General features: G+C 62.5%; 47 protein-coding genes, 2 tRNA genes and 2 pseudogenes. 33 read left to right on the forward strand and 18 right to left on the reverse strand.

Translation table 11 applies throughout. The features are described from left to right. Positions 1-159 precede the first annotated feature (159 nt). Both NKJ55_RS29170 and NKJ55_RS29175 read right to left on the reverse strand, forming a co-directional pair. Positions 160-1,236, reverse strand: coding sequence for a siderophore-interacting protein (locus NKJ55_RS29170; protein WP_352452902.1), 1,077 nt, complete (start codon positions 1,234-1,236; stop codon positions 160-162). 203 nt (positions 1,237-1,439) lie between these two features. Then, positions 1,440-1,525 (reverse strand) — tRNA-OTHER (locus NKJ55_RS29175). A 78-nt stretch (positions 1,526-1,603) separates the two neighbouring features. On the opposite strand from NKJ55_RS29175, the pseudogene NKJ55_RS29180 reads away from it, so the two are divergent. Next, positions 1,604-1,721 (forward strand): annotated as a pseudogene (locus tag NKJ55_RS29180) (IS5/IS1182 family transposase); the annotation flags it as partial. 33 nt (positions 1,722-1,754) lie between these two features. Here NKJ55_RS29180 and NKJ55_RS29185 read toward each other — a convergent pair. Further along, positions 1,755-2,531: an esterase family protein gene (locus tag NKJ55_RS29185; RefSeq protein ID WP_352452903.1), complete on the reverse strand. Its 777-nt coding sequence runs from the start codon at positions 2,529-2,531 to the stop codon at positions 1,755-1,757. A gap of 4 nt (positions 2,532-2,535) precedes the next feature. Then, complete coding sequence (locus NKJ55_RS29190) at positions 2,536-3,702, reverse strand: ATP-grasp domain-containing protein (protein WP_352452904.1); 1,167 nt, start codon at positions 3,700-3,702, stop codon at positions 2,536-2,538. A gap of 752 nt (positions 3,703-4,454) precedes the next feature. On the opposite strand from NKJ55_RS29190, the gene leuA reads away from it, so the two are divergent. The 4 genes from leuA to NKJ55_RS29210 all read left to right on the forward strand — a co-directional run bounded on the left by leuA (position 4,455) and on the right by NKJ55_RS29210 (position 9,905). Continuing rightward, positions 4,455-6,191 (forward strand): 2-isopropylmalate synthase, encoded by a 1,737-nt coding sequence (leuA, locus tag NKJ55_RS29195; RefSeq protein WP_352452905.1) that lies wholly within the window; start codon positions 4,455-4,457, stop codon positions 6,189-6,191. A 143-nt stretch (positions 6,192-6,334) separates the two neighbouring features. After that, positions 6,335-8,122: a tetratricopeptide repeat protein gene (locus tag NKJ55_RS29200; protein WP_352452906.1), complete on the forward strand. Its 1,788-nt coding sequence runs from the start codon at positions 6,335-6,337 to the stop codon at positions 8,120-8,122. 227 nt (positions 8,123-8,349) lie between these two features. Next, positions 8,350-9,153: an alpha/beta fold hydrolase gene (locus tag NKJ55_RS29205; protein WP_352452907.1), complete on the forward strand. Its 804-nt coding sequence runs from the start codon at positions 8,350-8,352 to the stop codon at positions 9,151-9,153. A gap of 134 nt (positions 9,154-9,287) precedes the next feature. Further along, the gene (locus NKJ55_RS29210; protein WP_352452908.1) at positions 9,288-9,905 is read left to right on the forward strand and encodes a hypothetical protein; all 618 of its coding nucleotides are present in this window, start codon (positions 9,288-9,290) and stop codon (positions 9,903-9,905) included. Positions 9,906-9,980: 75 nt separating this feature from the next. Here the strand turns inward: NKJ55_RS29210 and NKJ55_RS29215 are convergent, their stop codons facing one another. After that, positions 9,981-10,913, reverse strand: a complete 933-nt coding sequence (locus NKJ55_RS29215; protein ID WP_352452937.1) for a metallophosphoesterase family protein — start codon at positions 10,911-10,913, stop codon at positions 9,981-9,983. Positions 10,914-10,966: 53 nt separating this feature from the next. Here NKJ55_RS29215 and NKJ55_RS29220 point away from each other — a divergent pair, with 53 nt between their 5' ends. Continuing rightward, positions 10,967-11,467, forward strand: a complete 501-nt coding sequence (locus NKJ55_RS29220) for an NUDIX domain-containing protein (RefSeq protein ID WP_352452909.1) — start codon at positions 10,967-10,969, stop codon at positions 11,465-11,467. A gap of 1 nt (position 11,468) precedes the next feature. Here NKJ55_RS29220 and NKJ55_RS29225 read toward each other — a convergent pair whose 3' ends face one another. Continuing rightward, entirely contained in the window at positions 11,469-12,458 is a 990-nt protein-coding gene (locus NKJ55_RS29225) for a glutathione S-transferase family protein (RefSeq protein ID WP_352452910.1), read from the reverse strand. Between the two features lie 281 nt (positions 12,459-12,739). Here NKJ55_RS29225 and NKJ55_RS29230 point away from each other — a divergent pair, with 281 nt between their 5' ends. The 4 genes from NKJ55_RS29230 (at position 12,740) to NKJ55_RS29245 (ending at position 15,409) form a co-directional block, all read left to right on the forward strand. Next, complete coding sequence (locus NKJ55_RS29230) at positions 12,740-13,294, forward strand: GNAT family N-acetyltransferase (RefSeq protein WP_352452911.1); 555 nt, start codon at positions 12,740-12,742, stop codon at positions 13,292-13,294. Positions 13,295-13,357: 63 nt separating this feature from the next. Continuing rightward, entirely contained in the window at positions 13,358-14,119 is a 762-nt protein-coding gene (locus NKJ55_RS29235) for an SDR family NAD(P)-dependent oxidoreductase (RefSeq protein WP_352452912.1), read from the forward strand. 16 nt (positions 14,120-14,135) lie between these two features. Continuing rightward, a complete protein-coding gene (locus NKJ55_RS29240; protein ID WP_352452913.1) occupies positions 14,136-14,897 on the forward strand; it encodes a HugZ family pyridoxamine 5'-phosphate oxidase in 762 nt (253 codons plus the stop codon). 173 nt (positions 14,898-15,070) lie between these two features. Next, the gene (locus tag NKJ55_RS29245) at positions 15,071-15,409 is read left to right on the forward strand and encodes an ArsR/SmtB family transcription factor (RefSeq protein WP_023679553.1); all 339 of its coding nucleotides are present in this window, start codon (positions 15,071-15,073) and stop codon (positions 15,407-15,409) included. Positions 15,410-15,499: 90 nt separating this feature from the next. On the opposite strand, the gene NKJ55_RS29250 is transcribed toward NKJ55_RS29245, so the two are convergent. Then, a complete protein-coding gene (locus NKJ55_RS29250) occupies positions 15,500-16,504 on the reverse strand; it encodes a L,D-transpeptidase (RefSeq protein WP_352452914.1) in 1,005 nt (334 codons plus the stop codon). Between the two features lie 312 nt (positions 16,505-16,816). Between NKJ55_RS29250 and NKJ55_RS29255 the strand changes: the two genes are divergently transcribed. After that, the gene (locus tag NKJ55_RS29255; protein ID WP_352452915.1) at positions 16,817-17,614 is read left to right on the forward strand and encodes a TrmH family RNA methyltransferase; all 798 of its coding nucleotides are present in this window, start codon (positions 16,817-16,819) and stop codon (positions 17,612-17,614) included. A gap of 37 nt (positions 17,615-17,651) precedes the next feature. Here NKJ55_RS29255 and NKJ55_RS29260 read toward each other — a convergent pair whose 3' ends face one another. After that, entirely contained in the window at positions 17,652-18,815 is a 1,164-nt protein-coding gene (locus NKJ55_RS29260) for a coiled-coil domain-containing protein (protein ID WP_352452916.1), read from the reverse strand. Between the two features lie 147 nt (positions 18,816-18,962). Beyond that, complete coding sequence (locus NKJ55_RS29265; RefSeq protein WP_023679557.1) at positions 18,963-19,544, reverse strand: DUF1134 domain-containing protein; 582 nt, start codon at positions 19,542-19,544, stop codon at positions 18,963-18,965. Positions 19,545-19,884: 340 nt separating this feature from the next. Here NKJ55_RS29265 and chpT point away from each other — a divergent pair, with 340 nt between their 5' ends. Continuing rightward, positions 19,885-20,514 (forward strand): histidine phosphotransferase ChpT, encoded by a 630-nt coding sequence (chpT, locus tag NKJ55_RS29270; protein ID WP_352452917.1) that lies wholly within the window; start codon positions 19,885-19,887, stop codon positions 20,512-20,514. A gap of 239 nt (positions 20,515-20,753) precedes the next feature. After that, positions 20,754-21,122 carry a response regulator gene (locus tag NKJ55_RS29275; protein ID WP_352452918.1) on the forward strand — a complete coding sequence of 123 codons (369 nt, stop codon included), beginning with the start codon at positions 20,754-20,756 and terminating at the stop codon, positions 21,120-21,122. Positions 21,123-21,227: 105 nt separating this feature from the next. Here the strand turns inward: NKJ55_RS29275 and ctrA are convergent, their stop codons facing one another. After that, a complete protein-coding gene (gene ctrA / locus NKJ55_RS29280) occupies positions 21,228-21,923 on the reverse strand; it encodes a response regulator transcription factor CtrA (protein ID WP_006203583.1) in 696 nt (231 codons plus the stop codon). Between the two features lie 450 nt (positions 21,924-22,373). Between ctrA and NKJ55_RS29285 the strand changes: the two genes are divergently transcribed. Beyond that, on the forward strand, positions 22,374-22,751 hold the full coding sequence (locus NKJ55_RS29285; RefSeq protein WP_023719275.1) for a flagellar export protein FliJ: 378 nt from the start codon (positions 22,374-22,376) through the stop codon (positions 22,749-22,751). A 62-nt stretch (positions 22,752-22,813) separates the two neighbouring features. On the opposite strand, the gene NKJ55_RS29290 is transcribed toward NKJ55_RS29285, so the two are convergent. Next, the gene (locus NKJ55_RS29290; RefSeq protein ID WP_352452919.1) at positions 22,814-23,209 is read right to left on the reverse strand and encodes a winged helix-turn-helix transcriptional regulator; all 396 of its coding nucleotides are present in this window, start codon (positions 23,207-23,209) and stop codon (positions 22,814-22,816) included. A gap of 93 nt (positions 23,210-23,302) precedes the next feature. On the opposite strand from NKJ55_RS29290, the gene NKJ55_RS29295 reads away from it, so the two are divergent. After that, on the forward strand, positions 23,303-24,229 hold the full coding sequence (locus NKJ55_RS29295; RefSeq protein WP_352452920.1) for an NADP-dependent oxidoreductase: 927 nt from the start codon (positions 23,303-23,305) through the stop codon (positions 24,227-24,229). Positions 24,230-24,286: 57 nt separating this feature from the next. Here NKJ55_RS29295 and sciP read toward each other — a convergent pair whose 3' ends face one another. Further along, on the reverse strand, positions 24,287-24,562 hold the full coding sequence (gene sciP / locus NKJ55_RS29300; RefSeq protein WP_023679563.1) for a CtrA inhibitor SciP: 276 nt from the start codon (positions 24,560-24,562) through the stop codon (positions 24,287-24,289). Positions 24,563-24,823: 261 nt separating this feature from the next. Between sciP and mnmA the strand changes: the two genes are divergently transcribed. Then, entirely contained in the window at positions 24,824-26,014 is a 1,191-nt protein-coding gene (mnmA, locus tag NKJ55_RS29305) for a tRNA 2-thiouridine(34) synthase MnmA (RefSeq protein ID WP_352452921.1), read from the forward strand. A 7-nt stretch (positions 26,015-26,021) separates the two neighbouring features. Here mnmA and NKJ55_RS29310 read toward each other — a convergent pair whose 3' ends face one another. Continuing rightward, positions 26,022-26,996 carry a Gfo/Idh/MocA family protein gene (locus NKJ55_RS29310; RefSeq protein WP_352452922.1) on the reverse strand — a complete coding sequence of 325 codons (975 nt, stop codon included), beginning with the start codon at positions 26,994-26,996 and terminating at the stop codon, positions 26,022-26,024. Between the two features lie 236 nt (positions 26,997-27,232). Between NKJ55_RS29310 and NKJ55_RS29315 the strand changes: the two genes are divergently transcribed. After that, a tRNA-Met gene (locus NKJ55_RS29315) sits at positions 27,233-27,309 on the forward strand. 15 nt (positions 27,310-27,324) lie between these two features. On the opposite strand, the gene NKJ55_RS29320 is transcribed toward NKJ55_RS29315, so the two are convergent. After that, the gene (locus tag NKJ55_RS29320; RefSeq protein ID WP_352452923.1) at positions 27,325-27,765 is read right to left on the reverse strand and encodes a hypothetical protein; all 441 of its coding nucleotides are present in this window, start codon (positions 27,763-27,765) and stop codon (positions 27,325-27,327) included. Positions 27,766-27,981: 216 nt separating this feature from the next. Here NKJ55_RS29320 and NKJ55_RS29325 point away from each other — a divergent pair, with 216 nt between their 5' ends. From NKJ55_RS29325 to NKJ55_RS29360, 8 genes are all read left to right on the forward strand, one after another. Further along, positions 27,982-28,296, forward strand: a complete 315-nt coding sequence (locus tag NKJ55_RS29325) for a helix-turn-helix domain-containing protein (RefSeq protein WP_352452924.1) — start codon at positions 27,982-27,984, stop codon at positions 28,294-28,296. Further along, entirely contained in the window at positions 28,293-30,314 is a 2,022-nt protein-coding gene (hyfB, locus tag NKJ55_RS29330) for a hydrogenase 4 subunit B (protein ID WP_502904526.1), read from the forward strand. The genes NKJ55_RS29325 and hyfB overlap by 4 nt, the downstream gene beginning before the upstream one ends. Next, positions 30,305-31,261, forward strand: a complete 957-nt coding sequence (locus NKJ55_RS29335; RefSeq protein ID WP_023675520.1) for a respiratory chain complex I subunit 1 family protein — start codon at positions 30,305-30,307, stop codon at positions 31,259-31,261. The genes hyfB and NKJ55_RS29335 overlap by 10 nt, the downstream gene beginning before the upstream one ends. Next, positions 31,261-31,923: a hydrogenase-4 component E gene (locus NKJ55_RS29340; protein WP_023675519.1), complete on the forward strand. Its 663-nt coding sequence runs from the start codon at positions 31,261-31,263 to the stop codon at positions 31,921-31,923. The genes NKJ55_RS29335 and NKJ55_RS29340 overlap by 1 nt, the downstream gene beginning before the upstream one ends. Further along, positions 31,920-33,371 (forward strand): hydrogenase 4 subunit F, encoded by a 1,452-nt coding sequence (locus NKJ55_RS29345; protein ID WP_352452925.1) that lies wholly within the window; start codon positions 31,920-31,922, stop codon positions 33,369-33,371. Before NKJ55_RS29340 ends, NKJ55_RS29345 begins: the two co-directional genes overlap by 4 nt. A gap of 18 nt (positions 33,372-33,389) precedes the next feature. Next, the gene (locus NKJ55_RS29350; protein ID WP_352452926.1) at positions 33,390-34,907 is read left to right on the forward strand and encodes a hydrogenase large subunit; all 1,518 of its coding nucleotides are present in this window, start codon (positions 33,390-33,392) and stop codon (positions 34,905-34,907) included. A gap of 12 nt (positions 34,908-34,919) precedes the next feature. Continuing rightward, positions 34,920-35,459: an NADH-quinone oxidoreductase subunit B family protein gene (locus tag NKJ55_RS29355; RefSeq protein WP_352452927.1), complete on the forward strand. Its 540-nt coding sequence runs from the start codon at positions 34,920-34,922 to the stop codon at positions 35,457-35,459. A 333-nt stretch (positions 35,460-35,792) separates the two neighbouring features. After that, the gene (locus tag NKJ55_RS29360) at positions 35,793-36,050 is read left to right on the forward strand and encodes a hypothetical protein (RefSeq protein WP_352452928.1); all 258 of its coding nucleotides are present in this window, start codon (positions 35,793-35,795) and stop codon (positions 36,048-36,050) included. 174 nt (positions 36,051-36,224) lie between these two features. Here NKJ55_RS29360 and NKJ55_RS29365 read toward each other — a convergent pair. The 4 genes and pseudogenes from NKJ55_RS29365 to NKJ55_RS29380 all read right to left on the reverse strand — a co-directional run bounded on the left by NKJ55_RS29365 (position 36,225) and on the right by NKJ55_RS29380 (position 41,145). Beyond that, positions 36,225-37,528, reverse strand: a pseudogene (locus NKJ55_RS29365) (NAD(P)/FAD-dependent oxidoreductase). Then, positions 37,528-38,913, reverse strand: coding sequence for a glutamine synthetase family protein (locus NKJ55_RS29370; protein ID WP_352452929.1), 1,386 nt, complete (start codon positions 38,911-38,913; stop codon positions 37,528-37,530). The pseudogene NKJ55_RS29365 and the gene NKJ55_RS29370 overlap by 1 nt, the downstream one beginning before the upstream one ends. After that, a complete protein-coding gene (locus NKJ55_RS29375; protein WP_352452939.1) occupies positions 38,906-40,201 on the reverse strand; it encodes a glycosyltransferase in 1,296 nt (431 codons plus the stop codon). Before NKJ55_RS29375 ends, NKJ55_RS29370 begins: the two co-directional genes overlap by 8 nt. Before the next feature lie 5 nt (positions 40,202-40,206). Then, positions 40,207-41,145: a GntR family transcriptional regulator gene (locus NKJ55_RS29380; RefSeq protein ID WP_352452930.1), complete on the reverse strand. Its 939-nt coding sequence runs from the start codon at positions 41,143-41,145 to the stop codon at positions 40,207-40,209. 230 nt (positions 41,146-41,375) lie between these two features. On the opposite strand from NKJ55_RS29380, the gene NKJ55_RS29385 reads away from it, so the two are divergent. The 8 genes from NKJ55_RS29385 to NKJ55_RS29420 all read left to right on the forward strand — a co-directional run bounded on the left by NKJ55_RS29385 (position 41,376) and on the right by NKJ55_RS29420 (position 48,916). After that, on the forward strand, positions 41,376-42,440 hold the full coding sequence (locus NKJ55_RS29385) for a polyamine ABC transporter substrate-binding protein (protein ID WP_352452931.1): 1,065 nt from the start codon (positions 41,376-41,378) through the stop codon (positions 42,438-42,440). A 106-nt stretch (positions 42,441-42,546) separates the two neighbouring features. Beyond that, on the forward strand, positions 42,547-43,389 hold the full coding sequence (locus NKJ55_RS29390; protein WP_352452940.1) for an ABC transporter permease: 843 nt from the start codon (positions 42,547-42,549) through the stop codon (positions 43,387-43,389). Then, positions 43,382-44,176 (forward strand): ABC transporter permease, encoded by a 795-nt coding sequence (locus NKJ55_RS29395; protein WP_352452932.1) that lies wholly within the window; start codon positions 43,382-43,384, stop codon positions 44,174-44,176. Before NKJ55_RS29390 ends, NKJ55_RS29395 begins: the two co-directional genes overlap by 8 nt. After that, positions 44,173-45,246: an ABC transporter ATP-binding protein gene (locus NKJ55_RS29400; protein WP_352452933.1), complete on the forward strand. Its 1,074-nt coding sequence runs from the start codon at positions 44,173-44,175 to the stop codon at positions 45,244-45,246. The genes NKJ55_RS29395 and NKJ55_RS29400 overlap by 4 nt, the downstream gene beginning before the upstream one ends. 17 nt (positions 45,247-45,263) lie before the next feature. Beyond that, positions 45,264-46,538, forward strand: coding sequence for a glycosyltransferase (locus NKJ55_RS29405; RefSeq protein WP_352452934.1), 1,275 nt, complete (start codon positions 45,264-45,266; stop codon positions 46,536-46,538). Further along, complete coding sequence (locus NKJ55_RS29410) at positions 46,535-46,780, forward strand: cupin domain-containing protein (protein ID WP_502904527.1); 246 nt, start codon at positions 46,535-46,537, stop codon at positions 46,778-46,780. Before NKJ55_RS29405 ends, NKJ55_RS29410 begins: the two co-directional genes overlap by 4 nt. A gap of 121 nt (positions 46,781-46,901) precedes the next feature. Continuing rightward, positions 46,902-47,246 (forward strand): cupin domain-containing protein, encoded by a 345-nt coding sequence (locus NKJ55_RS29415; RefSeq protein ID WP_352452935.1) that lies wholly within the window; start codon positions 46,902-46,904, stop codon positions 47,244-47,246. A 161-nt stretch (positions 47,247-47,407) separates the two neighbouring features. After that, complete coding sequence (locus tag NKJ55_RS29420) at positions 47,408-48,916, forward strand: aldehyde dehydrogenase family protein (protein ID WP_352452936.1); 1,509 nt, start codon at positions 47,408-47,410, stop codon at positions 48,914-48,916. Positions 48,917-49,022 lie beyond the last annotated feature (106 nt).

Here is a 49,022-nt window from a genome sequence, read left to right on the forward strand (position 1 = left end):
TGGCATCCCGAACCCCCTCGCGCAAAAGCGCAAAACTGTTCGCGATGTCCTCGCACATCTGTTCGCGATGTCCCCAGTCCAAACAGTGGGGAGGGGTAGGGGTGGGGGTCTTCTTCGCAAGAATCCATATGCGATCCTCTGCCCCCGAGGGGCGGTGCACTATTCTTCGCCGCCGTCCGCCGCTTGCGTCCCGCGGCGCCAGTAGGCGGTGACCAGGTGCCGGTCGCGCGGCACGCCCCATTCCTTGCGGACGATCCTGCGGATCTCGCGGAAATCACCGAACTCGCATCCGCCCCAGACATAGAGATTGTCGATAAGGGCGGTGCGGTTCCGCTGCTGCAGCACCCCCGGTAACAGCCTGGCTGTGCCGGCCTCGCGCCCATGCCGATAGAGCCAGGTGACGGCAACGGTCTCGCCCGCGGCCAGCGGCATCCGGTCGTCGGGACCATTGACCTCGATGAACGCTTCGGCGCGGGTTGACGGCGAAAGCTGCTCCAGGATCCTGCCGATCGCCGGAAGCGCGGTGTCGTCGCCGAGCAGCAGCAGGTTTTGCGCCTCGGGCACGCCGCCTCCGCCCGGTCCGATCATGCCGATGATCTCGCCGGCAACTGCCTTTTCGGCGAAAGCGGCCGCCGGCGTATCCATACCGGGGTGGAGGACGAAATCGACATCCAGCCAGCCGCTTGCGGCGTCCAGCGCCCGGATCGTGTAGACCCGCACGACGAGCGCGTCCTCGCCCGACGGCCAGACCATCAGGCCGTCGGCGCCCATCGACGGCCACACCGGCAGCCTGCCGCGCGGCGGCAGCAGCAGCCGCACATGCAGGCCGCCACGGCCAAAGCGGCCGAGATCGTTGCCGGTGAAGCGGACGCGCTGCATATGCGGAGAAATCCGCGTCGAGGACAGCACCGTGATCTCGCGGAAGAACACCGGCGTGCCGGCATCGCTGCCGTCGCCCTGCCAAGCGATGCCCCTGGTCGTGCCGAGATGTTGCGAGAAATGGCCGGCGACCGCCATCTTCATGTAGGACAGGCAGGTTTCATCCTCGGCCGCGACGCGGATCAGCACGTTGTCGTCACCGAGCGCCGCTTTCAACGAGCCGTAGTGCGTGCGAAATTCCCAATGATCGGCAAGGCCGGTATCGATCTCGGATTCGCCGTGCTCGGCGCGCAGCCTGTCCATCACCGACCGGATGGCGGCACCGCTGATCCGGGTTTGCGCACTCAATTGCTCCATCGCTCAGCCTTTCGATGCCGTTGAATTCGAGATCGCCATACGGCGTCCTCGCCACGCCGGAATGCCACAGCCGGCCCGGCGTTTCCACTAAAAGATGATAAGTATAGTCATGTTTTTAAATCAGGCTGAAGGGAAGTCCATTTGCAGGCCGCATCACCTAGATATCGACATGCAATAGGTCGTGAACTCGTAAAGCGGGGCGTCGCCAGCGGCAGGGATCGAACCCGCACCTGAACCAAGAGGCTCAGGATCACTGTGGTGATACGTTTACCAATTCCGTCACGCTGGCACCTGCCTCGTAGCGCAAATTTGCGCGGATTGCCATTCGAGGCTTCTCTTGTGGCGTCCGAGCCGATTCAGCGTCGGCATGAGCCGATGCGACCTGCCCGACTTCGAGTGGCGTGATCGAGCCGCTCCTGCCCAACAAGCCGCCAGGCGTGCCGCGTGTGGATGATCGCCGCGTGCTGAACGACATCTTCTCAAGGCGACTGTGGCTGCGCTTGTGAGTCTACGGTAATCTAATCCAGCCGGTGCATCAGATCGTCGTCCAGCCAGCGGGCGAAGAAATAGACCAGTTGCTTGTGCCACCACGGCCAGTCATGGGCGGCATCGCCGCCCCAGTAGTCGACCCAGGCCGGAATCGACTTGTCACGCAGGATCTGTTCCAGCGCCTGCGTATCGGCAAGCATCCGTTCCTCCCAGGCACCCTGCCCGCAGCAGAAGATCAGCCGCAGCGCCTTCAGCCTGACAAGCAGCCCCGGATCGACGATACCCCGCAGGTAGTCGAGCGGCGAGTTGAAGAAAATCTGTCCGTCGAGCGCGCTGCCGAAGAAATCGTGGGTGGAGTAAACCCCCGACAGCGCGATGACGCCGCTGGCCAGTTCCGGAAAGCGGAAGACGAAATTCGACGAATGGTAGCCGCCCATCGAGCAGCCGCAAAACAGCGGCTTCAGCGTACGCCCGCCATTGGCCTCGGCTGCGACAGACAGGAGTTCCGGCAGCGCCTCCTCGCGCACATAGCGGAAATACGCTTCATGTCGGGCGATGCGATGGGCCGGCTCGGCATGGCGGTCGAAGAAGGATTCCGCATCGATGCCGTCCAGCGTGAACAACTGGATGCGACCGGTGTCGACGAACTCGGCGAGAGCCGAGACGGCGCCGGAATCCTCGAACTGGTAGAACCGCCCTTGCGAAGTCGGGAACACAACCACGGGTCGGCCGGCATGACCGTAGCGCTTGTATTCCATGTCGCGGCCGAGGTTGCGGCCAAAACCCTTGTGGTAGGAAACGTCCATCGCCTCACGCCTTTTCCGCATGGATGTAGACGACCGCCCGGCGCAGCGCCTTCGGGTCGGTGGAGCGCAGCTGATAGGCGTAGTTTCCCATGGCGCGGCTGAAAACCTCCTCGATGGCGTGATGATGGACGATCATGTCGCCATGGGCGGCCAGCACGTCGGCGTGGCTGTGCACATAGTTGAGGTGCCGCTTGCGGCTGGCATAGGCGGTGAAATACTTGCCCCTGTAAGGGCCGCCGGCGGCGTCCTTGACCACCATGTCGGCCCATGCGGCATAGACATCGATATCGAAGGTGTAATTGATGGCATCGGTCATCCAGGCGCCAGGCGGCCGCATGTTGACCTCCAGCGCGATGACCCGGTCGTCCCTGGTTTCGAACAGCTCGATGTGGAAGAAGCGTTCGCGCACGTCGAACGCCTTGAGGATTTTCCTGCCGGCCTCCTCGACCGCCCGGCTGATCTCGGGAAAACAGACATAGCTCATATGGCGGTCGCGGTTGACCACCTCCATGACGCTCTGGTCGTAGCGGTGGCTGGCGGCCAGCACCACCTCGCCGTCGCGGTTGACCAGCCCGTCATAGGTCACCACCAGCCCTTCGATGAATTGCTCCATGACGAAGCTGACGCCTTCCGGCTTGTCCCTGAAGAAGCTGTCGAGTTCGCCGGTGTTGGAGATTTTGAAAGTGTTCGAGGCGCCGGAGCCCGAATCCGGCTTCACCACCACGGGATAGCCGACACGTCGGATGAAGGTCATGGCGCCGGCGCGGTCGGAGCATTTGCGTTGCGGGATGGTTTCGACGCCGCTCTTGCGGAAGAACGCCCGCATGCGGCTCTTGCGTTTCAAATTCTTGACGAAGTCGAGCTTGGTGCCGAAGATGTTGAAGTCGGTGCGGATATTGGCTTCCAGCTCCAGCCAATGCTCGTTGAGCGATTCGAACCGGTCGACGCGGCCCCATTTGTGGATGAAATGGCCGATCGCCCGGAACACCGGATCGTACTCCTCCATGTCGTCGATGCGGTAATATTCCGAAAGGGCTGCCTTCAATTTGCCGTCCAGCGCATCGAACGGGGCGTCGCCAATGCCGAGCACGGTGGCGCCGGCCTTCTTCAGCCGGTCGCAGAAATCGGCGCCATTGGCTGGAAAATGCGGCGAGAAGAACACGAAGTTCATGGACGATCCCTCCCGGCGGCGAGCCATCGCACCCCGCCGACAATCGACTCTGGCGCATTTGCCGGGCTCGGGGAAGAGCAACTGGATCAGGTGAGCGGCTGGGTCCGCGAAAGGTGACGCCAAAACCGTGAAATAAAAAACCCGCCTCGACAGCGGGTCCTCGGCGCCAGTCAGCACCATACCCAAGTTAGTAGCATAGCTGCCGGCACAAAGCAAGAACAAAGTTGCTGTAATCAGGAAAAATCGGGATAGGTGGCTCGGCGAAGCCGAGACGGAGAGGGGACTGCGCCCTACGAAGGCCCCCTCTCCGGCCGCGGAGCCTGTCTTCGGGCTTGCCGAAGGCAAGACCCGTGGGCGACCACCTCCCTCCCATTTCGCGACGGCGCGGAACCCCGGTCTTGAGGCTGGATCGGCAGCTTCTGCGACAGCGAGGCCCCCACTTGCCTCGCTTTGCCCGCTCCTGTATGAAATCCGCCATGAGCCCGCGCGCCACCTCTTTTGCGTCTCGTCCGACCGGCATTGCCGGCCAGACCGTCCGCGCGCTTGCCTCCACCCTGCTGCTTCTCGGCCTTATCGGCGATCGCCGGGTTCGCTGAAGGAGCGCCCGGCGGTCGAATTCGCCGCTCACGCGCACGCTCCTTGGCCAGTCACAAAATTGGCACGTCACATCAAGCGAACGAAATTCTGGTAAAGGCGCCGCTCGCCACCAATCCGCCTGAAGCTGGATCCGCGAGCCGCCGGGAGAAAAGACGATGAACGCACGAGAAGATATCCGTCTGAATGTAGAGGAAACCGCCAAGCCCGCGAGGGGCATGCCGGACGCTGCCCGCAAGTACCAGCCCTATCCGACCGTCGGTCTTGCCGATCGCACCTGGCCTTCGAAAGTGATCGACAAGGCGCCGATCTGGTGCTCGGTCGACCTGCGCGACGGCAACCAGGCGCTGATCGATCCGATGGGCCAGGAACGCAAGGCGCGCATGTTCGCCCTGCTGCTCGACATGGGCTTCAAGGAGATCGAGATCGGCTTCCCGTCGGCCTCGCAGACCGACTTCGATTTCGCCCGCTGGTGCATCGAACAAGGCAACGTGCCCGCCGACGTCTCGCTGCAGGTGCTGGTGCAGTGCCGGCCCGAACTGATCACCCGCACTTTCGAGGCGCTGAAGGGCGCCACCAATCCGATCGTCCATTTCTACAACTCGACCAGCGAGCTGCAGCGCCGCGTCGTCTTCGAGAAGGACGTCGCCGGCATCAAGCGCATCGCCACCGACGCGGCCAAGATGATCACCGACATGGCGGCCAAGGCCGGCGGCGGCTACCGTTTCGAATATTCGCCGGAGAGCTTTACCGGCACCGAGCTCGAAGTGGCGCTGGAGATCTGCAACGCCGTCACCGAGATCGTCAAGCCGACGGCGGAGAACAAGCTGATCATCAACCTGCCCTCCACGGTCGAGATGTCGACGCCCAACATCTATGCCGACCGCATCGAATGGATGTGCCGCAATCTCGACAACCGCGAGAACCTGTTGATCTCGCTGCATCCGCACAATGACCGCGGCACCGGCATCGCCACCACCGAACTCGGCCTGATGGCGGGCGCCGACCGCGTCGAAGGCACGCTGTTCGGCAACGGCGAGCGCACCGGCAATGTCGACATCGTGACGCTGGCGCTCAACATGTACACGCAAGGCGTCGATCCCGGGCTCGACTGCTCCGACATCAACCGCATGAAGGACGTCTACGAATACTCCAACCAGCTGAAGATCCCCGAGCGCCATCCCTATGTCGGCGAGCTCGTCTACACCGCCTTTTCCGGCTCGCACCAGGACGCTATCAACAAGGGCATGAAGGCGCTGCGCAAGGCCAACACGCCGCATTGGGAGGTGCCCTATCTGCCGATCGACCCGGCCGATGTCGGCCGCAGCTATGAAGCCATCATCCGCATCAACTCGCAGTCCGGCAAGGGCGGCATCGCCTATGTGCTGCATGCGGATTACGGCCTCAACCTGCCGCGCAACCTGCAGATCGAGTTCAGCCAGGCCATCCAGGCGATCACCGACGCCGAAGGCAAGGAGGTGCCGGCCAGGCGCATCTACGAGCGCTTCCTCGACACCTATGTCGACCAGCCCGGCGCGCGGCTGAAGTTCCTCGACCACCACACCTATCCCGACACCGAGGTCAAGGGCCGGCGCGTGGTCGAAGCGGTGATCCTCGACAAAGGCAAGGAGGTGACCATATCAGGCACCGGCACCGGCCCGATCGACGGCTTCGTCGATGCGCTGTCGCGCCATGTCGGGGTGCCGATGTCGGTGCTGGATTATTCCGAGCATTCCATGCAGCGCGGCTCGAATGCCTCGGCCATTTCCTATGTCGAGATGGAACATCCGGGCGGCAAGCTGTTCGGCGCCGGCATCAACACCAACATCGTCGCCGCCTCGCTCGAAGCCGTGGTTTCGGCGGCCAACCGCATCGTCGGCCGAAAGGGCGGCTAGCCGAGACCGCCAGGCCCGCGCATCAGCCCACCGGAAATTTTATCCGGTGGGTACGCTATCGCACCATAAGCAGATGCTTGTATGGCGGCGCCAGCGCGATATGATTGTACCTCAACCTGTGCCGAATTCGAAGGGATCGACACTTGCAGCATACCACGCCTGCCGCCCCCGCAGTGCGCGAAACGTTGGAGCGATTGCTTGCCAGCGAAACGTTCGGACGATCCGAGCGCGCGCGCAAGCTGCTCCGCTACCTCGTCGAGCGCGAGCAGGCAGGCGAAGCCGATAGGCTCAAGGGCTTCTCCATAGCGATGGACGTTTTCGGCAAGGACGGCGATTTCGACCCGTCGACCGATGCGGTGGTGCGGGTGCAGGCCGGCAGGCTGCGCGAGCTTCTGCAGCAGTATTTCGCCAATGAGGGCGTTGCCGAACCGGTCCGCATCGCCATTCCGCGCGGCGGCTATGTTCCGTCCTACGAGCTCAACGCCATTCGCTTGCCGGCAGAGGCTGAGGCAGAGAGCAAGCCGCAGCCGGCGACAGAGGAGGCGGCGACCGCCCCGCTCGGCTCGCCGGAAGATGCCCGCAACCGGGCACATCCGGCTGCATTGCTGAGCGTTCCAGCCGTCGCCCCTGCTGCACCTTCGCTGCAGCGGCATTTGCAGTTCTTCTGGCTGGCGATCGCGCTGGTCATTCTCATGCTGGGTGTGCTGATCCTTCGCCAGGGCAGCGTGGTATTGCTGACCGGCGGCGACACGGCGGTCGAGACCGCTGTGGCGACCGGCAGCATAGCAGCGCCTCCGGTTGAAAACCTCCCCCAGGTCTACATCGCCATCAAGGCCGACAGCGACCTGGCTCGCCGTGTCGCCGCATCGCTGCGCGCCGGCCTCAGCGGCTTCGATACCATCAATTTCATCGGCCGTGATGCCGACAGCCCGCCCGATCCAGTAACCGACGCCGCCAGCTTCGTATTCGATGTCCTGCCCGGGCCGCGTAGCGGCGACATCATGCTCGAGCTGCAAAGCGTGGCGACCGGCCGCGTGCTGCTCTCACGCAACCTGACCGCCGGCGACAGCGCGAACACCGCCATCGAGGACCAGATCTCCGGCATTTTGAGCTCGGCTCTTCCTGCCTCGGGCACGATCTACAACTACATCGAGCAGAGCGGCATCCAGACCGGGCTGACGGCGTGTCTGGTGCTCAACGGCAAATATTATCTCGACCAGAACGCCCAGACGCACGGAGCCGCTTACCGCTGCCTCGAAGATCTTGCCAACCGGGAGGCGAAGTCGTCGCTCGTCTATTCGGAACTCGCTTCCTTGCATCTCGAAGCGGTCACCGACCACTATCCCTACCCCGCCGACGCGACGATCGACAAAGCGATGACGTTTGCCCATCGCGCCATCCAGATGGGCCCGACCAGCCCCTACGCGCACCGCGCCCTTGGTTATCTCAATTCGCGCATGGGCGATTCCGCGGAATCGATCCGCTGGATGCGCAAGGCCTACGAGCTCAATCCCTACGATCTCGCAATGGCCGCCGCCTATGGCTACGGGCTGGTTTTCGCCGGCAGGTACAGCGAGGGCACCCCGATCATCGCTCACGCGGTGGACATCGCCAGCGCCCATCCGACATGGTGGGATTACGGGCTGTTCGCCGGAGAGTTCATGATGGGCGACATTCACAAGGCCACGCTCGCCAGCGACGGCTTGCGAACGACGGAAATGAAATCGCATTATCTGGCGGCGCGGCTGATCGGCGCCAAGGCTGCCGGCCGCGAGAAGCTGGCGAGCAGGCTGCTGCAGGAACTGACCGCCAAATTCCCGAAATTCGCAGCCGATCCGCGCGCAACTTTCGTCGAACGAAGATATCCCGCCGATCTGACCAACCGGCTGGTGGAAGCCCTGCGCGCCGCCGGCCTTGGCGGCGCCAGCTGACGTCTCCCGGCGCGTGCACGACGTCAGGTGATCGCGAAGATTTTACTGGCCATCCGGACGGCCAAAGCGCAATTCAGACACAATTTGAACCGGCCAATCTGATCCCACATAGGTCTGATCCCGCATAAGACTGATCTCCGCATAAGTCTGACCTCCCGCAAAGACTGATCCGCATAAGACCGCCCCCGGCATCCTGACTGATCCCGGCACCAAGCCATAAAGTTTGCATGACCCCATCCCTTTACGCTGCCGAACGGGGCACCGGCCCGACAACGATCGCCTTCCTGCATGGTTTCGGTGGCTGCCACGACGACTGGCGCGACGTGGCCGAGTCTCTGGCGCCCGGCGCGCGGACCCTGGCCTATGATCTGCCGGGACATGGGCTGTCGCTCGATTTTCCGGGCGGCGGTCCGGCCAGGATTGCAGCCAGTGCCGTCCTTGCCGATCTTTCCGCTCGCGGGATAAAGCGGGCTCATCTCGTCGGTCATTCGATGGGCGGCGCCGTGGCCGCCCTGATGGCATTGAGCGAGCCTGAAAAGATGGCCTCGCTGACGCTGCTGTCGCCGGGCGGTTTTGGTCCTGAGATCAATGGTCCGCTGCTGCGTCGCTACGCCGCCGCTGCCGGCATGGATGAAATCCGCGCCTGTCTTGCCGCCATGTCGGGACCGCAAAGCCGGCCCTTGCAGCATAGGGTCGATCTCGTCAACGAGATGCGCCGGCGTCCCGGCCAGTCGCGGACACTTGTCGAGTTCGCAGCCGCCATGACCAGGGATGATCGGCAAGGCGTCATTCAGCGCGAACGGCTGGAAACGCTGAACATGCCGGTCATGGTGGTTTGGGGAACCGACGACGCGGTGCTGCCCGTCAGCCAGGCGGACGGCGTGCCGAAGCATTTTCATCTGCACCACGTGCTGGAAGCCGGCCATATGCTGGTCGAGGAAGCGCCCGGCCTGGTCGTCGAGGCCGTCCGTCGCAATATGCGACGCCGCAGCAGGCGGCTTCGTCCGGGATTCGCCGCTGCGGCGAGCTGATCGGTCTTCGCGCAGGCACGGCGGCGGCGCTGGTGCTGCTCCAGCGAACCCTTGCCCGCTCATCGATCTCGCAAGTGCATTTTGGCGACGGCTGTGTTAATTCGGTGTTAACCAAACCCCGCGAGGCAACGCCGATGAAGGACGCAGGCGAGAACATCACCCAGATCGATCAGTCGCGAAAACTGTCCGATGCCATTCGCGACGTCAAGAACGCCTTCGCCGACCGCGATGACGTCGTCGTCGAGATGCGCGAAGCGCATCGCATGCGGCTCGATCTGCTTGCCGCCGAACTCGCGCCGGTCTTCGGCGACGTACCCACCGATATGGACAGTTTCGACTTCGCCGTCTCGTCCGGCCTGCAACCACGGCTGTGGATCGACGCGGTCAGCCATGTCGCCATGGGACGCGACCGCCGCACCTACCGCTTTCTCAAGGACACGCGCATCGGCCGCGTCGTGCTCGCCGAGTCGACCGAGATGAAGGTCGTTGCCGATCAGGTGACGCGCTATGTCGCCGAGCGCGTCGTCGAACGCCAGAGGATGATGGAAGGCGGCATCGAGCAGGCCGTCGCCGGCCTGAAACGCGCCCTGGTGGCGGAGGCTGAGCCGCCGCTGCATGTCCCTGCGCGCAGCAACGGCTGGTCGGCGTTCTTCTCGGGCCTCGGCCTGATCGCCGCCGGCGCCCTGGTCGGCCTGGCGATTTCGCTCGTGCTGTTCTGGGACCGCATCGTCGCGATGAAAATCAGCTTTTAAAGCATTTGCAGCCAAGTGATGTCACTTGGCGTCGCAGAGTGCGGCTGACGACCGGCGAGACGCTCCCATCTGAGTTCACCGCGCCCCGGCAAGCGTGGCCTCGGCCCCCACGCCAAGCTCCATTGTCTGCAGGTCGCTGGGCGGCAATGCCGGCCCGGTCAGGCCGCGGCGCGTCAGCCTGATCCGCCAATTGTCCTTTTCACCGTCGATGTCGAGCAGATTGTATTGCGCCGGCGCATGCGAACTGCCGGGCGCCTGCCCCGCGGCGGCGACCCCGACCACCGGAATTTTGATCTTGCGGGCGCCGATGAAGAACAGCGACGGCACATGCGAATGGCCGTGCAGCACAAGCTCGGCGCCGTGCCGGTGAAGAACCTTGTGGAAGCGCGAGATGCCGAACAGCCGCTTGTTCTGCGAAACGGCGCCGCGCACCGGCGGGTGGTGGATCATGATCACCCGGAACAGGCCCTGCTTGCCCGTGGCGTCGAGGATGCCGCGCAGCCTTTCCGCCTGGCCTTCCAGAAAGAAGCCGTTGGCCATGAAGGGAGCCGTGGCGCGCGCCGTGGAGACGCCGATCAACGCAACATCGCCGCGCACGCGCAGATACGGAAAGGTGTTGCGGTCGACCGGCGTATTGACGCCGTCGCCGGTCATCCACGCCGCCCAGGACCGGCAGGTCTTGTCGAAGGCGCCCGGCACATAGGCGTCATGGTTTCCCGGCACGACCGACACGTCATTGGGCGAGCCCAGCGTCTCCAGCCAGTGCTTGGCCATCTCGAGCTCACCGTCGAGCGCCAGATTGACCAGGTCACCGGTGATGGTGAGATGGTCCGGCCCGCTGGCCTTCATGTCGGCGACGATCGTGTCGATGACGGCATCGTGCATGTAGCGGCGGCGGTTGCGCTGCCAATTGACGTAACCGACCACGCGCTTGGAGGCGAGATCGCGATAGGTTACATCGGGAAGCGGCCCCAGATGGACATCGGAAATATGCGCGAGCCTGAACATCTTTTCTTCATAGGCGAGGCGCGCGCGGCTTTCCACTCACGGTTTCGCGGACGATGACGACGCCGGATCCGGAGCAAGCCCTGCGTCAGACCGGCTGGCCGGGCTTCAGGGCAAGGCTGTTTCACCTGTACTTCGTACTGCGGCGGCCGATGACGCTCGGCGTGCGCGGCTTGATCCACGACCGCCGCTCCAATTCGGTCTTCCTCATCCGCCACACCTATGTCCCGGGCTGGCACCTGCCCGGCGGTGGCGTCGAGTTGGGCGAGACGATGATCGAAGCGCTGACACGCGAAGTCTTCGAGGAAGGCAACATCGCGCTGACCGGACCGCCGGTGCTGAAATCCCTGCATTTCAACCGCCGCGCCAGCCGCCGCGACCATGTCGGCCTCTATCTGGTCGAGGAGTTCGACCAGCCAAGCCCTAAGCTGCCCGACCGCGAGATCGCCGAAGCCGGCTTCTTCTCGCTCGACCGCTTGCCGGTGGGCACGACACCGGCAACTTTGCGGCGGATTGCCGAGGTTTTTGATGGCGCGGCGATATCGCCCTACTGGTAGATCACGCCGCCTTCCTGAACCTGTCGCGGTCATGCAGCGCGCCATAGTCGAGCTCAGGCCCGACCGGCACGATGCGTGTCGGGTTGATCGTCTCGTGGCTGCCGTAATAATGCGACTTGATGTGGTGCAAATTCACCGTGCCGGCGACGCCCGGCACCTGGTAGAGATCGCGCAGGTAATTCGACAGGTTCGGATAGTCGGCGATGCGGCGCAGATTGCACTTGAAATGGCCGACATAGACCGGGTCGAAGCGGACCAGCGTCGTGAACAGCCGCCAGTCCGCCTCGGTGATGCGGCTGTCGACGAGATAGCGCTGCCTTGACAGACGGTTTTCCAGCATGTCGAGCGTCGAGAACAATTCGCCGAACGCCTCCTCGTAGGCCGCCTGCGTAGTGGCGAAGCCGGCACGGTAGACGCCGTTGTTGACCGCGGGATAGACCAGCGCATTGATCGCATCGATCTCGCCGCGCAACGGTTGCGGATAAAAATCGAGCTTGGCATCGCCCCATTCGTCGAAGGCCGAATTGAGCATCCGGATGATCTCGGAGGATTCGTTGGAGACGATGGTCTGCTCGCGTTTGTCCCACAGCACGGGAACGGTGACCCGGCCCGAATAGCCGGGATCGGCCCTGGTGTAGATCTGGTGCAGGAAATCGAGGCCGTAGAGCGTGTCGCCGGTGGCGCCGTCCTCGGCCAGGAACGTCCAGCCGTCGCCGCCCATGAAATGATGGACGACCGAGACGGAAATCACGTCCTCGAGTTTTTTGAGCACGCGAAAGATCAACGTCCGATGCGCCCACGGGCAGGCGAGCGAGACATAGAGGTGGTAGCGACCGGGCTCGGCCTTGAAGCCGCGTTTTCGCCCTTCGGCCGGCGCGCCGTCGCGGGTCACCCAGTCGCGCCACTGCGACTGCGCGCGCACGAATTTGCCGCCGCTCTCCCCGCTATCGTACCGGCGGTCCTGCCATTGGCCTTCGACTAGCAATCCCATGCAATATCCTTTCGCGTTCCTACCCGATGTAGGGCACCAAGCGGCGCCGCGGAAATCCCCGATGCTGAACAGATCGTCAACGGCTGCGTCGTCGAGTGCGGTCGGCTGCGCCGGCCGATTGCGGCGGCTGAAAATTGGTGCTAGCGGACAATCCGCATGTTCGACTTTGCCCTGATCCGGTTCGACCGACGACGAAAGAGCGCCCGCGCTTGATGAAGCGCTGACTGGCGAATGCTGCCGCTTGCAGCAAACCTTCCCTCGCATACCGGAACGCAAAGACCATGAGCCTTGCCGACTTGAAATACCTGGCCGACGTGAAATACCTGCCGGAAACTCCGGCGCACGATCCTGAAATCGAAGCCATCAATGACGAGGCCTTCGGGCCGGGCCGTTTCGTGCTCGCCGCCTACAAGATCCGCCAAGGTGGCCCGCATGAGCGGGCTTTGTCCTTCGTGGCTGTCGATGGCGCAATCGTCGTCGCCTCGGTACGGATGACGCGCATCGCCGCCGGTGCCGGCCGCGCGCTGATGCTCGGGCCGCTCGCTGTGCGGCCGGCCTTCAAAAATCTCGGCATCGGCCGCAAGCTGGTGGCAATCGCGCTGGAAGCCGCCGCCAAGACCGGCGCACCGGCGGTGATGCTGGTCGGCGACGAACCCTACTACGGCCCGCTCGGCTTCAGGAGGCTGCCGCGCGGGCAGATCTCGATGCCGCGTCCGGTCGACCCCGACCGGCTTTTGGCGCACGAGATCGTGCCGGGCGCGATGGCAAGGCTGGCGGGCGAGGTTTGCCACGCCGACCAGGCAAGGATTGCCGCGCACATCGCCGCGATGGCATGACCATGCCGGTGCTGTCGCACGGTGGCTTGGCGGCATAGTCAGGACACGGAGGAGGACGTCGAGATGAACCCGAACGGCCAGATTGCGATCGTCACCGGCGGCGGCTCCGGCCTTGGCGAGGCGACGGCGCGCGCTCTTGCCGCCGGCGGCGCCAGGGTTGCCGTCCTCGATCTCGGTATCGAGCGTGCGGCCAAGGTGGCGGCTGACATCGGCGGCATCGCCGTCCGATGCGATATGAGCGACGCCGCGAGCGGTGCCGCCGCAGTCGCGGAAGCGGCAGAGACGCTCGGCGCACCGCGCATCCTGGTCAATTGCGCCGGCATCGTTATCGGCATGAAGACGATCGGCAAGGACGGACCGCATCCGCTCGATCAATACCGCAAGGTGATCGAGGTCAATCTGATCGGCACCTTCAACATGATCCGCCTGGTCGCCGACCGGACCGCCAGGCTCGAACCGCTGCAGGGCGGCGAGCGCGGTGTCATCGTCAACACCGCGTCGGCCGCGGCCTATGACGGCCAGATCGGCCAGGCCGCCTATTCCGCCTCCAAGGCCGGTGTCGTCGGTATGACGCTGCCGGTGGCGCGCGATCTCGCCCGCTCCGGCATTCGCGTCTGCACCATCGCACCCGGCATCTTCAGGACGCCGATGATGGCCGGCATGCCGCAGGAGGTGCAGGATTCGCTCGCTGCCGCGGTGCCCTTCCCTTCCCGTTTGGGCGAGCCTTCGGAATACGCGGCACTTGCCTTGCACATCATCGAGAACCAGATGCTCAACGGCGAGACCATTCGCCTCGACGGCGCCATCCGCATGGCGCCGAAATAAATGCGACGGTGATGCCTTGGACGAACCCAGGAAAGACGTGATCCGCGCGACCGATACCGAGGCGATCAGGCTGGCAAAGAAGCTGATCCGCAGCGCCCGTTTCGGCGCGTTGGCAGTGCTCGAACCAGGAACCGGTTCGCCGCTGGCCAGCCGAGTCGGCGTCGCCACAGACATCGACGGCACGCCGTTGATCCTGGTATCGATGCTGTCCGCCCATACCGGCGCCATCCTTGCCGACCCGCGCTGCTCGTTGCTCGTCGGCGAACCCGGCAAGGGCGATCCGCTGGCGCATCCGCGATTGACGCTCGTCTGCCGCGCCGTGCGGCTCGAACGCGGATCGAACGAACACGCCCGCGCCGAGCGGCGCTACCTCAACCGCAACCCCAAGGCAAAACTCTATGCCGGGCTCGGCGACTTCTCGATCTTCCGGCTCGAACCGGAGCGCGCCAGCCTGAACGGCGGCTTCGGCAAGGCCTATCTGCTCGACCGCACCGATCTGGTCGCGACGGGAGCGATCGTCGAAGAGCTTGCCGCCGGGGAGCAATCGGCGCTCGACCACATGAACGCCGACCATCTCGATGCGATTGCCCTCTACGCAAGTCATTTCGGCGGGGCCGAGAGTGACGGCTGGATCGTCACCGGGTTCGACGCCGACGGGATGGATCTCGTATCGGGCGACAATGTCTGTCGGGTTTTCTTCCCCGAGCCGCTGAGAGCGGCGCGCGACCTCAGGCCTGTCCTGATCGACATGGCAAAGGCTGCCCGATCGGCAAATTAATCACAGCCGCACGGTTAATCGGCTTGCATGGAAAGCAAGCCTTGAGATTTGAGCGAAATGTTCTACCTTTGCGAGTGACGCTGAATCGCTGGCGTGCATCTATAGGGAAAGTCTATGGAATCCGACGCTATTGCCCCCATAGCGGCGGATGAGCAAGAAGGCATGGGGGATCTATGGTCTCGAACAAACTAGTCGCCAACGCCGGAACCGCGGCTGCGTTTCTGACGCTGATGGGCAACGAAAAACGTTTGTTGATCATGAGCTATCTGGCCGAGGGCGAGATGTCGGTCGGCGCCATAGCCGAGAAGGTGTCGCTCAGCCAATCCGCCCTGTCACAGCATCTAGCCAAGCTCAGGGCTTCCGACCTTGTCGAGACCCGCCGCGACCGGCAAATGATCTATTATTCCTGCAAGTCCGCGGCGGTGCGCGAATTGCTGCACATGCTGGACGGCATTTTCGGCGAAGGTGAACTGTCGCAGATGGCTCACCGGCTGCGTCGCGCCGGGACCTGAGCGGCCGAGGCGGAGAATGCCCCCGCCAAATCCGCTTTGCTACCAAGTCCGCTTTGCTGCCAAGTCCGCTTTGCTGCCAAGTCAGCCTTGCTATTGAACGCGCTCGTCGGCGGCCTGCGCAATCTCGTCCTTGAACTCGACCTTCGTGCCCGGCTGCACCATGGAGGCAAGGTCTTCGGCATCCCAATTGGTCAACCGGATGCAGCCATGCGAAAAGGTCGTGCCGATCTTGCTTGGTTCGGGCGTGCCGTGGATGCCGTAGCTTTCGATGGAGAGATCGATCCAGACCGATCCCACGGGATTGTTCGGCCCGGCAGCGATGGTGAAGGGCCGCTTGGTCTTGACCCCCTTGAAAGCGAAGTCCGGATCGTAGTGATAGGTAGGGTTGTGCACCACGCGCCTGACCTCCGCCATGCCGCTTGGCGCCGGCTTCTCCTCGCTCCCAATCGAGGCGGGGTAGACCGCCAGCCATTTGCCGGCACGGTCGAGCACACGCACCAGGCGGGCGCCCTTGTCGACCTCGACGACGGCAACGCCGGCGGGAGGGTCGCCCCTGCTGACATCAGGCACCACCAACGTCCTGCCTGGTTTCCTGAGGCTGGTGCCCGGATTGAGCATTCGCAGCAATTGTTCGCTGACGTGGAAGCGCTCAGCCAACCTCTCCACCGCATTGCGATAGCCGAGCCGCCGCAAGCGGGCCATCCTCTCCAAGCGAGCCGGAATACGCCTGGTGAAAGGTCCGCGCACATCCTTGCGCATCACCTCATAGGTCACCAGCACCGGCTTGGCGGAGGTTGCGATGAGTTTGCTCCAGGTTTGTGGACTGAGCTTGCCATCGGGCGGAAGTCCGTTTGCCGCCTGAAACGCGGCGACGGCCTTGGCGAAGTTCTGGGAAAGGCGACCGTCGATGAGGCCCGGCGAGAAGCGGGCGCGATCCAGAAGGATCTGCGCCTTCAGCAGCATCGGATCGACACCCTTCGGTTCGCCGATAGTGAATTGGGCCTGATTGACGGTGGCTGGATCGAGCTTGGCCGCGCGAGCCACGCCGCATGCGAGGGCAAGCGTGGCGGCAAAGACGAGGAGGAGCCTGATCATCGATGTCCTCCCAGGACCGCAGCAGGAGCCCGCCTCTATGACGCGGCATGGCCCTGTGTGGTTCCTTCGCCCATCGAGATTCTGCATTGAAGCGGCTTGGCCGAAGAGCCGTGCCGCGGAAATCAAATATCGCCGTGCCGCCAGGAGGCCAGGCAGGGCGTCTCCGCCCGGCGCCTAGTGATTGGATTTGACCGTTAGAACGGCGTGCATCCATTTGGACGCTGAGATACGGTCAGAGCTTCGGATCCGGCATCATGCCTTCCGAATCCGAATCCCGATTCGCGGCCGACGCCAGGGTCCGCCGAGGAAGCCATGAATCCGATCCGCATAGACGACCCGCAGGATCCTCGCGTCGCCGCCTATCTCGACATCCGGGAACGCGATCTTGCCGGCCGGCAGGGCCGTTTCGTCGCCGAAGGCAAGGTGGTGCTCGACACGCTGCTTGCCGCCCGTCGCTTCGAGGCAGAATCGGTGCTGGTGCTCGAGAACCGGCTGGCCGGCCTCGATGACGTCCTGCGCAAGGCGCCTGCCGGGCTTCCGATCTATGTCGCATCCGGCGAAGTCATGGACAGGATTGCCGGATTCCACATGCATCGCGGCATATTGGCGATCGGCCGCAAGGGCGCGGCCGTCTCCGCTGAAGCTTTGCTCGGCGCACTGCCCGCCCGCGCGCTGATCGTGGTGCTGGTCGGCATCGCCAATCATGACAATATGGGATCGATCTTCCGCAATGCCGCCGCCTTTGGCGCGGATGCCGTGCTTCTCGATCCGACCTGCTGCGATCCGCTGTACCGCAAGGCAATCCGCGTCTCGGTGGGCGCCGCCTTGAAAGTCCCCTTCGCCTGCTTTGCCGATACCGCCGGCTGCACCGCAATGCTCGACCGGCAAGGCTTCAGCCAATTCGCCTTGTCGCCGCGCGGGCAGATCGACATTCGCGATGCCAAGAGAAACGGCCGGCTGGCGGTCTATCTCGGCACCGAGGGCGAAGGCCTGCCGGAAAGCCTGCTTGCCCGCCTGCAGACGCTGCGGATCGGTATGGCGCAGGGTTTCGACAGCCTGAACGTCGCCGCCGCGTCAGCTATCGCGCTGCATCATTTTTCCGGAGCCTAATTTAGAGCCGGGGCGTCCCGCTCGCGCTTGCGGAATCTCAGTCGGTCGAAGCGGCCTTCTGCAGCGCCCGCACCCGATCGGCAAGGCTGCGTCCGCCGCTCCCCTGCCGCGTATCCTCAGGCGCTGCAAGCGCCTGGGCGATCGGCGAATCCGGCCCGTCGAGCTTTGCCGTCAAGGCCACGACTTGCGCCGCCAGATCGTTCATCTCTTCGCGCAATGCGGCGCTGGCGCTGCCGGTATCGTCTCCGGCCTGTGATTTCGGCGTTTCGACGGCAGCAAGATCTGTCTTCAGCCGTCTGTTTTCGCGTGCCAGCGACGTCAGCCTGGCCTCCAGCCGCTCGCGGTCGGCGTCGAGCTTGGCGGTTGTCTTTTCGATGTCACCGTTGGCGGCCACATTGACCTGACTGCCTGGCACGCCGGCAAGACCCACCGCAAGCGTCCTTTCAGCGCCTTTCGGCTTTTCGCGAAGGCGCACCAGTTCCTTCTCGCGGCGCTCCAGCCTGTCCTCGCGATCGGCTAGCGAGGCGAGCAGGCGTTCGACCTTCTTTTCCAGGTCGCCGGTTCTTTTCTTCTCGGCCTTCAACGCGTCCCGCAAAACCTTGCTTTCGGCTGCCAATTCCTGGCAGCGCCTGTCCGTCTCCTTGCGCTGGCCGCGCAGCAGCGAAATGTCGCTTGCCAACTTCTGCAGCTCGGATTCGCGCGCCACCAGTTCGATCTGCCGGCTGCTGGATGAAAAACTGGCGTCGTCATACATGTGCTCCAGTTTCCGCAGTTCGAGCCCGCGCTTTTCGAGGGCGCGCTCGGTCTCCGCAAGCCGTTCCGACAGCTGCTGCAGCTGCTCATCGCGCTTGCGAAGCTCCTCGCCCCTGGCTGTAAGATCGGCGACGACCCGGTTCTTGTCCTGTCGCTCGGCCGCCAATTCCTTCAGGGCTTCGCGGTCGCGGCCGATCTCGACCAGCTGCTCGGCGGCCTTCTCGCGCAATGATTTGACGGTCATTTCAAGCCGGCGCACCGAAACGGCGAACTCGGCGCGGACGCGATCCTTGTCCGCCTGAATCTCGGCCAGCGTCAACGGCATCGAGCCCTCGACGCGCTTGCGCGTCAGCGCCACCGCCCGCCGCCACACGGCCGGAGCAATCATCAGCGCCAGAAAGCCGGCGCAGAGAAAGCCGAGAACAAAGAACAGGATCGACTGGACCAAGATGACTATCCGTTGTGCATGGCAACCGCCAAAGGTCGACTTTGCCATCTTCGCATGACGGAAATCCGGCGCCACGGCAAGAGTATGCTGCGGCAAAGCTCAGACCGTGGGATCACAGCTCCAATCGCAGTGGCGCCATCATGCAGGTCAGAACGGATTCCAGGTCGCGCGCTGGGTGAGCTTGAGGTAGCCGAGATTGACGCCGAGACGAGCGCCGACGCCGGTACGGATCGGCACGAGCAGCACATTGTTGTTCTTCAGCACGTTGAAGCCGACGCCGGCGACGACATAGGCGGAGCCGGCGACGCCGCCAAAACGATTATAGAGGCTGCTCACATCGTCGAGATTGTAGACCAGCATCATGACGCGCGAGCCCTCGCCGCCGAAATCCCAGCCGAGCGAAGGGCCTTGCCAGAACACTTTGTGGTCGCCGGCATTCTTGGTGTAGAGCGTGCCTTCGCCATAGGTCAGGCCACCGATCAGCGCCCCGGACCCCTCTTCGCCGAGCAGATAGCCGTTCGGCAGGCCATAGGTGGCGAAAATCTTCTCGACGACGGTGGCGAGCCCGCCCGACGTCGCGCCGAAGAATTTATGACCGGAATCGACGATCTCCTGCGCGGTGTATTCCTGCGCCCGCGCGGCCGATGCCGAAAAGGCGACAAGGCCGATGAGCGCAATCGTCATTGAGATGACTCGGAAAAAAGTCCGGTCGTAGAATCGGGAAACCATGCTTCCAATCTCCGTCAGGGAGCACTTTCGCCGACGCCTCGCACCCGTACGGCTCTTTGGCGGCCGTTAAGGATGACTGTTAGGGGCAAACTATGCCGTAATCCTTTTTCAACCATTAAACTCCCACATGAAGATGGCGGTTCGAAGGCTGTTTTCACATCGCCCGTGCAGCACCCTGCTGCGTGAACACGCCATTTTCGACAATCATGATTTCGGATTTGTTGCTGCACGCACAAGCGCTGTGTATTCAGAATGCTTGGGAGAGAGCGTGATTCGTGTGGACAGGCGTGATCATGATCGCCCGGTCATTGTGTTGTGAAATTTGCAGGGATTTTTGCCGATGGCCGAGCTTTTCACCCTTTCCGCACCCGATCTGGCAGCGCTGCTGTGCAGCCGGGTCTGCCACGACATCATTTCGCCGGTCGGTGCCATAAACAACGGGCTTGAGCTGCTCGACGAAGGCGGCGCCGACGAAGACGCCATGAAGCTGATCCGCCAAAGCGCCAAAAACGCCTCCGCCCGCCTGCAATTCGCCCGCATCGCCTTCGGTGCCGCCGGTTCCGCCGGCATGCTGATCGACACCGGGGACGCCGAGGCCGTGGCCATCGCCTTCCTGAAGAACGAGAAGCCGGAACTGATCTGGAACGGAACCCGCGCACTGTTGCCCAAGAACAAGGTCAAGCTGCTGCTCAATCTCATCCTCGTCGCTAACGCCGCCATTCCGCGCGGCGGCAGGCTGGTGGTCACGCTGGAGAACCTCGAGACCGAGCCGCGCTTTGCGCTCGCGGCGAGCGGCCCGATGCTCCGCGTGCCGCCCAAATTCCTGGAATTGCATTCCGGCCACAGGCCGGAAGAGCCGATCGACGCGCATTCGGTGCAGCCCTATTACACGCTGCTCCTGGCCCGCGAAGCCAACATGACGATTTCGATCCATGCGACCGCCGACGAGATCGTCCTTTCCGCAGCCTGAAGTTCTCCTAAAGAGTGGGGAAAGTATTTTTCTCAAGTCATATTTGCGGCGTTGTCCTAACATCTGCGGGGCGGGCTTGCGGATTGATTGCGTGAAGCATTGCGAAAGAAGATTTCACTTAAAACACCTTCAGGAAAATTTTACCTAACGGCTTTTCGGCTTCTTTACCAGATCGGCCTATGTTCCCCGGCAGATGCCACGACGCTGCCGGTTCGCCGCATGGCAAAGAGGGTCCCGGAATGAAACGCTGCATGTTCGTCGACAATTCGAGCGTCATCAGGAAGGTCGCAAGGCGTATCCTGGGCGGTTCCGGCATGATGGTGATCGAAGCCGCCAGCGGCCACGAGGCGATCGAGATGTGCGCGGCCGACATGCCTGATATCATCGTCGTCGACGGCGCCTTGCCGGACATGCAGGCGCAGGACCTCATCCGCCGCCTGCGCGCCATGGAAAGCCCGGTATTGCCGCAGGTTTTGATTTCGCTGGTCGAGGTCGATGTCGGGGCGATCATGCGGGCAAAGCGCGCCGGCGCCCAGGGCTACCTGCTGAAGCCGTTCAACCGGCCGCAACTGCTCGAGTGCTTCCGCGCCTTGAAGATTGCCGCCTGATCAGAGCTGTTCCATTCCGACGAAAATCGGATCGGCTCTATCCTGTTGTTTTGCCGGGTTCTTTTCCGAAAAAACCGGCGCCCACCTTTGGATCACGCCCCTAGTTCAGGCGCTGACGCGGATATCTTCGGGCTCACGCAGCACATAGCCGCGGCCCCAGACGGTCTCGATGTAATTCTGCCCGCCAGACGCGGCGTCAAGCTTCTTGCGCAGCTTGCAGATGAAGACGTCGATGATCTTCAGCTCCGGCTCATCCATGCCGCCATAGAGATGGTTGAGGAACATTTCCTTGGTCAGGGTGGTGCCCTTGCGCAGCGAGAGCAGTTCCAGCATCTGATATTCCTTGCCGGTCAGATGCACGCGCTGGCCACCGACCTCAACGGTCTTGGCATCGAGATTGACCACCAGGTCGCCGGTGGTGATGACCGACTGGGCGTGGCCCTTGGAACGCCGCACGATGGCATGGATGCGGGCGACCAGTTCGTCCTTGTGAAAGGGCTTGGTCATGTAATCGTCGGCGCCGAAGCCGAGGCCGCGCACCTTGTCCTCGATGCCGGCCATGCCGGAGAGGATGAGGATCGGCGTCTTCACCTTGGACAGGCGAAGTGTTCTCAAAACTTCATAGCCCGACATGTCGGGGAGATTGAGGTCGAGGAGGATGATGTCGTAATCGTAAAGCTTGCCTAGATCGACGCCCTCTTCGCCAAGGTCGGTCGTATAGACATTGAAACTTTCCGATTTCAGCATCAGCTCGATGCTTTGTGCGGTTGCACTGTCGTCTTCTATCAGCAGAACGCGCATTTCATTCCCCTTTTCTGCTGCCGGACCATTTCACGACCCGTCCAGGACCGGAGCAGTGATTGCCTGAGCAGAGGCTGCCATCGAATGGTTAATAAAACCTAATTCCCCGTCGATGACGGTATCAGATTTTTTAACCCCTTTCTACACCTTGTTGAATCCAATAACGAATCACAGACCCAAACCGTTAATGCAGCACATTAATAAGCCAGACTAAGTGACTCTTCGGACTCGTTGGCCGGGTTTCCCGACGAGAAGCAGAATTTTTACCCGCCCTTAAGTCCTGAGCCGTATGATTAACAATGCCCGTAAACGAATGGTTACCGCCGGCAAAAAACTTTAGGAGTTTGTTTCCCATAGTTCGGGGAAAGCCGGTGGAAACGGGTCAAGCCTGGGCCTTGCCGGGTGAATTGGACGATATGTGCAGGTGTGCGTTTCCGGGAGTACCGAATCATGAAGTCACGTGAAAACCTCGTTCGGCTGAAGCAATTTCAGGTGAGCGAGAAGCGGCGGCAGCTGCTGCAGCTCGACATGATGATCGCCGAATTCGAGCGCATGGCCGTCGAGCTGGAACTTCAGATCGCTGCCGAAGAGAAGAAGGCCGGCATCACCGACATCAATCACTTTGCTTATCCGACCTTCGCCAAGGCGGCACGGCTACGCCGCGACAACCTTAGAAATTCGCAAAGCGACCTCGCCCAGCAGCGAAATGTCGCCGAATCATTGCTGAGCGAAGCCGAAGCGGAGCTTTCCAAGGCCGAGATGCTGGAATCGCGCGACACCAAGGCGCGCGACACGGAAGCCGGCGGCCGCAGCGCCATGATCGGCTGAAAACAAGACTTTAACGCGCGTCGCGCCTGCGCGCTATTGCTGCGCACCGAACTGTGCCCGCCTCAGGCATCCAGATCTTCTTGCTGTTCCGCCGCCCGTGCGCGCGCATTTTTGATGTCGGGCACATGCTGCTCCGACCAGGCTCTGATCTGATTGAGCAGTCCTGCCAGGTTCTGGCCAAGTTCGGTCAGCTCGTATTCGACACGCGGTGGAATGACCGGGAAGATTTCGCGCCGCACAAGCCCGTCGCGTTCCAGGATGCGCAGCGTCTGCGTCAGCATTTTCGGCGTGATGCCTTCGAGCTTGCGCGCCAATTCGCCGTTGCGGAGCCGGCCCCGGCGCAGCGCACAGATCACTAGGTAGACCCATTTGCTGGCGAGCGTCTCGAGCACGGCGTGTGACGGGCACGACCGCCGAAAGGCGTCATAGCCGAAAGGGGAAACATCTTCACTATCCATGAGGTGCGTATATATCAAAAAGGTACATACTAGACAAGAGAATGTAACTATCCAAATGATAGTGGCACATCAAAACCAGCAGGAGAGCCTTCCATGCGTGCCATTATCCAGAATTCCTTCGGCGGACCCGACGTCCTCGTCATTGCCGATCGCCCCGCGCCATCACCCGAGGCCGGCGAAGTGCTCGTCCGCATCGAGGCGGCCGGCATCAATCCGGTCGATGGTGCGGTGCGCGGCGGCCACTATCCGCTGCTTGGCGAGCCGCCTTTTGTCCTTGGCTGGGACGTTTCGGGAGTTGTCGAGGCGCTGGGCTCCGGCGTCTCCGGCCTCAAGGTCGGCGATGCCGTGTTCGGCATGACGCGCTTTCCCAAACAGGCGGCAGCCTACGCCGAACTCGCCGCTGTCCCGGCTGATGAGCTTGCGCCGAAACCTGAAGGCATAGATCACGCGCAAGCCGCCGCGCTGCCGCTGGCCGGCCTGACGGCCTGGCAAGGCCTTGTCCGCCATGGCCGGCTCGATTCTGGCAAGCGCGTGCTGATCCACGCCGGAGCCGGCGGCGTCGGCCATCTGGCGGTGCAGATCGCCAAGGCGCACGGCGCTTACGTCGTCGCGACCGCCAGCCCGGAAAAGCTCGATTTCGTCCGCTCGCTCGGCGCCGACGAGGTGATCGACTACACAAGGGATGATTTCACCGGGAAGGCCCGCGACATCGATCTGGTTCTGGACCCGTTCGGCGGCGTGCATGCGGAGCAATCACTGAAAGTGCTCACGGCCGGCGGCGTTCTGGTGTCGCTGCTCGATGTCAGCGATGCCACCAAGGCAAAGGCCAGGACGCGAGGCATCCGCGTCGAGCGCATGTCCGTAGTGCCCGACCGTTCCGCTCTGGTGGAGCTCGGCAAATTGATCGACGCGAAAAAGCTGGCCGTCCACGTGGCAAAGGCGTTTCCGCTCGAACAGGCCGGTGCCGCCCATGCCTTTCTCGCCACCAGGCCGATCGGCAAGGTGGTGCTGACGGTCTGAAATTGCAGATCGTCGCCCCTCGCAAACGTAAGGGCGCTGATCAGCGCCCTTATCGGCCTAATGCCGGTATTGCTGGATGCGCGTGGTGCGCAGGCCGGCAAGGCCGTATTCGTCGATCGACGCTTGCCAGGACAGGAATTCCTCGGTGGTGAGCTTGTAGCGCTGGCATGCCTCTTCGAGGCTCAAAAGCCCGCCACGCACCGCCGCCACCACTTCCGCCTTGCGCCGGATAACCCAGCGACGTGTGTTTGTCGGCGGCAGATCGGCGATGGTAAGTGGGCTGCCGTCTGGCCCGATAACATATTTGACTCGCGGTCTAATTAGATCGGTCATCGTACTCTCTACAAAAAACTCAAAGACCCAATCCCCACCACATTACCGCCACAGCTTTAAAATTTGCCTAAGCAGACCCTAATGGTTAGGTAAGGATCATGAACGCGGCGTTAGCCTTTTCATCGGCATTTGAAACATCTGCCGGCAAGCGCATTGAACCCGGCAGGAAAAATGAGCCGGCCCGGCAAAGCTGGCGCAGCCGAGACGCTTGACCTATATTCCGGCCATTGGCATTGAAGCGCCGCGCAGAACGAAAGAACCATGAACAGCCTCGATCTTCCCGGACGCCCCGAAACCACCCGCGTCATCGTCGCCATGTCGGGCGGTGTCGATTCGTCGGTCGTTGCCGGCCTCCTGAAGCGCGAGGGCTACGACGTCGTCGGCGTCACGCTGCAGCTTTATGACCACGGCGCGGCAACGCACCGGGCCGGCTCATGCTGCGCCGGCCAGGACATCGATGATGCCCGCCGCGTCTCCGAGACGCTCGGCATCCCGCATTACGTCCTCGATTACGAGGAGCGCTTCCGCAAGGCGGTGATCGACCCGTTCGCCGAGAGCTATGTCGCCGGCGAAACGCCGATCCCTTGCGTTTCCTGCAATCAGACGGTGAAATTCGCCGACCTTCTTGCGACCGCCAAGGAACTCGGCGCCGACGCGCTGGCGACCGGCCACTACATCCGTTCCGGCGCCAATGGCGCCCACCGCTCGCTTTACCGGCCGGTCGACGCCGACCGCGACCAGAGCTACTTCCTGTTCGCCACCACCCAGGCGCAGATCGACTATCTGCGTTTTCCGCTCGGCGGCCTGTCGAAGCCTGAGGTTCGCGCCATCGCCGAGGAGATGGGACTGACGGTCGCGGCCAAGCAGGACAGCCAGGACATCTGCTTCGTGCCGCAGGGCAAGTATTCCGACATCATCGCCAAGCTGAAGCCGGCTGCCGCCAATCCGGGCGACATCGTCCATATAGACGGGCGCGTGCTTGGCCGCCACGAGGGCATTTTGCGCTACACCGTCGGTCAGCGCCGCGGCATCGGCATCGCCTCGGGCGAGCCGCTCTACGTCGTTCATCTCGACGCCGACCGGGCCCGCGTCGTCGTCGGCCCGCGCGAGGCGCTGGAGACCCACAAGATCTTCTTGCGCAACATGAACTGGCTGGGCGATGGCCCGCTGACCGCTATCCCGGCGGCCGGGCTTGAGCTTTTCGCCAAGGTGCGCTCGACGCGGCCGCCGCGCCCGGCCGTGCTGCATCACCGCGCCGGTGTCACTTCGGTGGAACTGGTCGACGGCGAATCCGGCATCGCGCCCGGTCAGGCTTGCGTGCTCTATTCCGACGATGGCAACGAGGCGCGCGTGTTCGGCGGCGGCTTCATCGAGCGCTCCGAGCGCGGCGCCGAGGCCGAGGCGATGCTGACGCGGCTTGCCGTCCAGCCGGCGCGGGTTCCCGCCGAATAGACGGCTCTTAGGGCCTTGTATGGGCGGGCCTTGTATGGGCGACGGTGCCGGCGGTCAGGATGCGCAGCACGCGGATGGCCTCCTCGCCGCTGGTGCGCGGTTCGGCCCGCGTCTCGATGCAGTGGATGAAATGCTCCAGCTCGCGCGTCAGCGGCATGCCCTCACCGACCGCGACATAGGACGGCTCGTTGGCGGTGAACGCCCATTGGCCGCTGTCCTGCCACACCGCGTGGCGATAGACGGCAAGCTTGCGCTCCCACGGCTCGACATCGTCGAACACCGCCATCGCCTTGGTGCCGACAACGGTCAGCCGCCGCTCGCGGTAAGGGTTGAGCCGCGAGGCGAACAGATGGCCGCGCAGGCCGTTGGGAAAGCGCATGTGCAGATGCGCAAAGTCGCTGAGATTGTCGAGAAGAGCAGCGCCTTCGCCGCGCACTTCGACCGGTTCGGTGCCGGTGATGGCCAGGATCATCGACAGATCGTGCGGCGCCAGATCCCATAGCGCGTCGTTTTCGGTGTGGAACTTGCCGAGGCCGAGCCGATGCGAATGGATGTAGCGGACTTCGCCGAGTTCGCCATTGTCGATCAGCGCCTTCAGCGTCTCGAAGGCGGGATGAAAGCGCAGCACGTGGCCGACCATGAAGACACGGCCATTATCGGCGGCCGCCTGCACCGAGCGTTCGGCATCGGCCACCGTCAGCGCGATCGGCTTCTCCACCAGCACGTCCTTGCCGCCGAGCACGGCGCGCACCGCCATGTCGGCATGGAACTGCGGCGGCAGCGCCATGACAATGGCGTCGACATCGTCGCGGGCAAACAGCGCCTCCGGCTCTATCGCCAGGCAATCCTGCTCGCTGGCAAAACCCTCCGCGCGCGCGGGGTTGACGTCCGAAACCGCATGCAGCGCGCCGAGCGCCTTTAGGGTGCGGATGTGGTTGCTGCCCCAGTATCCGCAACCGAGGACTGCAATGCGCGGTTTCATCAATTCATGACCATGGCTTTCGTGGCCGAGACATAGCGACGTGCCTCGCTGAACTCAACCCCGGCCTGTGCGCCCAAATGTCTGCCCGGCAAAGCTTTAGGCGCCAGCAATATGCCGGCGCGGCAGCCACTTCGATGCTTGACAGGCTTGGCCTCGCAACCTTATATCCGCGCGACCTTGGCGAACGCGCCGATATGCCTGCCGATTTAAGCTGGATTTCGGGCCTTCGCCGCCCTGGCGGGGTAGCTCAGTTGGTTAGAGCACGGGAATCATAATCCTGGGGTCGGGGGTTCAAGTCCCTCTCCCGCTACCAAATCCTAAAGATAAATCAGATACATAGAGATGTACCGGTGCCAGTCGTCTCATTGTAGCGGGTCGCGCGATTTTGCAATTTTGACACCCGGTTTTGCAGCAGGGCGCTTCTCTCAAGACAGGGCGATCCGATAGCTGCGAGGGCCATGACGTTTCGGTGCTCTAGATTGCACTCCCGTACAAGCCTCGAGACAACATCCCATCGAAGCGGTGGCTCTCCTAAGCTTTCTTCAGAAATTCCGTCCGCAGAAACAGATTGCCTTTGTGCATTCAGCCCGTTGAGGAGATCGGCGAGTTCCTCGGGATCGTGCTGGTTCATTCCAACGATGGTTCGGCTGCCCATCTCGGCGGGCCGCCCGGCACGAGCATCATTGACGGTCCAGGTGCCGGTCGGATCCTGAAAAGGTCTGTAGCCCGCGGCGGCTCCAATCGAATGGCCGGCCGAGATAAGGCCCATTGCCCCATCACGCGCAATCCGAGATGGCTGGCGACAAGACTGGCCGTGACGGGAATGGCCGCATGGCTTTGGTTCGAGGCGCAGGGCGTATCGCCCGGTTTTCTACAGCCTCAAGACAGATGCGTCACGCATCATTAATTGAATGCGCCCCATTTTAATATATGCTGCAAGACGTAGAGATAACATCTCAAAGCTGAGCAAAAAGGGGATGCGACCGTGATAACTGCTCCACAGTTGCGTGCCGCCAGGGCGCTCCTTGGCATCGACCAGCGCAGGCTTGCCGAATTGTCCGGTCTTTCCGTGCCGACAATTCAACGCATGGAAGCCAGCGAGTCGATTATTCGGGGTAACGTCGATTCTCTCATGAAGCTGATCGGGGCACTTGACCTCGCCGGCGTGGAATTGATCGCTGAAGGCGCCTCCAGCCAAATCGGCGGGCGCGGCGTGCGACTGAAAGCGGATTTTGACCCCGCTAAAATCCTTGGCGGGGTCGATACGGATGCCAAACTCCCCGCGAGGAGCGTGGCGTGATTTCGGCGGCCGCGGTCCTCCTGTGGGGCGTTGCTGCGCTTCTGGGGACTGCGGTGCTTGCGATTGCGGAAAGCCGCAGATCGGACTCGGGAACACGCCTGATCTACGGCTTGACGCTAGGTATATCGGCGGCCGTGCTCATGGTTCTCGCGAGCCGCATCGCCGACAATCCCGTCACCCCGTCGACTGTGGTGTTGCCTCTTGGATTGCCATGGATTGGCGCTCATTTCCGTTTGGATGCGCTCTCGACTTTCTTCCTCATCGTCGTCAACTTCGGCGGCTCCATGGCCAGTCTTTATGGCCTCGGCTATGGCAGGCATGAGTCTGCGCCGCATCGGGTGCTGCCGTTCTTCCCGGCTTTCCTAGCCGGAATGAACCTTGTCGTGGTGGCCGACGACGCCTTCACTTTCCTGCTTTCTTGGGAATTCATGTCGCTCGCCTCCTGGGCGCTTGTCATGGCGCACCATCGCGAGCAGGACAATGCGCGGGCGGGCTACATCTATCTCGTGATGGCGAGCTTCGGCACACTCGCGCTGCTGCTTGCGTTCGGCCTGCTCGCCGGATCCGATGGAACCTACACATTCGACGCGATGCGAGCCGCCGACCCCACCCCGTTCGCCGCTGCTTTCGTCCTGGTTCTCATGCTGCTGGGCGCCGGCTCCAAGGCTGGACTTGTCCCGCTGCACGTTTGGCTGCCACTCGCGCATCCGGCCGCGCCAAGCCACGTCTCGGCTCTCATGAGCGGCGTGATGACCAAGGTCGCAGTCTATGGCTTCATACGCGTTATTTTCGATCTGCTCGGTGAGCCGGCATGGTGGTCGGGCGTTGCCGTGCTTTTCCTTGGCGGCCTGACGGCGGTTCTCGGCATCCTCTACGCGCTGATGGAAAAGGACCTGAAGCGACTGCTTGCCTATAGCACCATTGAAAACATCGGCGTCGTCTTCGTAAGCCTTGGTCTCGCGCTCGCTTTCAAGGCGAACGCCATGCCATCGGCTGCAGCGCTGGCCCTCACCGCCGCGCTGTTCCACGTCCTCAACCACTCCTTTTTCAAGAGCCTGCTGTTTTTCGGCGCGGGCGCCGTGCTGACGGCAACCGGAGAGCGGGATATGGAGAAGCTGGGCGGTCTCATCCACCGCATGCCCTTTACAAGTTTTGCCTTTCTCGTCGGTTGCGTCGCGATCTCGGCACTTCCACCCTTCAACGGCTTCGTCTCCGAATGGCTGGCCTTTCAGGCCATATTGCAGAGCCCCGATTTGCCACAATGGGGACTGAAGGTCATGGTGCCCGCCGTTGGCGGTCTGCTGGCGCTGTCAGCGGCACTGGCCGCGGCCTGCTTTGTAAAGGCGTTCGGGATTACATTCCTCGGCCGGCCACGCTCGGCCGCGGTGGAACTGGCGCATGAGGTCGACCGCTACTCGCTGGCGGCAATGTTCATTCTCGCTGCCCTTTGTCTCCTGGCCGGCATTCTGCCCGGTCTTGTGATAGACGGCCTCTCATCGGTGACACTGCCACTGATCGGCAGTCGGATGCCTGTGCAGATGGCCCAGCCCTGGCTGTCTATCGTGCCGATTGCAGCGAGCCGCAGTTCCTACAACGGCCTGTTGGTGTTCCTGTTCATCGCCTTTTCCGCATCCGCTGCGGCATATGTGATCCATCGCTTTGCATCACATGCACTCCGTCGGGGTCCCGCCTGGGGTTGTGGCTTCCCGGATGTGGTCCCGAGCTCGCAGTACACGGCCGTCAGCTTCGCGCAGCCTATCCGCCGCGTCTTCGGCACGTTCGTATTCCGTGCAAGGGAAACCGTCGAAATGCCGGCACCTGGCGAGACCGGTCCGGCTCGTCTGAATGTCGAAATGCATGATGTGATCTGGGAGACGCTGTACCTGCCTATCGGCCGGACCCTCGACTTTGCGACCGACCACCTCAACCATCTGCAGTTCCTGACGATCAGGCGCTACCTGACCCTCGTCTTTCTCTTTCTCATTGTCCTGCTCCTGGTGCTCGCACTATGGCCGTGATTCTCGAGTTGGCCGTTCAAGGCGCGCAGATGGCGCTGGTGCTTTTGCTGGCGCCGCTCCTGACCGGATTCGTGCGCAAGGTGAAGGCACGGCTCTTGCGCCGCCAGGGTCCTTCCCTGATCCAACCTTACCGCGATCTCTTGCGGCTGATGCGCAAGGAAGTCGTTCTGGCGGACAACGCATCCTGGCTGTTTCGCGTGACGCCCTATCTGATCTTTGCCACCACCTGGGTCGGCGCGGCGCTCATCCCGACATTCGCCGCCGGCCTCACATTCAGTTGGACCGCCGATCTCATAGCCATTGTCGCACTGCTGGGAAGCGCCCGGTTCTTCCTGGCGCTGGCAGGCATGGACGTCGGCACGAGCTTCGGCGGCATCGGCTCGAGCCGCGAGGTGATGATCGCTTCGCTGGCCGAACCCGCCATGCTGCTCATCGTGTTCAGCCTGGCGCTCGTCGCGGGTGCTACGCAACTCTCAACGGTCGCCGCCTTCATGGGGTCACCGGAGGTTGGCTTGCGGGTGTCGCTCGGGATGTCGCTCATCGCCCTCGTGATGGTGGCGATCGCCGAAAACGCCCGCATACCCGTGGACAACCCATCGACCCATCTGGAACTCACCATGGTTCATGAGGCGATGGTGCTGGAATATTCCGGTCGCCATCTGGCGATGATCGAGTTTGCCGCCTTCCTCAAGCTTCTGCTCTATGTGTCGCTGATTTCCTGCGTCTTCCTACCTTGGGGACTGGCGAGCGCCGGGGCAGGACTGGAATCCCTTGCTCCGGGTGTCGTCGCCTATGTCGGCAAGCTTGCCGTCTGTGGCGTTCTCCTCGCCGTGTTTGAGACTGCCATCGCCAAGATGCGCGTCTTCCGCGTCCCGGATTTCCTCGGGGCAGCGCTGATGCTGGCCCTGCTCGGCACGCTCCTGCTGTTCGTCTCACGGAGCCTCTGATGAACGGCCTCACCTTCGACATCGCTCACCTGCTCGCCGGCGGCCTGGTGCTGGTCAGTTTCATGATGCTGTATCAGGATCGCCTCTTTGCTCTGATCAACGTTTTTGCGCTTCATGCAATCGTGCTGGCCCTGTCCGTAGCTTGGCAGGCATACATTCAGGACGCGCATCATCTCTACGTCACGGCGGCGATCGCCCTCGTCTTCAAGGCGATCGTCATTCCTGTCGGGCTTCATCGCATCATTCAGCGGCTCGGCATCCATCGTGACGTCGAGACCGCCGTCGGCATCGGTACGACGATGCTTGCGGGGATAGGCCTGGTGACCTTGTCCATGGTCCTGATGCTGCGCGTCACTCCCGAGGCTGATCCCCTCGCCCGCGAGGACCTGGCTTTCGCGCTGTCCATCATTTTGCTGGGGCTGCTGGTGATGGTCACCCGCCGCAACGCCGTCAGCCAAGTTGTCGGATTCATGTCGCTCGAGAACGGTCTGGTCCTCGCCGCCACGGGGGCCAAGGGCATGCCTCTGGTCGTCGAGATCAGTGTCGCCTTCTCGATCCTTATCGCCTTCATCGTCATCGGAGTCTTCCTGTTCCGCATTCGCGAGAGGTTCGACTCGGTGGATGTCGGCGCGCTCGACGACTACAGGGGAGAACACCGTTGACCGCGTTTTCCCTCGATGCGGTGGCCGCCATTTTGCTGATACCGGTCTTCGCGGCCGCACTTCTGGCGGCGCTGCCGAAATACCGGATATCGGCGGGCGTCAATGTCGCTGCGAGCTTGCTGACCTTGCTCGCCGCACTGTCGCTTCTTGTCACCGACCGCCCGCAGCCTGGGCAGTATCTGCTCGTCGACGATCTCAATATCGTCTTCATCGTGCTCAACACATTCGTCGGCTTCACCACCAGCGTCTTCAGCGCTTCCTACATTGCCCACGAACTGGAGAGCGGGCGGCTAACAGTCCCGAACTTGCGGTTTTATCACGCAATGTACCAGGTCATGATGTTCGGCATGAACCTGGCGTTCGTGTCGAACAATATTGGCTTGATGTGGGTGGCGGTGGAGCTTGCCACGCTGACCACCGTGCTCATGGTCGGCATCTACCGCACGCACGAAGCGCTGGAGGCCGCCTGGAAATATTTCATTCTGGGCAGCGTCGGCATCGCGCTCGCACTGTTCGGCACCATCCTCGTCTACATGGCTGCACAGCCGGTTGTTGGCGAGGGGACGAATGCGATGGTCTGGACGGTGCTCATCGCTAACGCCGCGCGCTTCGATCCGGCTCTGCTCAATGTCGCCTTCATCTTTCTGCTGCTCGGCTACGGGACGAAGGTCGGCCTTGCGCCCTTGCATGCCTGGCTGCCAGACGCGCATGCTGAGGGTCCAACGCCGATTTCCGCAGTGCTGTCGGGCTTGCTGTTAAACGTCGCACTCTATGCCGTGCTGCGCTTCAAGCTATTGCTCGCGGCAAGTCCGGAAGCGATCGCACCTGGGCCATTGATGATCACGATGGGACTGACGTCGCTTGTCTTCGCGGCCTTCATGCTCTACCGCCGCCGCGACATCAAACGCCTGTTCGCGTACTCCTCGATCGAGCACATGGGCATCATCGTGTTCGCCTTCGGCATAGGAGGCCCGCTCGCCAATTTTGCCGGGCTGCTGCACATGGTCATGCACAGCCTGACCAAGTCGGCGATCTTTTTCACGGTTGGCCACATTGCCCAGGTCAAGGGGACACAGAACATCGCCGAAATCCGGGGACTGACGGAAACACATCCTGCCCTTGGCTGGGCGCTCGTCATCGGCGTAGTTGCCATTGCCGGCCTCCCTCCGCTCGGTATCTTCATGAGCGAATTCCTGGTCGTGAGTTCGACATTTGCAAGACACCCTCTTTTGGCGATGCCGTTGGTTTTCGGGATTCTGCTCGCTTTCGGCGCCCTGCTGCTTCGACTGACCGGCGTCGCTTTCGGCGAACCGCGCGGCAGCACTGCACCCGCCGAGGCGTCCTACATTCCGATGTATTCCCACTTGGCGTTGGTGTTTGCCGCCGGCATCTATCTGCCGCCACCGCTGGTCACATGGTTCCAGCACGTCGCAAGTATCCTGGGGTGAGCAGAGGAGAGAAAGAGCATGCCCGCGCTGATCGACCTCATCCTTGCTGGCCAACGTGTCGAAAATCATTTCCCGTGGTCGCGCGCCGTGGTGACTCCGAAAAAATGGGGCTTTGCCGTCGAGCAACTGGCCGAGGGCCACTGGAGCTTGCTCGGCCTATGGGGTGAGCCAGGCGCCGTCCACATGGCACTTCTCGATGAAAGCGCCGGGGACATCGGCGTCGTCAGCCTGGAATGCCCCAGTGGCCGCTACCCATCGGTCGGCCGGCTGCATCCGCCCGCATTGCGGCTCGAACGTGCGGCTGCTGACCTGTTCGGGCTCCTGCCACAAGGCGCGCCTGATACGAGACGGTGGCTTGATCATGGCCATTGGGGTGTCAGCTATCCGTTGAGTACCCGCGTCCGGACGTCTGCTGCGACAGCCTTCCCGTACAGTTTCCTGCCTGCCGAGGGGGAGAGCCTGCATCAGATCCCGGTCGGGCCCGTGCATGCCGGCATCATCGAGCCGGGCCATTTCCGGTTCACGGCGAGCGGTGAAACGGTCGTCCGGCTGGAGCAGCGCCTCGGATACGCGCACAAGGGTATAGAAGGCCTGATGGCGGGGTCCGACATCGACCGTGCAGCCAAATTGGCGGGCAGAACCTCTGGCGACAGTACCGTGGCATACTCCCTCGCTTTTGCCCGCGCGGTCGAGGCGGCGCTGGGTGTCCAGGTTCCCCCACGCGCGGTCTGGCTGCGAGCGCTCATGGCCGAGTTGGAGCGCCTGGCCAATCATCTGGGCGACATCGGCGCTATCTGCAATGATGCCGCCTTCGCGCTCATGCATGCCCACTGTGGGGTGCTGCGCGAGCGCGTATTGCGGGCAAGCGATGCTGCCTTCGGTCATCGTTTGATGCGCGACTGCATCGTGCCCGGAGGCGTGGCAAGCTTCCTGAGCGATGAGGGCACGACAGCGCTCAGGTCCCTGATCGCAGAGATCAGGCAACGGTTTCCCGCGCTGGTCGAGCTCTACGACAACACGGCGTCGCTGCAGGATCGGACTGTCGCAACTGGCCGGCTGAAGGTGGAACTCGCTCGTCAATATCGCGCCGGAGGCTACGTTGGCCGGGCCTCCGGTCGGGACTTCGATGCCCGACGCAATCTCGCTTATCCACCCTATGGCGAACTCGCCTTCGATGTACCTCTCCTCCAGGAAGGCGATGTGAACGCCCGTGTATGGATTCGTATCCACGAGGTCGAACAGAGCCTGTCCCTGATCGAACAAGTCCTGCGACAACTGCCAGACGGACCGATCCGCGTCGATTTCGCGCAGACAAACCGATCGCATGAAGGCATGGCGCTCGTCGAAGGTTTCCGCGGCGACATTCTGGCCTGGCTGCGCATTGGCAAGGGCGGCTTGGTCGAGCGCTGTCACCTCCGTGATCCGTCATGGTTTCAATGGCCGCTCCTTGAAGCGGCGATCGAAGGAAACATCGTTGCCGACTTTCCGCTGTGCAACAAATCGTTCAACTGCTCTTATTCGGGCCATGATCTCTGAAGGCACGCTGTCATGCGCAAGCTTCTTTTTGAAAGCCTGATACGCCCCCCTCTCACCGAGCGTCCGCCGTTGGCAAGCAGCACGGCAGTCGACGAACTCGCACGCGCGCTCGATGGGGCTGCTCACAAACGATTGGGGCGAAGCCTGTCGATCCGGGCGGTCGATGCTGGTTCCTGCAACGGCTGCGAACTTGAGATGCACGCGCTGAACAACGCCTTCTATGACATCGAGCGTTTTGGGATCCGGTTCGTCGCATCACCGCGCCATGCCGATGTACTGCTCGTCACCGGGCCGGTCACAAAAAACATGCGCGAGGCATTGAAGCGGACCTACGACGCAACACCCAACCCAAAATGGGTGGTCGCACTGGGAGATTGCGCAGGCAATGGCGGCTGTTTCGCCGGCAGCTATGCGGTGGTGCGCGGAGTGTCCGAGGCCTTGCCTGTCGATCTGCACATTCCAGGTTGTCCGCCACCGCCAATCGAAATTCTGAAAGGCCTGCTCGCCTTGCTTGAGGGGGTGAATTCCAAGACTGGTGCTGCCCGACGGTGACCATGTAGAGGCTTTGCCAAGGTTGGCCTTGTCGCTGCATAGATCCAACCAATGCGTAGCCGTGAGTTTAAGGGCATCAGCCAACCTCTGTCCCAAATTGGAAGGCGCTCGGCGGCGAGAACGGTTAAAACGCCTGCTTTTTCGCCGGCAGCCCAGCGCTTTCGATCGAAGGGGAACCCGTTCCCTAGTCCGAAATGGTTACTTGCGCTGCAGCTAATGTAGTTACAATCTTGTGCAGTCGGAAGCTGCATGGGCCGGCCAGGCGCGAATACCGTCTTCGCCGGCGTCTCAAGGCAGTCGACCACATTTTTGCGGTGCTCTAAGGGGGAAACAATGAGATTGACGATTGTTTGCGCGGCAATTGTGATGGCCGTATCCACCGCCGCCGTTGCGCACGAGAAAAAGAGGGTGGTCAGTACAGCAGTAACGTCGGCCGGCGCCGACCTGTCGGGCAGCACGATCAAGAAAAACAGGAAAACAAAATTGGACTGCAGTTCAACCGGAACTGTCTCCAGCGCGATTTCGAAAGACAAATCGGAGCCGCGCCTGGGATATGAAACGGTTAATCCTGCAATCATATCGATCTATTAGCTGAGGAAATACCAGGCAGGTCTATCGGCGCTCAGGCTTCGGGAGCAGGGCCTGGACCGACTCGCGGCCATTGCCTGCGGACCATATTCAAGCATCGATCAAGTCGGACGCCGCCGCGAAATCAGCCGTTAATCGCTTGGTGGCGGCGCTCGGCCTCATTGCGCATGCCTGCGCTCAATGTTTGATGCGGTCACGCATTGCGTACCAAAGCATGCCGAGCACATAGAGCGGGCCGCGCAGCGCCGTACCGCCGGGGAACGGCAGCGGGCTTAGGGTCGAAAACAGATCGAGCCGCGAAGCATCCGCGGTGATCGCCTCAGCGAGCAGCTTGCCCGACAACGTCGACAGGATCACCCCCTTGCCCGAATAGCCATGCGCAAAATAGACGTCGCCATAGCGACCGACATGCGGCAGGCGCGATGTCGTCACCGAGACCAGCCCGCCCCAGGCGTGATCGATGCGTCGGCCGCGCAATTGCGGAAAGGTGTTTTCCATGTGCGGCCGCACGAAGCCGGCAATGTCGGCGGGCGGCGACGGCGTATAGCGCTCGCCGCCGCCGAACAGCAGGCGTCCATCCGCCGACAGCCGGTAGTAATTGACGACGAAGCGCGTGTCGGAGACGGCCACATTGCTTGGGACGACGTCGGTCGTGTCGCCCAGCGGCTCGGTGGCGATGATGTAGTTGCCGACCGGCATGATGCGGCTGTTGACGCGCGGCTCAAGCCCGTGGAGCAGCGCATCACCGGCCAGTACGACATGCCTGGCCGGACCGAGCCTTTGGCCGTCGAAACCCGGAGGGAAGGTTCCCGCTCCAGCCGCAGCGCCACCGAATTCTCGTGGATGGTGACGCCCGCCGCAGCCGCGGCGCGAGCAAGACCGAGCGTGTAGTTCAGCGGATGCATATGGCCACCGAGCTTCTCGTACATCGCGCCGTGATAAGGTGTGTTCACCATTCCGCGCGCCTGCGCTGCCGACAGCATCTCGACATCATGAAAGTTCATCACCGTAGAAAGGCACTCGGCCTCTTCTTCGAGGTCGCGCAGGTCGGAACCGTTGACCGCACCGGCCAGATGGCCGGTGAGCCTGAGGTCGCAATCGATGGCATGGCGCCCGATCAGACCGAGCACGAGGGCCCGCGCCTCGAAGGCGAGATTGAACAGCGCCCTCCCCCGTTTCGGCCCATATAGCTTGACCAGCCCCTTGGCGCCCTTGCGCAGGCCGGGGATCATCTGGCCGCCATTGCGCCCCGACGCCCCCCAGCCGATCTTGCCGCCTTCGAGCAGCACCACCTTCAGGCCGCGTTCGGCTGCATGAAAGGCTGCGGAGAGGCCGGTACAACCGCCGCCTACCACCACCAGATCGGCGTCGACGTCGCCCTGCAGCGCCGGATGGTCCGGAGCCGGATTGGCCGTCGCGACATAGTAGGATTTGCCGATATCCAGGCCGGAGTTGAAGCCCCCAGAATTGAAGCCCATCATCACACCTTGAGCAGCAGATGGTCGCGTTCCCAAGAGGTGACGACGCTCTGGAACAGGTCGAGCTCAACGCTCTTGACGCGCAAATAGGTCTGGAAGAAATCCTCGCCGAGCACCGCCCGAACCGGATCGCACGCAGCGAAGCGGTCGAGCGCCTCTTCCATGGTTTTGGGCAGCGTGCTCCTGCTGCGATAGGCATTGCCCGACGCTTCCGTCGAACGAGCGATCTTCTCCTCGACGCCGAGATAACCGCAAAGCAGCGAGCCGGCTATCGCCAGATAGGGATTGGCATCGGCGCCGGGCAGCCGATTTTCCACGCGCCGTGCGGTGCGCCCGCCGGCCGGCACACGCAGGCCGCAGGAGCGGTTGTCGTGCGACCACTCGATGTTGGCGGGTGCACTGTGGTTCGGCCGGATGCGGCGGAACGAATTCACGTTCGGCGCAAACAGCGGCATCACCTCGGGAATGTATTTCTGCAGGCCGCCGATGAAATGCCCGAACATCTCGGTGTCGGCGCCGTCACGCCCGGCAAACAGCGTGTTGCCCGCCTTGTCAACGACAGACATGTGGAGATGCATTGAGCTGCCGGCTTGTGCGGCTATCGGTTTGGCCATGAAGGTCGCCTGCATGCCACCTTCCTGCGCGGCCTGGCGCGTCATTCGCTTGAACAGCAACACCTTGTCTGCCAGCGGCAGCGCGTCGCCATGCAGGAAATTGATCTCCAGTTGGGCCGTGCCCGATTCATGGATGAGCGTGTCGAGCGGCAGTCCGGCTACCGCAGCATAGTCATAGAGGCGCCGGATCACCGGCTCGAATTGCTCCAGTGCCGCCATGTCATAGGGATGCTGCACGCTTTCGGAGCGGCCATTGCGCCCGACCGGCGCCGTCACCGGCCTGTCGGGATCGGGATTGGGCGCGGTGAGATAAAATTCAAGCTCCGGCGCCACCACCGCCCGCCAGCCGCGCTGGCGATATAGATCGAGCACGGCCCGCAACACGTGCCGCGGCGAAGCCATCCACGGCCGGTCGTCCATGTGGAACGCATCGGCGAAGACATAGGCCTTGCCTGGCCCGCCACCGGGCGCCAGACAGAGTGTTGCGACATCCGGCACCATCCGCATGTCGGGGTCCTGGTAGGCGAACCCCTCGTCGACGGAACCGGAATAGCGGCCGTCGATGCTGACCAGGAACGCGCTGCTCGGCAGATAGAGTGCTCGGTCCTCGATCGCCTTGAGGAACTTGGCCGCTGGCAGGACCTTGCCGCGCAGCACGCCGTTCATGTCGGGCACCAGGCACTCGACCTCGCTGACAGCGTGAGCGGCCAACCAGTCTTTCGGGTCGTTGGTGCCGTTCATGGTCGAGGCATCCGTTGTTGTGGTGTCAAGCATCAGGTCGGGTCCTTGCGAGAGCGAGAATGGCTTCGGCAGCCACGTCCGTTCCGGGTGTCAGCGCCATATGCACTGCATTCTCCCGGAGGCGTGCGCGCATTGCAGCATCGGCCATCAGGCCGAGAATGCTTCGCTCCAATTCGTCTTCCGTCCAGCCATCGCGGCTGATGTGGCGCCCGACGCCGGTTTCCTCGGCACGTTGCGCATTGTCATGCCCGTCCCAGCAATAGGGCATGACCAGCGACGGCACGCCGAAACGCAATGCTTCGCAAAAGCTGTTGTTGCCGCCGTGATGAATGAAGAGGTCGCATTTCGCCACGACCGAAGGCTGTGGAAACCAGGCATCGAGATAGACATTGTCCGGAACGGCGCGATAGCTGTCGCGCAGACCTCCGGCATTGACAATGAAGCGGGCCGGCAGCCTGTCGAAAACGGCGAGCATGCGCTGGATCAGGCCGACATCCATGGCGCCAAGACTACCGAAACTGACATAAACCAGCGGTCCGCCATTGCGCGGAAAGACCGGCACGTCGAACGGCCCTTCCGAGCGAACGCAGCCTTCGAGATAGACGAAGCTGGCAGGGTCGAGCGGCTCGGCGCGCTGCCTTCGCACAATCGTTGGGGTCAGCAGCAGATTGAGGGCGGGCGAAGGTTCTAGAAAAAGACCCGTTGGCAAGGGCGCAAGACCGGCGTCGGTCCGAAGCCGATTGAAGCGGTCATGGGCCGGAGCGACCGCTGCCAGGTAGCGCGCCTCGAACACCGCGCGGCTCGGGTCGTCGGCGGCGAGACCGGACAGATAGGGTGGCACATTGGCATCGGGAAGCTCGGTTTCGGCGCAGGAGACGACGCGCACCCACGGGCAACCGGCTGTCGCCAATGCCGGGAACATGACGACGTTGTCGAGCACCACGGCGTCCGGCTTCAGCCGCGCCAGCAATTGGCGCAGCGGCGCCTCGGCGTTGACCGCAGTGTCTACGATTGCTTGCCAGGTCGGGGCAACGTAGGTTTCGAGCTGATCGATGGGGCTCAGCCTGAAATGCGGCAGATGACGGCGCACGAAGGCCTGCCAGTAGCTCTGGCGTTCGCTGTCGGTCAACGGATCGTCAGTCGGCAACTGGTATTCCTGAAACCCATAGTCGGCGAACACGCCAGAAAAGCCGGCATGGCAGATGAACACCGGACGGGCGCCACGAGCGCGCAGGGCCTGCGCTATGCCAACGCAATTCAGCGCAGCACCGAAGCTCGCTTCCGGAAACAGTGCGATGGTCGGGCTGCCTTTGCGCATGATCCTCGTTATTCCGGCCGGCTGATCATGCCGAACAGCGCGGGCGCCCCGCGACTGGCCGCCTGCGGTCGCTGGCTGCGGGAAAGCCGCAGATGGACCCGAAGCAGATCGGCTGCAACCTCGTACTGCTGGCTCTCCAGATGGTCGAGTATGGTCAGATGCTCGCGCAATGATTGCTTCAGCCGGAAGACATTGACGCCGGCATACGTTCCCGGCAGCCGGCGCAGCCTGAGATGATCGGCCAACGCCTCGGCGACGAAGCGGTTGGCGGAGCCACCGGCGATCATCCCGTGAAAATCGATGTCCAGCCGTTGGAACTCTCTGGAATCGAATGCCGCGTCGGGCAGAGCCAGCAGCATTTCCATGCCCTGTCGCAAGGCTGCCGCGCGCGTCCCATCCAGCCGGAACCCAGGCGCCAGGAGGGCGGCGGGTTCCAGCAACCGCCGGAATTCATAGCTCTCCCCTTGTGCGCCAGGATCGTCCGGCACTCTCCTGAAAAGCCAGGACTGCCCCGGCGCGCGGTCCAGAAGATTTTCCTCAGCCAGTTTCTTCAGCGATTTTAGTACCGTCCTGCGCTCGGCATTATACCGTCGCATCAGCGCGCCGACGGTGACCGTCTGGTCCAGCCGGCGCGCCGAGCGGTCTCGCAGGATCACGTCGGCAAGTTCATCCTCCTCGGCGCTCGGCAGGTCGGCGGCGACGGTCGCCTGGCTCGTGAGGTCTACGGCCAAGCGATAGCCGGACTCAGCCTCCCATTGAACCACGCCTTTTTCAGTGAGCAGACGCAGCGCGGCCCGCACCGGAGTTCGGGATACGTTGCAGAGCGAAGCGATCTGCTGCTCCGGGAGATGAGCGCCGGGTTCAAAGCCGCGTTTCCGGGCCACATCGAGAATGCGCTGTGCAAGGTCGAGATGGTTGGTGCGGGGACGTCGGGCTGCAACTTGCATGGCAATTCTCATGAACGACGGGCGGCGCAGGTTTGGCCGATTGCCCTTGCGGATGCGATCGGCCGGGATTCACCTAGTTTGACAAATTATGGATTGACGTACTTTTTTCTGCAATAGTACTGTGAGGTCAATCGGCAATAAAAAGACCGGGGAACAGGATCAAAGCGGCTACGGCTGCAAGCGCTGGTCCGACGACTAAGTTCGACGATCAACCAGAATGGGAGTCTGTCATGACCACCACCACCCTGCGGCACCGTCCGTTAAGGAAATCCTTGATCGCACTTGGCCTTTGCCTGGCGCTGTCAGCGCCGGCGGCTGCCTCCGACCTCGTTATCTCCAACTGGGACGGCTACATGGCGCCGGATGCCATGAAAGCTTTCAAGGCGGCGACCGGTGTCTCCGGTGAAGTCGTGGTTCACGCCACTAACGAGGAGATCATGGGCAAGCTCGTCGCGTCCGGCGGCAAGGGCTATGACGTGGTCTTCGTCTCCTCGCCCTTCGCCGAACTGCTGAACAAGCTCGGCCTGATCGAGGCGATCGACCATGCCAAGATCCCTAACCTCGCCAATCTCTACTCCGAGGCGGCGAAGCTGCCGCACGACGCCGGCAACAATTTTTCCGTGCCCTACACTTGGGGCACCACCGGCCTTTGCTACCGTTCGGATCTGGTGAAGGCGGAGCCGGTGAGCTGGAACGACCTTCTCGCCCCGTCCGATGCGCTCAAGGGCAAGACGACGATGCTGGCGACCGACCGCTGGCTGCTTGCCGCCGGCCAACTCGCCAAGGGCTATTCGGTGAACGAGACCGCTCCGGCAAAGCTCGGCGAAGTCAAGGACCTGCTAATCTCGGCCAAGAAGACCTTGCTGGCCTATGACGACACGACCTTTTATTCAAAGCTGGTCTCAGGCGAGGCGCTGATGGTTCAGGCCTGGGATGGCTGGTGCAATTACGGGATCGCCGAGAATCCACAAATTAAATACACCATACCGAAAGAAGGCTCGGATCTCTGGGTCGATACGATGGTCGTGATGAAGGCATCGGCCAACAAGGACGCCGCCTTCCAGTTCATCAACTTCATGCTGGACGCCAAGAACCACGCCTGGGCGGCCCAGAACATCGACTACAAGGTACCGAACAAGCCGGCTATGGAAAGCCTGCCGGCGGATTTTCTCGCCAAATTTCCCAATATGAGCATGCCGGTGGCAGAGTTGGTCAAGTTCGAGCAGTTGCGCGATGTCGGCGATGCCCAACGCGACTACTCGAAGATCGTCAGCGAAATCAAGGCCGCGCAATAACCGACATCAAAATCAGAGATCCCGGTCGACGGCGGGGTTTTCGCCGCCGACCGTTGAATGCGGTACCGCAATCTTGTCCCAAACAAGACTTCGCTCATTCTTGCTGATGACGCCGGCGCTGGCCTCGCTCACCGCCTTGATGGTCGTGCCATGCGCGCTGGTGCTGGCGCTCGCCTTCTTCCGGCGCGGCATCTATGGCGGCATCGATTACACTTTCACGCTGGAGAATTTCGGGCTGGTGTTCGACCCGCTCTATGCCGGCATCTTCCTCAATTCGGCGCGCATTGCCGGCACGGCAACCCTGGTCGCGGTGGTGATCGGTTATGCCGCCGCCTATGCGATCGCGGCAGCACCCCGGCAACTGCAGCCGGCGTTTCTGTTCTTTGCCGTCTTGCCCTTCTGGTCCAACTACCTGATCCGTACCTATGCCTGGATCGTGCTGCTCAACCGCGAAGGGCTGATCACAAAACTGCTGCGCTGGTTCGGCTACACCGGCGAGCCGCCGTCGATGCTTTATACCGAAGGCGCCGTCATTGCCGGTCTGGTCTACAACTATCTGCCCTTCGTCATCCTGGCCTGCTACGCGCCGCTGTCGCGGCTCAATCCGGAGCTCGCAGAGGCCTCGCGTGATCTCGGCGCGTCGGCCGCGACCACATTTCGCCGGGTCATCCTGCCACTGACCGTGCCGGGTATCGCCGCCGGTGCTGTTTTCGTCTTCGTGCTGTCGATCGGCAATTTCGTGACCCCTGCTCTGCTCGGCGGTGGGCGCTTCCAGATGATCGGCAATGTCGTCTACGAGCAGTTCCTGACCGCCAATGACTGGCCCTTCGGTGCGGCACTGGCAATGGTGCTGATCGCCATCATGCTGCTGGTGCTGACGGCGCAGGCCCTGGCTGCTGATCGCGCCTCGGGCCGTACCGCCGAAGCGAGAGGAGGCGCCGATGGCTGAGCGCTCCCTCGCCACGAGGCGCGCGCTCTGGCTCGTGCTTTCACTGGTCCTGGCCTTCCTCTACATCCCGATCGCCGTGCTGGTGGCGCTGTCGTTCAACCAAGGCGGGCTGCCGACCGTCTGGTCGGGCTTTTCGCTGAAATGGTATGTCTCGCTAATCGGAAACGCCGCAATCCTTTCTGCCGCGCTCAACACACTGATCGTGGCACTTGTCTCGACCGCCATCGCCACGCTGCTCGGCACCCTGCTGGCGATCGGCGTCGAAATACGCCGGCAATACGGCAAAGGTCTCGAGGCGCTGATCTTTGCGCCGATGATCATTCCCGACATCGTGCTGGCGATCGCGCTGCTCAGCTTCTTCTCGATGCTTGATCTCACCTTGGGCCTGCACACCATCATCCTCGCCCATGTCGTCTTCAATCTCGCCTTCGTCTGCTCCGTGGTGCGCGCTCGGCTGAAAAGCTTCGACTGGTCGATCGTCGAGGCCTCTGCCGATCTCGGTGCTTCCGCGCTCACGACATTTCGGCGGGTGACGTTGCCGGTGATCCTGCCTGCCGTCGTCGCCGGCGCGCTGCTCGCCTTCACCCTTTCGGTCGACGAATTCATCATCGCCTTCTTCACCGCCGGCGCCGGCCGCGCCTCGACCACGCTGCCGATGCAGATCTATTCGATGATTCGTTTCGGCATCACGCCGGAGATCAATGCCTTGGCGACTATCGTCATGGCGGTCTCAATCACCGCGCTGACCCTGTCGCAGCGGTTCAACCGTGGGGTGATCGGCCAATGAACGAGCCCCGCACGCTGCTGGCGATCGACAACGTGTCGAAGAAGTTCGGCCGAGTGACGGCGGTCGACGGCATTTCGCTGGATATCCGCGAGAACGAGTTCTTCGCTTTGCTTGGACCTTCGGGCTGCGGCAAGACAACGCTGCTGCGCATGCTGGCCGGCTTTGAGACGCCCAATGACGGGCGCATCCTGCTCGACGGCCGCGACATCGCCAGGACCCCGCCCAATAAGCGGCCGGTCAATCTGATGTTCCAGTCCTATGCGCTGTTTCCGCATATGAGCGTCAGGGCGAATGTTTCCTACGGCCTCGAAATGGAACGCTTGCCTGCAAAGGAAATCCGCTCCCGTGTCGACGCCATTTTGGCGACGACCGAACTCGTTGCCTTCGCCGACCGCAAGCCGGAGCAATTGTCTGGCGGGCAGAAGCAGCGCGTCGCGCTTGCCCGAGCGCTGGTCAAGCGACCACGGCTGCTTCTGCTCGACGAACCGCTTGGTGCACTCGACAAGAAATTGCGCGGGGCCATGCAACTGGAGCTGAAGCGGCTGCAGCACGAGGTCGGCATCACCTTCGTCATCGTCACCCATGATCAGGAGGAATCGCTCGTCATGGCCGACCGTATGGCAGTGCTCAGGGACGGCAAGCTGCTGCAATGCGATACACCCCATGCGGTCTACGAGCACCCGGGGGACCGTTTCGTCGCCGACTTCATCGGCGTCATGAATTTCGTACCGGGCAAAGCCGCCGGCGACGGCGTGCTGGCAAGCAACGGCGTGCGGATCGCCGGCGATGTTCCCGCAACAATTTCGCCCGGCGCTGCGGCGGTAGCTTCAGTGCGGCCCGAACGCATCCGGCTGTTCCCGTCGGCAGAAACGGCCAACCGTATCTTCGGCGCGGTCGAGGCGCTGGCCTATCAGGGACTCGATCTGCAGCTGCACGTCCGCACCGCCCTGTCGCCAAAGCCGTTCCTGGTGCGCGTCACCGCCGACGCCGCCGACCGCCGCCCGGTCTCGTCGGGCGATACAGTCGAGCTCGGCTGGGATGCGGCTGACGTCAGAATTTTCGCAGATTGATCGAAGGAGAACCTCTCATGACGCAGAAGACGATCGCGTTCTTTCCGGAGGCCGCCTATGGCCCCGCGCTCAATTCCGTCGGCATAGCCCAGGCGATCGAGGCGCGCGGCCACAGAGCGGTGTTCCTGTCGGACCCCGGTTTCGTCGACGTCTACAAGGGCTACGGCTTCGAGGCTCATCCGGTGAACCTGTCCGAGCCGATGCCGCCGGAACAGATGGCCAAGTTCTGGGAAGACTTCATCAACGGCCACATCCCGAACTTCCGCAAATCGCCCTACGACCAGGTCGACAATTACGTGAAGGATTGCTGGACGGCGATCGTCGACAGCGCCAAATGGGCTGAGAAGGATCTGCCTGGCGTGCTTGCGACGATCAAGCCTGATGTCATCTGCGTCGACAACGTCATCCTGTTCCCGGCAATCAAGCAGTATGGCAAGCCCTGGGTGCGCGTCATCTCCTGCTCGGAAAACGAGATCGAGGACGAGGACATCCCGCCACATCTGTCCGGCTGCGGCGAGAACGACCACGCCTGCCATCGGCGTTACCGCGACCATTTCAACGCCGTCATCAAGCCGATCCATGACAACTTCAATGCGTTTTTGAAAGCGAACAACGAAGCGCCGTATCCGATCGGCCAGTTTTTCGAGGCCTCGCCGTACCTCAATCTGCTGCTTTATCCCGAGGCGGCGAAGTTCATGCGCCGCTATCCGCTCGACCCGGCAAAATTCCAATATCTGGAAGGCTGCGTGCGGCAGGAGAAGCCCTACACCGTGCCGGTTTTTGCGAAGAATAATGACGGGCCGCTGCTCTATGTTTCCTTCGGCAGCCTTGGCGCCGGCGATGTCGATCTGCTGAAGCGCATCGTCGCAACGTTGGGCAAGACGCGCTACCGGGCGCTGGTCAATGTCGGCGGCTACAAGGAGCAGTACGCGCAAGTGCCCGAAAACGTCATCGTCGAGAGCTGGTTCCCGCAGCCCTCGGTCATCCCGCAGGTCGATGCGGTGATCCATCATGGCGGCAACAACTCGTTCACGGAGTGCCTGTATTTCGGCAAGCCGGCGATCATCATGCCCTACGTCTGGGACGGCCACGACAATGCGACGCGGGTCGAGGAGACCGGCCACGGCTCCGGCATGCCGCGCTACGACTGGAGCGACGCCGAGCTCATCGCCAGGATCGAAACCTGCCTGACCGACCCGGCAATCAAGGCCAAGCTGGCCAAGACGTCGGCCCAGATGCAGTCGCAGAACGGCCCGGAGAAAGCGGCTGCTTTGCTGGAGAAATTGCTGTGATCTCAGCCCCACACCTCCAGCAAGCCTCGACCCGCACCGACCTCGTCGACTGGGGCACCCAGCCCGACGCGCTGGAAGGCGCTTCGCACTCCACCGGCAGGCTGGTGCACAAGGGGCCGAACAACCAGCCGGAATCCGGCATCTGGGTCTGCACACCCGGTCGCTGGCGGCTGGCGATTCCGCGCGACGAATTGTGCCATTTCGTTGCCGGCCGACCTACAGATCGGACGACGGCGAGGTGATCGAGGTATCCGCCGCCACGGTTGTCATGTTCCCGGCCGGTTGGACCGGCGAATGCACCGTCCACGAGACCATCCGCAACGTTTACATGCTGGCCTAAAGCCGGCCACTGGAGCTCCCGACATGCCGACACCGATCATGAAATCGCCGCTCGCCCTCACCGACCTGGTCGACTGGGGCGTCATCCCCACCCTGATCGAGGGCGAATCCCGCACTTCCGGCAAGCTGCTGCACAAGGGGCCGGAGGGCCGCTCCGAATGCGGACTGTGGGTCTGCACGCCGGGCAAATGGCGCTGCCACGTCACCCGCGACGAGTTCTGCCATTTCCTCGAGGGACGCTGCACCTATGTCCACGAATCCGGCGAGGTGATCGAGATCGAACCGGACACCGCAGCGTTCTTTCCGCAGGACTGGAAGGGCGTCTGCACCGTCCACGAGACCATCAAGAAAGTTTACATGATCCGCTGAACCTTCTCGATAATTCTACCCTACCGGACACCTGACGCCGTTTTCTCCGCTTCCGATGCTCACGGACTTTAATGTCCGCTCCGCTTCGGTTCTCGAAAACCACGCCGCCTGTCTCGGCAGGGTGAATTCTCAAAAAGGTTCCGTGCACACGGGAGGACAGAATGGACTTTTCACCTGACCGGCCGACCTTCTTCGTCAATCCGGATTATCGGCCAATGACCGGTGCGGCAAAACCGGTGATCGATCCGGCGACGCTCGAAACCGTCGGCGCGATTACCGCAGCCAGCGACGGCGAGATCGACGCCGTGCTCACCGCAGCGACCAAGGCGCAAACGGCCTGGAAAAAGCTCGACGCCAAGAGCCGTGCCCGGCATCTGCACGCCGTCGCGAACGCCATCGAAGCGGCCGACTTCACGCGCTGCGCCGAGCTGATGGTGCACGAGATGGGCAAACCCTATCCGGAGGCGATCGGCGAGATCGCCAATTGCGCGCCGATCTTCCGCTATTACGCCGAAATGGCGCGTGACGACGCCGGCAAGATCGCCGGCACGACGCAGGCCGGTTCGTTCCAGTATGCCCGCTACGAGCCCTACGGCACGTCGGTGCACATCATGCCTTACAATTTTCCGATCCTGTTGATGTGCTGGACCGTCGCCGCCTCGCTTGCCGCCGGCAATGCCTGCGTGATCAAGCCCGCCGAAGCGACAACATTGTCGACGCTGGATTATATAACCGTGTTTCGCTCCCTGCCGGAGGGCCTGGTTTCCTGCATGCCAGGCGGAGCAGCAACGGCGCAGGCGCTGATCGCCTCGGACCGCACGCATGCGGTTGCTTTCACCGGTTCGGTCGCCGCCGGCAAGGCTGTCGCCGTCGCATGTGCAGAGCGCATGAAGCCTTGCGTCATCGAGGCCGGCGGCAGCGATCCCCTGATCATCAGCCAACACGCCCCACTGGACGTGGCGGCTGCCGGCAGCGTCACGGCTGCCTTCCATCTCACTGGCCAGGTCTGCACTTCGGCCGAACGGTTCTTCGTGGTTGATGCCGTTCACGACCGCTTCGTCGATCTGTTTGCCGAGAAAACGCGCGCGCTGCGTATCGGCAACGGCCTCGACAAAACCGAGATCGGACCGCTGGTCAGCGAGGCCGCGCGTGCGAAGGTCATCCGGCTGGTCGACGATGCGATCCGCAGCGGTGCCAAAGCGATCACCGGCGGACGCATTCCGCCGGCACATAATGTAGGCTGGTTCTACGAGCCGACCATCCTGACCGGCATCACCGCCGATATGGCAATCGTGCGCGAAGAGTGTTTCGGGCCGGTCGCCGCAATCTGCCGGGTCAAGGATTTCAACGAGGCGATAGAGCTTGCCAACGACAGCCCCTTCGGTCTCGGCGCCTCGGTCTTCACCACCGATCTTGCCGAAGCGCATGAGGCCGCGGAGCGGCTCGAGGCCGGCATGGTCTGGGTCAACAATCCGCTGATAGACAATGACGCGTTGCCGTTCGGGGGCTGGAAGGCTTCGGGCCTCGGCCGCGAGCTCGGCCGCCAGGGTCTGGATGCATTCCGCCGCTCGAAGATGGTCATCATCGACCACAGACCGGAGATTCAGGGCTGGTGGTATCCCTATCCTGACAGCTGGTTCCGCGAGGCAGGCGGGCGCAAGCATGTTTGACACGACTATCTTCGGGCGTGCTGCTAGAGCCTTTCACGTTTTGATGGAAGCGTAGCCGGCGTTTGCGAAGTAGTTGTTGCATTCGGTTGCCTCGATCGTTTCAACG

This window comes from Mesorhizobium sp. M0106 (genome assembly GCF_040322715.1).
GTDB lineage: Bacteria > Pseudomonadota > Alphaproteobacteria > Rhizobiales > Rhizobiaceae > Mesorhizobium.

What these genes read in the sequence shown, in the direction of transcription:
- NKJ55_RS29245 (WP_023679553.1), top strand. Translation starts at nt 15,071, where the DNA reads ATGGTCTCGAACAAACTAGTCGCCAACGCCGGAACCGCGGCTGCGTTT.
- NKJ55_RS29385 (WP_352452931.1), top strand. Translation starts at nt 41,376, where the DNA reads ATGACCACCACCACCCTGCGGCACCGTCCGTTAAGGAAATCCTTGATC.
- NKJ55_RS29360 (WP_352452928.1), top strand. Translation starts at nt 35,793, where the DNA reads ATGAGATTGACGATTGTTTGCGCGGCAATTGTGATGGCCGTATCCACC.
- NKJ55_RS29230 (WP_352452911.1), top strand. Translation starts at nt 12,740, where the DNA reads ATGAGCCTTGCCGACTTGAAATACCTGGCCGACGTGAAATACCTGCCG.
- sciP (WP_023679563.1), bottom strand. Translation starts at nt 24,562, where the DNA reads ATGACCGATCTAATTAGACCGCGAGTCAAATATGTTATCGGGCCAGAC.
- NKJ55_RS29290 (WP_352452919.1), bottom strand. Translation starts at nt 23,209, where the DNA reads ATGGATAGTGAAGATGTTTCCCCTTTCGGCTATGACGCCTTTCGGCGG.
- ctrA (WP_006203583.1), bottom strand. Translation starts at nt 21,923, where the DNA reads ATGCGCGTTCTGCTGATAGAAGACGACAGTGCAACCGCACAAAGCATC.
- NKJ55_RS29225 (WP_352452910.1), bottom strand. Translation starts at nt 12,458, where the DNA reads ATGGGATTGCTAGTCGAAGGCCAATGGCAGGACCGCCGGTACGATAGC.
- NKJ55_RS29390 (WP_352452940.1), top strand. Translation starts at nt 42,547, where the DNA reads ATGACGCCGGCGCTGGCCTCGCTCACCGCCTTGATGGTCGTGCCATGC.
- leuA (WP_352452905.1), top strand. Translation starts at nt 4,455, where the DNA reads ATGAACGCACGAGAAGATATCCGTCTGAATGTAGAGGAAACCGCCAAG.
- NKJ55_RS29335 (WP_023675520.1), top strand. Translation starts at nt 30,305, where the DNA reads ATGGCCGTGATTCTCGAGTTGGCCGTTCAAGGCGCGCAGATGGCGCTG.
- NKJ55_RS29250 (WP_352452914.1), bottom strand. Translation starts at nt 16,504, where the DNA reads ATGATCAGGCTCCTCCTCGTCTTTGCCGCCACGCTTGCCCTCGCATGC.
- NKJ55_RS29310 (WP_352452922.1), bottom strand. Translation starts at nt 26,996, where the DNA reads ATGAAACCGCGCATTGCAGTCCTCGGTTGCGGATACTGGGGCAGCAAC.
- NKJ55_RS29415 (WP_352452935.1), top strand. Translation starts at nt 46,902, where the DNA reads ATGCCGACACCGATCATGAAATCGCCGCTCGCCCTCACCGACCTGGTC.
- mnmA (WP_352452921.1), top strand. Translation starts at nt 24,824, where the DNA reads ATGAACAGCCTCGATCTTCCCGGACGCCCCGAAACCACCCGCGTCATC.
- NKJ55_RS29220 (WP_352452909.1), top strand. Translation starts at nt 10,967, where the DNA reads ATGACGACGCCGGATCCGGAGCAAGCCCTGCGTCAGACCGGCTGGCCG.
- NKJ55_RS29255 (WP_352452915.1), top strand. Translation starts at nt 16,817, where the DNA reads ATGAATCCGATCCGCATAGACGACCCGCAGGATCCTCGCGTCGCCGCC.
- chpT (WP_352452917.1), top strand. Translation starts at nt 19,885, where the DNA reads ATGGCCGAGCTTTTCACCCTTTCCGCACCCGATCTGGCAGCGCTGCTG.
- NKJ55_RS29420 (WP_352452936.1), top strand. Translation starts at nt 47,408, where the DNA reads ATGGACTTTTCACCTGACCGGCCGACCTTCTTCGTCAATCCGGATTAT.
- NKJ55_RS29395 (WP_352452932.1), top strand. Translation starts at nt 43,382, where the DNA reads ATGGCTGAGCGCTCCCTCGCCACGAGGCGCGCGCTCTGGCTCGTGCTT.
- NKJ55_RS29400 (WP_352452933.1), top strand. Translation starts at nt 44,173, where the DNA reads ATGAACGAGCCCCGCACGCTGCTGGCGATCGACAACGTGTCGAAGAAG.
- NKJ55_RS29190 (WP_352452904.1), bottom strand. Translation starts at nt 3,702, where the DNA reads ATGAACTTCGTGTTCTTCTCGCCGCATTTTCCAGCCAATGGCGCCGAT.
- NKJ55_RS29210 (WP_352452908.1), top strand. Translation starts at nt 9,288, where the DNA reads ATGAAGGACGCAGGCGAGAACATCACCCAGATCGATCAGTCGCGAAAA.
- NKJ55_RS29285 (WP_023719275.1), top strand. Translation starts at nt 22,374, where the DNA reads ATGAAGTCACGTGAAAACCTCGTTCGGCTGAAGCAATTTCAGGTGAGC.
- NKJ55_RS29205 (WP_352452907.1), top strand. Translation starts at nt 8,350, where the DNA reads ATGACCCCATCCCTTTACGCTGCCGAACGGGGCACCGGCCCGACAACG.
- NKJ55_RS29350 (WP_352452926.1), top strand. Translation starts at nt 33,390, where the DNA reads ATGCCCGCGCTGATCGACCTCATCCTTGCTGGCCAACGTGTCGAAAAT.
- NKJ55_RS29405 (WP_352452934.1), top strand. Translation starts at nt 45,264, where the DNA reads ATGACGCAGAAGACGATCGCGTTCTTTCCGGAGGCCGCCTATGGCCCC.
- NKJ55_RS29320 (WP_352452923.1), bottom strand. Translation starts at nt 27,765, where the DNA reads ATGGGCCTTATCTCGGCCGGCCATTCGATTGGAGCCGCCGCGGGCTAC.
- NKJ55_RS29340 (WP_023675519.1), top strand. Translation starts at nt 31,261, where the DNA reads ATGAACGGCCTCACCTTCGACATCGCTCACCTGCTCGCCGGCGGCCTG.
- NKJ55_RS29265 (WP_023679557.1), bottom strand. Translation starts at nt 19,544, where the DNA reads ATGGTTTCCCGATTCTACGACCGGACTTTTTTCCGAGTCATCTCAATG.
- NKJ55_RS29275 (WP_352452918.1), top strand. Translation starts at nt 20,754, where the DNA reads ATGAAACGCTGCATGTTCGTCGACAATTCGAGCGTCATCAGGAAGGTC.
- NKJ55_RS29170 (WP_352452902.1), bottom strand. Translation starts at nt 1,236, where the DNA reads ATGGAGCAATTGAGTGCGCAAACCCGGATCAGCGGTGCCGCCATCCGG.
- NKJ55_RS29295 (WP_352452920.1), top strand. Translation starts at nt 23,303, where the DNA reads ATGCGTGCCATTATCCAGAATTCCTTCGGCGGACCCGACGTCCTCGTC.
- NKJ55_RS29185 (WP_352452903.1), bottom strand. Translation starts at nt 2,531, where the DNA reads ATGGACGTTTCCTACCACAAGGGTTTTGGCCGCAACCTCGGCCGCGAC.
- NKJ55_RS29215 (WP_352452937.1), bottom strand. Translation starts at nt 10,913, where the DNA reads ATGTTCAGGCTCGCGCATATTTCCGATGTCCATCTGGGGCCGCTTCCC.
- NKJ55_RS29370 (WP_352452929.1), bottom strand. Translation starts at nt 38,913, where the DNA reads ATGCTTGACACCACAACAACGGATGCCTCGACCATGAACGGCACCAAC.
- NKJ55_RS29380 (WP_352452930.1), bottom strand. Translation starts at nt 41,145, where the DNA reads ATGCAAGTTGCAGCCCGACGTCCCCGCACCAACCATCTCGACCTTGCA.
- NKJ55_RS29355 (WP_352452927.1), top strand. Translation starts at nt 34,920, where the DNA reads ATGCGCAAGCTTCTTTTTGAAAGCCTGATACGCCCCCCTCTCACCGAG.
- NKJ55_RS29235 (WP_352452912.1), top strand. Translation starts at nt 13,358, where the DNA reads ATGAACCCGAACGGCCAGATTGCGATCGTCACCGGCGGCGGCTCCGGC.